The sequence below is a fragment of the Brevibacterium aurantiacum genome (genome assembly GCF_900169065.1).
Classification (GTDB): Bacteria; Actinomycetota; Actinomycetes; order Actinomycetales; family Brevibacteriaceae; genus Brevibacterium; species Brevibacterium aurantiacum.
Map to the genome: position 1 here is coordinate 1 of NZ_FXZB01000019.1, position 56,841 is coordinate 56,841.

The following is a 56,841-nucleotide window of genomic DNA, read 5'->3' on the forward strand; positions in this document are numbered from 1 at the left end:
TTTGCCTACGTCAAGCAATGGCGGGGGTTAGCGACGAGATACGACAAGCTCGCCATCACCTATCGAGCGGCCGTCGTGATCAGCGCGATCCTGACATGGCTCCGCCAATAAAGGAGACATGCCCTAGGCGGTCCTCATTGAGATCGCCGACGATGACGACCGAAGCACCGAGGAGTTGCGCCGAGGTGGCCGCCGCGATTCCGACCGGGCCTGCACCGGCGACGTAGACTGTCGAGCCGATCGTGACTCCGGCGCCGACCGCACCGTGGAAGCCGGTGGGGAAGATGTCGGAGAGCATCGCCAGATCGAGGATCTTCTCCATCGCCTGGTCCTTGTCTGGGAACTTCAGAACGTTCCAGTCGGCGTAGGGGACGAGGACGTATTCGGCCTGACCGCCGACCCAGCCGCCCATGTCGACGTAGCCGTAGGCTGAACCCGGACGGTCTGGGTTGACGTTGAGGCAGATGCCGGTCTGGCGTTCGATGCAGTTCCGGCAGCGACCGCAGGAGATGTTGAACGGCACGGACACGAGGTCGCCGACCTTGACGAACTCGACATCGCGCCCGACCTCGACCACCTCGCCGGTGATCTCGTGGCCGAGGACGAGTCCTTCAGGGGCGGTGGTGCGGCCGCGGACCATGTGCTGGTCGGAGCCGCAGATGTTCGTGGCCACGGTTTTGAGGATGACGCCGTGATCGACCTTGCGGCCGATATTGGCTGGGTGGACGCCGGGTCCGTCCTTGAGGACGAACTCGGGATACTCGGTGTCGACGACCTCGACCTTGCCGGGGCCTGCGTAGCTGATTGCCTTGTTGCTCATCGTTGAGTCTCCATTCGTATCGCATCGCTGTCGATGTCCAAGAAGCGTCGTCGTCTCGTGCTCAGCAGACGAACAGGCGATCAGGAAGCGCCGACGGTTCCTGAAATATCAGTCTTTTATCAGACCTACGAGCAGTCTCGCCGTCGCAGGAGACTTCTGTCAATAGGCCCGGTCCCGCCCTCTGAGACCAGCAGTGTCCGCTGAATGACACCCACGTCAGGCCGTCGCCGGCGTGTCGCCGAGGCGGGTGGAGAGTATGTGTCGCGAGGTCCTTCGCAGATGAGCCAGAGATTCTTTGATGAGCGGTGAGTCTCGGCTGCCTGCCCGGACGGCGGCGATGATCTTCCGACTCAGCCGTCCGGAACCGCTGAGGCGAACGCGGGTCACATTCGCCTCGCCGAGCGAGCTCGCCAGGCGAGGGATGAGGCTGACTCCGACTCCCGCGCCGACGAGTGCCGCGGAGGTCTCCCACTCAATAGTCTCGTGGGCGACGGTCGGGGTGACGCCGGCGGCGGTGAAGGCCGCAACGAACAGTGCGTGATACGGCGATCCGGGCCCGGCGCTGATCCATTCCTCCCCAGCGAGTTCTGCCAGTGAGACCGAGTCGCGCTCGGCGACGGCATGGTCCGAGTGGACCATGACGTCGAGAGGATCGTCGAGGAGGTCGATCTTCTCGAAACGAGGGTCCTCCTCGACCTGGACCTCACCCTGCATCGCAACCACCACGGCCAAGTCGATGCGTTCGGCGACGAGGAGCTCGAAACAGCGCGTGGGGCTGGCTTCGATGACGTGGACTCCGACGTCGGAATGGGCCTCGCGCAGCTGCGCGGCCAGTGGGGCCAGCAGGTTCGACGAGGCGGTGGAGAATCCGCCGATGCCGAACTGTGAGGGGGCCTGGTCTCCTGCAGTCAGTGACGCCGCGCGGATGTCTTCCCATTCGGCCATGAGTGCGTCGGAGCGGCGCACCAGGTACCGCCCGCTCGCCGTCAGGCGCAGCCCGCGGCCATCCTTGACGAGCAGCGTCATTCCCAGCGAGTGCTGGAGCTCGCGCAGCTGACCGGAGACCGCGGAGGGCGAGTAGCCGGTCAGCTCGGCAGTGGCGGCAACGGTGCCGCAGGCGGCGAATGTGCGCAGCGTGATGAGACGCGGATCGATCATGGCTCCATTGTGCCTCCGATAATGCAGATAAACCGCACATATCTAGTTAGAATCTCGCGCTTTTCCTGCAGTGTTGTTCTCGCTAATGTCGTCTGTGACAGCACGGATCGTGGTGCAGCGCACATCAAGGGAGATGGAATTGACCGCAGTGAATCTGGCGCCGACATTGAAGGGTTTCCCTGCCGGCTTCAGCGAGGAGAGGCTCGACGAGGTTAGACGTCTCCTCGACACCCGCCGCACCGGCTTCTCCCTCGAAGCGCCGTTCTACACCGATGATCATCTCTTCAATCTAGATATGCAGGCGATCTTCGGGCAGAACTGGGTCTTCGCCTGCAGCGTCGCGGAGATCCCCGAGCCCGGGGACTACGTCACGCTCGACTACGGCCCCTACTCCCTCATCGTTCTGCGCACTGACGACGGCGGAGTCAACGTCCTCCACAATGTGTGCCGCCACCGTGGCGCTCGTGTCCTCACCGAGGACACCGGAACCACCGGCAACCTGGTCTGCGGCTACCATTCGTGGACCTATTCGCCCGACGGACACCTCATCCACGCCTCGGCGCCGGGTGAGATGGAATTCGACAAGGCCTGCTATTCACTCAAGCGTGCCCACGGGAAGATCGCCGCGGGTCTTGTCTTCCTGTGCCTGGCCGAGGAACCTCCAGCAGACTTCGACGACACCGCAGCGGTCTTCGAACCCTATGTCGCTCCTCATGAGCTGGCGAAGACGAAGGTCGCCTACCAGCAGAACATCATCGAGGAGGCCAACTGGAAACTCGTGATGGAGAACAACCGCGAGTGCTACCACTGCGATGGTCACCCCGAGCTCGCCTGCGCCCTGTTCCCGACCTGGGGACTGACCGATGAGACGATCCCACCCCATCTCGAGGACGTCTGGGACCGCAACCAGCAGGCCCAAGCCGCACTGGAATACCGGTGCCGACGCTACGGATTGCCCTACGAGGTCGTCGAGGAACTCGACACCCGCATCGCCGGGATCCGGATCTCGCGCGAATCACTCGACGGTCAGGGGGAGTCGTTCTCAGCCGACGGCCGACGGCTGTCGAAGAAGCTCCTCGGCGATCTTCCCGATTTTCGTCTGGGGCGCTGTTCCATGCACCTGCAGCCCAACAGCTGGTTCCACCTCCTCGGCGATCATGTGGTGACCTTCACCGTGCTCCCGATCAACGCGCACCAGACGCTGGTGCGCACCACCTGGCTCGTCGCCGACGATGCGGTGGAGGGCGTCGACTACGATCTCGAGACGCTGACGCACACGTGGAAGCAGACGAACCTGCAGGACAAGAACTTCGTCGAGCTCTGCCAGCAGGGGGCGACGAGTCCGTTCTACGAGCAGGGCCCGTACATGAAGAGCGAATACCAGGTCGAGGCCTTCATCAACTGGTACGTGACGCGGATGCGGGAGCACGTGGGATGAAGCGCCTCGCCGACCCCATGACTCCGCTGGCGCAGCGGATCCGGGGCCTCGAGATGCCATGGAACCGGGTGCTCTCCAGCACGACAGGACCCGCCGGTGCCGCCACGGCGCTGGGACCGTGGCACCCGCAGGAGTTCTCTGCTGAGTGTGTGGAGACCATCCCCGAGGCGGGCGACATGATGGTCTTCGTCTTCCGTCGGATGGACGGTGCCCCACTGGCATTCCGGTCCGGTCAGTACATCAACATCGACTTCCCGGTGCATGGCCCAGGCGCCGAACCGGTATCTCGCAGCTACTCGATCTCGAGTGCGCCGACCGAACCGTGGACGTTCTCCATCACGATCAAACGCGACCCGAAAGGGCTCGTCTCGAGGTGGGCGCATGAGTCCCTTCGGGTCGGCGCCGTGCTTGAGATGCTGGGCCCGGTGGGAGCATTCCACTTGGCAGACTACGATCGGCGAGCCCGCTACCTGCTGCTCGCTGCCGGAGCCGGCATCACCCCGCTGATGTCGATGGTGCGCACGATCCATTCCCTGCCCGGCCAGGCCGACGTGGTTCTCCTCTATCACGGCTCAGCGCCGGATCGCTTCGCCTTCGCCGAGGAGCTCGAATTCCTGCAGAAGGCCGACTTCCGCATCGAGGTCATCTACACCTTGGGGGACCGTGCGCGGGGTGAGGAGTCGGGTAGTGCCGCCAGCACATGGGTCGGAAAGACCGGTCGACTCTCCACCGCGCTGCTTGAGGAAGTCGTGCCCGATGCCAATGGGCGGCAGGTGTTCGCGTGCGGACCCGAGGGCTACCTCAACACCGCGACCGAATGTCTGCGCGAGCTCGGCGTCGACGACACTTCGATCTTCATGGAGTTCGTCTCCGGCGACCGTGCCACCCGTGCCGAATACGCCGAGGAGGTCGCGATCGCAGGTGAGATCGCCGAGGAGATCGCGTCGGCCAGCGAGGAATACTACGAAGCGCAGCCTGCGGCTCTGGAGATGTACGAGCCCGAATACACGGTCGACGGACCCGTCGAGGCCACCGCTTCGCCGATCGAGGCCGTCGACGCCCTGGCCGAAGTCCCGGTCGAGCCGGACGTCGAAGTGGTCGTGGCCGGGATCGAGCCTGAAACGGACACCGGGCCCGACTCCACTGTCGAGACCGCACCGGCGCCCGCCTCGGCGACGGACGATGAGGCTTCAGGTGACGAAGTCACGTTTGTCGACCCGTCGACCTTCGCTACCGTGGGCGAAGGCGAGCACCTGATGTCCTTTGTGCGCACCGGACTCAACGTCCGCGTGGATTCGGAGGAATTCGTCCTCGACGCCGCGCGTCGTGCCGGTGTGAAGATCGGGGCGAACTGCCAAGAGGGCATGTGCGGTTCGTGCAAGGTCGTCAAGCTCGACGGGGAGGTCGACATGAACCATCAGGGCGGCATCCGCGCACGCGAAATCGATGCCGGGAAGTTCCTTCCTTGCTGTTCAACGGCGACGAGCGACCTGGTCATCGACGCCTGACCCGAGGGGGAGGGCTCGCCGCCCGCTCCGACCGCACCATTCGCGCCAGCACAACTGAAGCACCCAACGCTGATTTTCACTGCAACACAAAGGAGTACACAGTGCCGATTTCCTCACCATCTTCACCTCGCGTGGTCATCATCGGGGCCGGCATCGTCGGAGCTAACCTCGCGGACGAACTCGCCCAGCTGGGTTGGACCAACACCCTCGTCCTCGAACAGGGACCCTTGAGTATCCCCGGCGGCTCGACCTCGCACGCACCCGGCCTGGTCTTCTCCTCCAACGGCTCGAAGTCGATGACCGAGTTCGCGCAGTACACGATCGAGAAGCTCACCTCGCTCACTGGTCCCGATGGCCGCGGCTCGTTCCTGCCCGTCGGCGGCCTGGAAATCGCGACCCAGGAAGATCGGCTGCAAGACCTGCACCGTCGTGCCGGGTGGAACCGGTCCTGGGGTGTCGACGCCGAGGTCGTCGATGCGAAGGAATGCCTGCGACTGTTCCCGATGCTCAACCCCGACAAGGTCCTCGGCGGACTGCTGACCCCCGGTGACGGGCTGGCGCTCGCCGCCCGCGGCACACAGCTGGTCATGGACCGGGCCCGGGCCGCCGGGGTCGAATTCCGCGACCGCACCACCGTCACCGGCATCGAACAGTCCGGCGGCAAGGTCACCGCAGTCCTCGCCGGTGAGGACCGGATCCCGGCCGACATCGTCGTCTCCTGCGCCGGATTCTGGGGCCCGAGCATCGGTGAGATGGTCGGCACCACGATCCCGCTGCTGCCGTTGGGCCACCAGTTCGCCTGGACGACCGAGGTACCCAGCCTGGTCGGCAAGAACGAAGCGCCAGCCGGAGCCTCGGCGCCCATCCTGCGCTACCAGGACAAGGACCTGTACTACCGCGAATGGGGAGACCGGATCGGCATCGGCTCCTACGCCCACCGCCCGATGCCCGTCGATCTCGACACCCTGCGCACCTATTCGCCCGATGAGATCACCGACGAGGTCATGCCTTCGAGCCTGGACTTCACCCCGGAGGACTTCGCCCGCGAATGGGAAGCCACTCAGGAGCTGCTGCCCGAGCTGCGCCAGACTCAGATTCAGCGCGGGTTCAACGGCATCTTCTCCTTCACTCCCGACGGTGGTTCGCTCGTGGGGCAGTCCCGTGAGGTCGACGGATTCTTCGTCGCCGAGGCGGTCTGGGTCACCCACGGTGCCGGCATCGCCAAGGCCGTTGCCGAACTCATCGCCCTGGGGCGCTCGAACACTGACCTGTCCGGAATCGACCTCAACCGCTTCGAGGACGCACTGACGACACCCGAATACGTCAGCGAGACCTCGCAGCAGAACTTCGTCGAGATCTACGACGTCATCCATCCGCTGCAACCTCGGGTTTCGCCTCGGGATGTGCGACTCAGCCCCTTCAACGACCGGCAGAAGGAGCTCGGGGCATTCTTCCTCGAGACCAACGGCTGGGAGCGCCCGCACTGGTACGAGGTCAACGCCGGCCTGCTCGATGAGCTGCCGGAGGAGTGGAAGGCACCGAAGCGTGAGGGGTGGGCGGATCTGTTCCATTCGCCGATCGCGGCGGTCGAGGCATGGAAGACGCGGACGAATGTCGCCATGTACGACATGACGGCGCTCAAGCGCTTCGAGGTCAAAGGGCCTGGTGCCGGCGAACTGCTCCACGGCCTGACCACTTCGTCGATGCTGCGCAAACCCGGTGCGGTCAGCTACACCCTGCTGCTCGATGAGGAAGGCGGCATCACCAGCGACATCACCGTCGCGATCCTTGACGAGCAGACCTATCAGGTGGGAGCGAACTCGAACATCGACTTCGCGGTGATTTCACGGGCTGCCCGGGAACAGTCTGCGGCGGACCCGAGCAAGTGGGCGACCGTGCGTGAGACCACGCAGGGCACCTGCTGCATCGGACTCTGGGGGCCACTGGCTCGTGAGGTCATCGGCCAGGTCAGCAACGACGACCTCAGCGATGCCGGGCTCAAGTATTTCCGCACCAAATCGATCACCATCGGCGGAGTCCCCGTCACCGCGATGCGCCTGTCCTATGTCGGCGAACTCGGGTGGGAGCTCTACACCTCGGCGGATCTGGGACATCGCCTCTGGGACGTGCTCTGGGAGGCAGGTCAGGAATACGGGCTCATCGCAGCCGGACGTGAGGCCTTCAACTCGCTGCGGCTGGAGGAAGGTTTCCGGTCCTTCGGCTCCGACATGACCAGCGAGCACGAGCCCGTGCAGGCCGGTCTCGGCTTCGCGGTCAAGGCCTCGAAGACTGATGACTTCAAAGGGAAGGCCGCGCTGGAGGCTCGGGCAGCTGCGGCGACGACGAAGCTGACGTGTCTGACGCTTGATCGACCTGAAGATGTCGTGCTGGGGAAGGAGCCTGTGTACATGGCTGGGGGTGCTGTCTCTGGGGTTGCTGGTCACGCTGGGAATGGATCGGGGAAGGCCGACGGCTATGTCACCTCGGCGGCCTATGGATACTCGATCGGGCAGACCATCGCCTACGCCTGGCTGCCGAACAGTCTCGGTGTCGGTGACGGAGTCGAGATCGAATACCTGGGACGCAGACTGCCAGCGACAGTCACTGCCGAGCCGATCTTCGACCCGGAGATGACACGTTTGAAGGGGTGAGGGCGCCTACTGCCACTCCACAGTTACCGGCACAACGCCGGAGCGCCGGGACCACTGCGTACGCACAGGTGCCTCGGCGCTCCGGCGTTGGCGGGAATGGGTGGCTTGTCGTACACCTGTTTTCTCGATTCGGCGCAGTTGGGCCCACACTCCTCGTTCCATATGGTGGATTCGTGTTGACCAATAACTGGGACTGACGAAAGTATGACAGCAGGAGTTACTGTCGACTGCCCCACCTCGGTGGAGGACTCAAAGGAGTGTCCATGCCCAAGCCTGCGATTATCGGTTGGTCCCACGGAAAGTTCGGACGCTCCGAATCGCCTCTTCCCGAGATGATGGGCGACGTTGCACGCGATGCCATCGCCGATGCGGGCCTCGAGCCGTCCGACATCGACGTCATCCACGTCGGCGTCTACAACAACGGTCTGTCCAAGCAGGGCTTCGAGGCAGCACTTCCCGGAGTCGTCTTCCCCGAGCTGTCCCTTACACCAGCCCACCGGCACGAGAATGCCTGTGCCACCGGCTCCACCGCTGTCTTCTCCGCCCACGACTCCATCGCCGCCGGCCGGCACAAGACAGCCCTGGTCATCGGGGCCGAACGCATGACCCAGGCATCGGGTCACGACGTCAACGAGGTCCTGCTCAGTGCCAGCTACCGGGAAGAGGAAGAGCACTTCAAGTCCTTCGCCGGAGTCTTCGGCGAGATCGCGCGCCAATACTTCGACCGCTACGGCGACCACTCGGAAACTCTGGCGCGGATCGCGGCGAAGAATCACGCCAACGGCTCCCAGAATCCGCTGGCCCACATGCAGAAGGACCTCGGCTTCGACTTCTGCAACACGGTCTCGGAGAAGAACCCCTACGTTGCCGAACCGCTGCGCCGCACCGACTGTTCGATGGTCTCCGACGGGGCCGTCGCCTTGGTCATGGCCGCCGAGGATGTCGCCGCCTCGGCCCCACAGGCAGTAACCTGGCGCGGCATGGGCAACGCCAACGACGTCCTTCCCCTGTCCCAGCGCGACCCCCTGGAGATGGCAGGCGCCCGCCGCGCGATGGCCCAGGCACTCGACGCCGCCGGAATCGGCATCTACGACCTCGACCTGCTTGAGACTCACGACTGCTTCACCATCGCCGAACTCCTCGAATACGAGGCCTTCGGACTCGCCGAACCCGGCCAGGGCCACCGTCTCCTGACCGAGGGCACTACCGCCGTCGGTGGCAGGCTCCCCGTCAACGCCTCGGGCGGACTCAAGGCCAAGGGTCACCCGATCGGCGCCACCGGAGTCTCCATGCACGCGCTCGCCGCAGCCCAGCTCACGGGTCGCTCACCAGGCATCCAGATCCAGGATCCGGAGCTGGCCGGGGTCTTCAACATGGGCGGAGCCGCCGTGTCCAACTTCGCCTCGATCCTCGAGCGCGCGCACTGATGCGGGCCATCTCCCAAACCTCACCGGCCAAGGACTTCACGCCCACACCTCGGCGCGGGGTCAATGTCTCCCGCTTCCTCACCCAGACAGCGCGTCGGATCCCCGACCACACCGCCGTCATCGACGACGATCACTCGGTGCGTTGGACCTGGCGCGAACTCGACGATCGTGCCGAGGCGCTGGCACTGACCCTCCAAGCTGGGGGAGTGGGCAGGCGCGACAGCGTCCTTCTCGTCTCGGCCAACCACGCCGAGGTGATCCAGTCCTTCTGGGGCATCATCCGTGCCGGCGCGGTCATCGCCCCACCCAACGCCGCACTCTCGACCGAGGAACTGCTGAGCATCAGCGCCGATGTCGCCCCGGCAGCGATCATCGTCGACCGTGCCCACGCCGACTTCGTCGAGGCACTCCAGCAGACCGGGTTCACAGGGCCCGTGCTGTGGATCGGGGAACTGCCGAACGAGGCCGACTCGAACGCGGGCAGCGGAGACTTCGCGGTCGAGGAGGACGACCCCTGCTGGTACTTCTTCACCTCCGGATCCACGGGCAAACCGAAGGCGGCGACGTTCACGCACCGCCACCTCGGCGCGGTGCTGATGAATCATCGTTGCGATCTCTTCCCCGTCGAGGACGAGAACGGGGCCTCACTCGTGCTCGCGCCGCTCTCACACGGGGCGGGGATCCATATGCTCGCCCAGGTCTTCGGCGGTACCCCTTCGGTCATCCACCCTGGTGGCAAAGTTGATCCGAGCACTCTGTGGGACTCGATCGACGGCTACCGGATCACCAACGCCTTCACCGTGCCGACCATCCTCAACCGCATCGTCGCCGGCTACCCGGCTGATCGTGGGCCCGCCGATCACAGTCTCAACCGCGTCGTCTACGCTGGTGCCCCGATGCTCGCGACCGACCAGTCCCGAGCCCTGGAACGCCTCGGGCCCTGCCTGGTGCAGTACTTCGGCCTCGCCGAGGTGACCGGTGCGATCACCGTGCTTCGTCCCGAAGAGCACGGGACGATTCCCGTCGATTCCGCCGGCATCGGCACCTGCGGTCGAGCCCGCACCGGCGTCGACATCATCATCCTCGACGAGGCGGGCAACGAAGTGGCTCCCGGTGAGCAGGGTGAGGTCTGCGTGGCCGGACCCACCGTCTGCGCCGGCTACCTCGGACGCGCCGATGCCAACGCCGAATCCTTCGCCCATGGCGTCTTCCACACCGGCGACGTCGGCTACCTCGACAAGCGCGGCTTCCTGTTCCTCACCGGGCGGAAGTCCGATATGTACATCTCCGGTGGGTCGAACGTGTACCCGCGTGAGATCGAGGAACTCCTCCTCACCGACGCCGAGGTGGCCCAGGCCGTTGTCGTCGGTGTGCCAGATGCGCAGTGGGGAGAGATCGGAATCGCGATCATCGAACCGGCGACCGGCAATGCCGAGGTAGGCAGCGAGGCGTCGACCACCGGTGAAAGCGGGACAGCGAGTGAGCGACTGCGTGCGCTGTGCAAGTCCACGCTCGCGGCGTACAAGGTGCCCAAGGAGATCCACTTCGTCGACGCGATGCCCGTCACCGCCTACGGGAAGCTGGCGCGCAAGGAACTCAAGGCCGAATATTCTCAAGGACGAGGAAGCGCGAGATGAGCGATCTCACGGACACGGTCATCATGGCCATCGGCTGCGGCACCCCCGATGGGCAGGTCAACAACGGCTTCGCCGCGGCAAAGGCCTTCCTCGCCGCCGGCGCAAAGGTCTGCATCGTCGACCGGGACGCGGCGGCCCTCGAGCACGCACGTGGGGCGCTCGGGTCCACTCATGCGACGTCGGACAACCTCGGCGAGGCCGATCCTGTCGGCGACTTGGACTCACGGGTGACCACGGTCGTCGCCGATGTCGGGGACGAGGACTCCCTGTCCGCGGCCTTCGACCACTGCGCGTCCAGCCTCGGCGAACCCACGGTGCTCCATTACAACGTCGGCATCGTCGTCAACGGCGGACTCGACTCCCTGGAGACCACGGCGTTTTCGAAGGCCCTCGACATCAACCTCACCGGGGCATTCGCCGCGATGAAGCAGGCGCTGCCCTACATGCGCAGGGCCGGCTGCGGGTCGATCATCACGGTCTCCTCGGTGGGCGGAATGCGCTACATGGGCTATGACTATCCGGCCTATGCGGCGTCGAAGGCAGGCCTCATCGAACTCACGAAGGTCATCGGCGCCCAGTACGCGTCCGAAGGCATTCGCGCGAACTCGATCGCTCCGGGACTCATCGAGACACCACTGATCCACAACTCGATCAGCGGCCACTACGACTCGGTCGAGGACATGCTCTCCGCCAGGCACGCACTCTCCCCAACGGGAAAGATGGGCCAGCCTGAGGACATTGCGAAACTCGCAGTGTTCCTCGCTTCGGAAGACTCGAGCTACATCAACTCCACGCTCATCCCGGTCGATGGTGGACTCGTCCACTTCGCCGGAACCCCGAAGACCTGACCCCGAAGACCTGAGAGTGATGATCTGATCAGAGCGCGGGCCCGAACAGACTTACAGAACCAGCCGTGACGAAGCAGTCGCGACGATGAAGACAGACAGGAACAACTCAATGATGGAGGCAAGGGTGCCGACAACACCGACGAAGGGGACCATGCTTGCGTGGTTCGCCGTGCTGGTCACGCTCGTCCTGCTGATCAGCGGCTGCGGAACGAACTTCGGCACGACCGAGGACGGGAAGCAGCGCTACCGGTGGAAGATGACCGTAACCGTCGGCTCGACGAGCACCTGGTACTTAGCGGCCGAGAAGTTCGCCAAGGACCTTGAAGAGGAGACTAACGGGCGCATCACCCTGAAGGTCTTCGGCAACGAACGACTCTCCGCCGGTGAGGCCACCGCAGGCGTCGAACAGCTCATGGACGGGGCGAAGGACTTCTCCTACAACTCGCCGATCATCTACGCGGGCGTCGACCCGCGCTTCGGCACCGTCACCGCCCCCTTCATCTTCGACTCCGTTGAAGAAGGCCAAGAGGCATTGGCGGGCAAGGGTGGTGACGTCTACGCCGACTATCTGTCCGAACACGGTGTCCACCTTCTGGGCTTCGGCGAATCGGGAATGCGTCAGCTCACGAACACTCACCACCCGATCCACACCCCGGAGGACCTTCACGGTCTCAAGTTCCGCATCCCCGGATTCGGTCTCTACACCGACCTCTACCGGTCGCTGGGCTCCAACCCGACGACGATGCCCTTCGGTGAGGTGTTCACCGCACTGCAGCAGGGGGCCATCGACGGCCAGGAGAACCCGATCGACGTCATCTACTCCTCGAACCTGCAGGAGGTCCAGCCCTACCTGACCCTGTGGAACTACTCCTACGACCCGCTGGTCCTCGGAGTCAACGAGGACCTCTTCGACTCCCTCGACGCCGAGGACCAAGAGCTCGTGAGCCGTCTGGCCGATGACGCCAACGAGTTCCAGATCAAGAAGAACCGGGACGGCGAGGAGAAGCTGATCAAGGAACTCAAGGACGGCGGCATGGAGGTCAACGAACTCACCGAGGCCGAGAAGGACGAGTTCCGCACCACCCTGGAACCGCTGTACGCCGAGTACCGCAAGATCTGGGGCCAGGACATGTCCGAAGCGTTCATTCCGGAAGGACTCTGAGATGAAAATCGTCAAATGGTTCGAAGACTGGGTGGTCATCGCCTCGTTCATGGTGATCGTGCTCGTCACCTTCGTCAACGTCGTCTCCCGCTTCACCTTCCAGGCCTCGCTGGCTTTCAGTGAGGAGATCACGATCAACCTCCTCGTCGTGCTCACGATGATGGGTGCGGTCGTGGGTATCCGCCTCGGCGCTCACCTGGGGTTCAGCTACCTGGTGGAGAACGCGAAGCCGGCAATCCGCAGATCCCTCATCATCATCGGCGCGGCCCTGATGATCGTCTTCCTCGCCGTCCTCCTCTTCTGGGGCAGCGAGATGATGATCCACCAGATGGTTCGCGGTCGTGCGACCCCGTCGCTGGGCATCCCGCAGTGGCTGTTCACCCTGTCCATCCCGCTGGCCGGGCTGCTCGGCATCATCCGCACGCTGCAGGCGGCTCGGGTATCGCTGCATGAGGACACCTCCGCCGAGGCGGTCGCTGAGCGCATGGCGCAAGAAGCCGCACCCGTCATCGACGAAGCAGAGCTGAAAACCCACACCACCGACCGTCAGGGAGGCCGCAAATGATCACGCTGCTGCTGTTCGGAAGCTTCTTCCTGTTCCTCGCCCTGGGTATCCCCGTGGCGTTCGCGCTCGGTCTCTCCGCCGTCACCGTCCTCATCACCACCGACGGACTTCAGGTCCTCGACGTGGTGCCCTCGGTGATGTTCCCGTCGATGAGTTCGGGCACGCTGCTGGCGATTCCGTTCTTCGTCCTCGCCGGCATCGTCATGCAGTACACGGGCATCTCCCAGCGCCTCGTCGACCTCGCGTTCTTAGTCTTCGGTCGCTTCAGCCACGGCCTGGCCGCGGTCACGATCATCTCCGCGTTCTTCTTCTCCGCGATCTCCGGATCCGGACCGGCCACGGTGGCCGCGATCGGTGCGATCCTCATCCCCGCACTGATCCGCAACGGATACCAGAAGAAGCACGCCGTTTCCCTCGTCGCGGCCTCGGGCTCGATGGGCATCGTGGTTCCACCCTCGATCGCGTTCATCATCTTCGCCGTCGTCGCCTCGGAGTTCGGGTCGATCTCGATCACCCGACTCTTCATCGCCGGCATCGTGCCCGGTGTCATCATGGCCGTGGCGTTCTTCATCGCCGCGCTCTTCGTCCCCCGCGTCCGCGAACTGGCGGGCCTGCCTGTGAAATCGGGCCAGGGAACGAAGCGGAACACGGGACTGCTGGCCACGGGCACCGCTCCAGGGGCCACCAACGGCGCCGAGGCGGTCGTATCCTCGACATCGACCGCTGGGTCCTCGACGGCATCTTCGTCGTCGACGGCGGCAGGAAGCGGTGCGACGAAGACTCGGCTGCTCAAGGCCGGCACAGCTGGAACGTCGAGTTCGACGAACGGTCCGGCCACCTCGGCGGGATCCGGGGTGACGACCGGAGACGGTACGGGCATCAAGTCCGGCACGGGTGCGCACGCCGAGGGCAGCTTCGGCGAGTTCCTCGCCGCCCTTGTCAAGGCCATTCCGGGTCTGCTCATTCCCGTCATCATCCTCGGCGGCATCTACGGCGGAATCTTCACTCCCACCGAGGCGGGTGCTGTGGCTTCCGTGTTCGCTCTGCTGGTGGGACTCTTCGTCTACCGCGAATTCAAGCTGCCCGACCTGCCGAAGGTGTTCCTCGAATCGGGAGTCTCGACTGCCGTCATCATGTTCATCGTCGGTGTGGCCAGCCTCTTCTCCTACGTCATCACCGTCGAAGGCATCGCCGACACCGTGTCGGCCGCGGTGCTCGGGGTCACGGACAATAGGTTCCTCATCCTCGCGGTGATCACGATCATCCTGCTCATCGTCGGCGCCTTCGTCGACGCGATCAGCGCGTTCTACCTGTTCATCCCGATTCTCGTGCCCATCCTGCTCGAAGTCGGCGTGGACATGACGACGATCGGTGTGTTCATGACCGTCAACCTCGCCATCGGCCTGTTCACCCCGCCCGTGGGACTCAACCTCTACGTCGGGGCCGGCATCGGCAAGGTCAGGCTCGAAGAAGTGGTGCGCGGAGTCATGCCGTTCCTCATCTGCGCGATCATCGCCCTGCTGCTCATTACCTACATCCCGGCGATCTCGAACTGGCTGCCCGACCTCCTGGGTGTCGGCTAGATCCGTAGTCCACGACACCACCCGATCTGTCTCTCTGCTCTTCAAGGAGAACCATGGAACCCTATCTGCTGACGAACAAATCCGCCCTGGTCACAGGCGCCGCCCAGGGCATCGGCCTGGCCATCGCGACTTCGCTGGCCAGGCGCGGAGCCTCGGTCGGGATCGTTGATCTCAAGGGCGCCGAGGCGGCTGCCGAGAGTCTGGCGAAGCAGTTTCCCGAACAGACCTTCACCGGGTACGAACTCGATGTCCGCGACGCCGAGGCGGTCACCGCAGCCGTGGGATCCTTCGCTCAGTCCTCCGGTGGGATCGACATCCTCGTCAACAACGCCGGCACCGCGGTCCGCATCGGGATCGATGAGATCACTGCCGAGCAGTGGCAGCGTGATCTGGACACCAACCTCGGCGGGACGTTCAACTTCATCAAGGCTGCAGTCCACCCGCATATGATCAACGCCGGGAGTGGGTCGATCGTCAACATCTCCTCGATCTCGGGCATCAACGGCGGCGCCATGTCTGATGGTGATGCTGGTGCGCGTTCGGGACCGGCGTATGCGGCGAGCAAGGGCGGGATCATCGCGCTGACGAAGTGGGTGGCCAAGGAGTACGGGCGGCAGGGAATTCGCTGCAACTCGGTGGCACCGGGCCCGGTCGAATCCGCCCTGACCGCAGGTCAGGACTACGACACTTCGAACCAGGCGCTGGATCGCATGGGCACACCGGCAGAGATCGCCGAGGCGGTCGCCTACCTCGCCAGCGATGGCGCGGCCTTCACCACCGGCCAGATCCTGCGCATCGACGGTGGGGCAGTGATGTCGTGAGCTCATCGGCTACACCATCGTCAGGAGACTCGCGCCCGGACGACGTCCTCGACGTCCGCTCCATCGGGTTCACCCCGATCAAGGGGGCCAGGCACCAGTCGCAGCCGGCGGCCTCATTCGATGAGCACGGGCCCGTCGGGGACCGGCGCTACTGCCTCGTCGACACCGAGACACGACAGGTCCTGAGGACCGTGCAGCACCCGTCGCTGGTCGCGGTTGCGGCAGCGCTTCACGGTGCCCAACTGGAGGTCACACTGCCTGATGGACGCTCGGTCTGCGCCGTACCGGAGCCATCAGGTGAGGTGCTGACCTGCGACTACTGGAGCAGACCCGTCGAGGCGGAGCTGACCCAGGGTCCCCACGATGCGCTGCTGTCAGCCTGGCTGGGCAAGCCCGTGCGACTGGCTCATGTGCCACGCGGAGACGTCGTCTTCGGGGAGCCGATCACGATCGTGACCACAGCCTCGATTCGTGATCTCGGCGAGAGAGTTGGGCATCCTGATCTGCTTGCCGAAGCGGCAAGGTTCAGAGCGACACTGCTCGTCGAGACGGACGTCCCCTATCAAGAGGAGACGTGGAACGGCCGCGAGATGACATTCGGCGAGAGTCGCATTCGGGTCGGAGGACCGATCCCACGCTGCGCGGTCATGGATCTGCACCCCGTCACCGGCGCGCGCGGTTCGCGACTGCTGAAGTCACTTGCCGCCTACCGGCCCAGAAATGAGGCCGGTGAACCCCATTTCGGGGTCTATGGACAGGTCGTCGGCAGGACGAGGAGCTCGAAGGTCACGGCCACAGGGTTCGCCCCGATAGCCAACCGTCCTGCGTGAACCTCACCGTCAACATCGACGACTTCCGCCTCGAGCCTTACCTTCGCGTCGTCACCCAGGGCTCCACGGACTGATCCTGTCAGGTGAGTGAACTCGACGGCTGGCCACGGTGCGGTTCCATCAAGGAACACGGCGCCGGTGGTGCTGCCGAGACTGGCCCGTACCTCGGCGGAATCGAAGCCGGCCTCACGGCAGATGGCCACGATCGCCTCATCGATGAGCTCGCCGGGACGGACGCGGGAAATGACGGCATCGGTCGACGCCGATGCAGACGCCGACTCTGGCTCTTGAGCCGATTCGGTGGCGGGGGAGTGCCGCGCAGTCGGTGCGAACGCGAAGAACCCGGTCTCCCGATCGGTCTCGCTGAGCTGCTGCGCATCGGCGAGAGCGAAGACGCGCAGGCGCATGCCCTTTGGCCCGACGAGCGTGCCGGGCAGCAGATGACCGCGCTCGGCCAGACCCTCCTCGGTCAACCAAGAAGCATGGATATGAGCGAATGGTTCCCCGTTCTTCGTACCCACCGTCGCCGAGGCATGGCGCAGCACAGCTGGCCCCTCGTGGCGGAACTCGGTGGTGAAGGACATGGGGTGTTCGGCATCGGGCCCATAGGCCGGGTAGACATAGTTGATCCGACCGAACTCGCCGTCAAGGAACTCCACCATCAGCCCGGAGACGTCGAGTGTCTCCAGGAGGACGGTCACGGAGTCGAAGAGGTCATCACCTGCGACGAGATCGACAAGATGCTCTGCATGACGAGTCGGCACCGAGACGATTCGCGGACTCAGTCGGGGCCCGGCATGGATGACGACGTCACCAGGCTCGCCGAGGCGAAAGCCAGATTCCGTCACGACTCATCCTCCGTGCTTGCTACGGCCTCGGCGATCTGGCGAGCTTCGTGCTGGAGCAGCTCGGCGAGTTCGAACACGCGAGCCCCTGTCATGCGCTCCTCGATGCTGGCGATCGACAGTGCCGCGCGCGGTTTCCTGCCCTTGACCCTGACCGGCACGCCGATCGCCCAGGATCCCTGAGCGAAGAGCCCGGGATTGTGGACGAACCCGTCACGACGGCCCCGGCTTATGATCTCCTTGAGCCTGGGCACCGAGACTTCGGGGTAACGGTCCGCGAAGATTCTTGAGTTGGCATCGAAGGTGGCATCCACCTCGGCGTCGGTGAATTGGGTCATGATGGCAAGACTTCCGGCGCCGATGCCCAAGGGGTGGCGATCACCCACGGCCAGCGCGTTGTTGAAGATCGGGCCGAAGCCGTCCTCGCGGCGGGCGCAGATCGAGTAGCTGCCGGTGCGCATCGTGAGGAAGGCAGTGTCCTGGGTGAGCTCGGCGAGCCTGAGCAGACTCGATTCTGATTCCTCGAGTGCGGGGTCGGCGGATTTCTGGGCCAGCTGTCCCATGATCTGGGACTGCACGCCGAGGCGGTAGCCGCCGTCCTCGCATCGTTCGACGTATCCCATGGCGATGAGGGCGTTGAGCATGCGATGCACGCTGGCCTTGGGGCGACCGCTGATCGCCACAATCTCGCTGAGGGGCGCACCGTTGGAGTTCTCGCTGCTGATGATGCCGACCAGGCCCAGAAGGGATAGGGCCCGTTGGATGCTTTGGGCTCCAGTGCCCGGCCCCAGGTCGTCGACGGCGTGAGCGACGTTGAATGATGCGGAGCGGCGCATGATCCGCCCGCGCATCTTCATTCGGTCGAGATCGTGTGTCTGCGCTTCATTGCCCATGCTGACAATTATCGGTTGCTGCCGGTGGAAGCCAGAATCCGGATCCACGATGTGGACCGCCGATGGGGTGGACTACTGCAGTGCCAAACTCCTGCGCAGGGATTTGATCATCATGTCGAGACCGTCTGACTCCCGCAGCGGATCGGCGGCGAGGATCTGGATGGAACGGTCGTCGAGGCCGGGGTCGTCGAGTTCCACGGCAGTGCAGCCCGCCTCGGCGAGATTGTCCGGGATCGTCCGCTCGGCCATCATCGCGACCATCGTCGTTCCGGCGATGGCTCTCATCGTGAGCACGGGGCAGGTGGCTTCGATCGTCGGTGAGAACACCTGTCCCTGAGCGCGGACAGCCTGTTCGATCCTGATCCGGGCACTGTTGCCCGACGGCAGCGTGGCGATTGGGAAGTCGATGAGGTCACGGACGCGGACGGTGGCTCTCTGGGAAAGCGGGTGCTTCTTGTCGAAGACCGCGAAATTCCGAGACGGGGCATGATTGATCCGCCGGACACCGGGAACCGAGACGAGATCATGGCCGGGGACGGAGAAGTTCACGCACAGGTCTGCCTGCCGGTTCTTGAGCACTTGGACAGCCTCGAGCGACGTGGTGTCGATGATCGAGACCTGCACCCTGTCAGTGGTGGTCATGACATCGTTGATGGCGTCGGCGACGACGGTCTGGCCGAGCCCGGTGCTGGTGACGATAGTGATGGTCTCGACCGCGCGGGAATAGTTGCCGAATGAGTCGGAGAGAAGCTCGGATTCTGCGATCATCCGCCGTGCGAAATCTGCGAGAGCCAGGCCCTGACCAGTGGGAACGACTCCGCTCGCCGAGCGATCGAACAGCGTCGTACCGTAATGCTCCTCAAATGTTTTGATCTGGCGACTGGCGGTCGAATGGGAGACAAACAGAGCTCGCGCGGCGAGGTGGATGGAGCCATATTCGACAACTGCCAACAGGGTCTTGAGGCTGCGCAGGTCGGTCATGCCATCATGCTACTAAAGGTGGTGCATATTATGCACAGTCACCTTGCAAGAATCGCACCGGTGTATGGACGAATCGGTCTTCCAATCTGGGCCGGACTGCGACACTCTTCATCTATGACCTCAGATCACAGCTCCGGCAACCGCGACACGACACGTAAGACCGTCACCCAGGCTGCGGGCGAGTTCGTCCGCAGTCAGGCCTTCTTCGATCTGCTGGCTGCCCGAGTTGCCCGCCGCACCGAAAGTCAGGCGCCGGGCAACGGCGCGGCCGCACATGCCTACCTCGCCGAGGAGGTCGCCCCCGAGCTCGCGGCACTGGGCTTTGCGACGACGATCCACGACAACCCGGAGTCCGCTGAGCACCCTCTGCTCATCGCGGCACGGATTGAGGACCCGGATCTGCCGACCGTCCTCCTCTACGGCCACGGCGACGTGCAGTTCGCCCACGACTCGCAATGGTCTGAGGGCCTCGACCCCTGGGTTCTCACCCGCGACGGCGACCGCCTCTACGGACGCGGCAGCGCCGACAACAAAGGTCAACACACGGTGAATTCCCTGGCGCTGAAGACTGTTCTCGAGACACTGGGCGGCGAAGTCGGCGACGGCGACGGCGGCGACGGCGACGGGGGCAGTGCCGTCAGTGACGTTGAGGCTGGAACGCTGGGCTATAACGTGAAGATCCTCATGGAGACCGCCGAAGAAGCGGGTTCTCTCGGACTCAAGGCATTCGCCGCCGCACACACGGCAGAACTCGACGCCGATCTCTTCCTCGCCTCCGACGGTCCCCGGATCGCCGCCGAATACCCGACGCTCTTCCTCGGCTCCCGAGGGGCGTTGGGGTTCACGCTCGTCGTCCACGATCGCGATGGCGACCATCATTCGGGCAACTGGGGTGGGAAGCTGCGCAACTCCGCGACCGTCCTCGCCGCGGCCATCAACGCCCTCGTCGATGGCAACGGTGTCATCAGGATTCCCGCCCTGCGCCCCGACGATCCACCCGCTTCGGTGCTCGAGGCCGTTGCGAAGCCGCCAGAGGTGGTCGAAATTGGATCACCCGAGATCGATCCCGATTGGGGCGAGCCCGGGCTCACCTCGGCGGAGAAGGTCTTCGCCTTCAACGTCATCGAGGTCCTCGCCCTCGACGCCGGCAATCCTGCCCAGGTGGTCAATGCGATCCCGGGGAAGGCCGAAGCGCACATGCAGCTGAGGTACGTCGTCGGCACCGACGTCGACGACTTCGAGGACAAAGTGCGGGCGCATCTGGAGAGTCAGGGGATCCACGGGGTCGATGTCGTCGTCGGGCACTGCATGCCGGCGACTCGGCTCGACCCGAACGCCCGCGTCGTCGCAGCCGCCGCAGCGTCGATCAAGCAGACGACCGGGCTCGAGGCCGCGATCGAACCGAACCTGGGTGGCACCATCCCCAATGACGTCTTCGCCGAGGTGCTGGGTCTGCCGACCGTGTGGGTGCCGCACTCCTACCCAGGATGCAATCAGCACGCCCCTGATGAACACGCCCTGACCTCGATCCTTGAGCAGGGTGCGGAGATCATGGCTGGAATGTTCTGGGACATGAGGCAGAACCCCGATGGCTGGTTCACGTCGAAGAGCACCAGGACTGAGGCTGGCGAACGCTCGACTGACCCTGCCCCAGGCGACGTGAGGTAGCCCCTTGGGCGTGATGAGGCTCATCAGAAAACCCATCGCTCTCAATATACTTAACTGGTAAAGTATATTGATGTCGGCATTCACGCCGACCAGTGAACAGAACACGTGACGAGGAAACGGGGGCGAGGCAGGCATGAGTGACGATGCAGCGGACTCCCCGAACGATTACATCGCCGAGGTGCGCGGCCAGTGGGAGACGATCTTCCCCGACCTCGACACGTCGATGGTCGCCGTCATGGGCCGGATTGCCCGCATTGCACAGGTCGTCCAGGTCCGAAGCGACGAGGTCCTCGCCGCCCAAGGCGTGACCCGTGGGGAATTCGACGTCATCTCCCTGCTGGCACGACATGGCGGCACGCTGTCACCGACGCGAGTGTCAACGGAGCTGATCATCTCCGGCGCCGGCGTGACCAAGCGCCTCAAGCGCCTCGGCAGTGCCGGTCTGGTCTCCCGTATCCCGGACCCGGCAGACGGCAGAGGTTCGCTCGTGCAACTGACCGACACGGCATGGGACCTGTTGCGTCCGATCCTCGAATCCGTACTCGGCTTCGAAAACCGGCTGCTGGCCGACCTCGGCCTCGAGTCTCAGGAACAGCTTGCAGGCAGCCTGCGCGATCTTCTCATCAGCATCGAAGCAGACACCGCGAGCAGCTAGACGCCCACGCACTCACTTCAGCACCAGTAGCACTCAGCGCCACTAGTACCCAGCACCGCCGGTACCCAGCAGGATCCGTACCGGCGCGACCAGCACTTCAGCCCAGGAGGCACCCGAGAACTGTGAAGACCTATGCCCGCGACTTCTTCCGCATCCCATCCCCACGCGGACACCGCACCCCTGCCCTGCGGGTCGCGGCGGGCATCGGCATCCCACTCATCATCCTCGTCCTCATGGGGCGGACCGACCTCACCATCTTCGCGGTCTTCGGTGCCCTGACCGGTGTCTTCGGTCGCGTCGAACCCCACTGGCTGCGGCTCAAGCACCAGACGTTCGCAGGAATCCTCATGAGCCTGAGCATCGTCGGCGGCGTCATCAGCGGCGGCTTCGGCATCAACGGCTGGGCGCTCGTGGGGATCGGCACCCTCATCGCCGGCGTCTTATCGATCGTCGCCGATGTCCTCAGACTGCGCCCGTCGGGACCGCTCTTCTACATCTTCGCCTTCATGGCCACCGCCTCCGTCCCCTTTGAAGGACAGCTCTGGGAAGCCGCACTGACCGGCGTCGCCAGCGTCGGCGTCGCCCTCGTGCTCGGCTTCATGGGCCGGCTCTGGGCGCGCCGGACCGAACCAGATCGCCAGCTGGCCGAAGCGCCGCTTCCGGCCTGGTCGCGGATCTACGCGCAAGCCGGTCGCTACGTTGTGGCTCTGGGGTTGGCCGGGTCCATCGGAGTGATGTCCGGCCTGGGGCACCACTACTGGGCCATGGTCGCAGCCGCGGCCCCGATCTCTGCTGTCGGAGCCTCGGGCGGATTGGTCCGTGCCGTCTATCGCATCATCGGCACCTACGCCGGCGTCCTGCTCACCGCTGCCCTACTCACCATCCAGTGGCCGCCGCTGGGGCTCGCGTTCCTGATCGCCGCCCTCCAGTTCGCCGGTGAGGTATTCGTCATCAGCCACTACAGCATCGCACTCGTCTTCATGACCCCAGTCGCACTGATGATGACCGAATTCGTAGCTCCTGGGCCCACCGGCACTCTCGTCGCTGATCGTGCCCTGGAGACGACCATGGGCGCGGTCATCGCCTTCTTCGTCATCCTGCTCACCACACGCAAACAGCGGGCGCAGGAGCGGAGTCTGAGGCAGACTCAGACGAACTGAGCCTCCCGGGCGCGGCTGGAAGCATCAGGCGTGCACGGGGGAGGCGGCCGCCTCGGCGAGGGTCCGCTTCTTTGCCCCACGATGACCGATGACGGTCACGACGGCGATCGCCGCGGCCACGAGGGCGATGCCGATCCACTGATTGATCATCAGCGTGGCAGCACCGGCGATGGCGCCGATGAGGATGAGAAGGACGGCCAGGGCGCGGCGGATCCAGCGGACGCTGTCGCCGCCGGCCAGCCGCGAATCCGATGCCAAGCCGACGATCGTCGAGGTGACCACGACGGTGGTGACGTCGGCGATCTTCATCCGCCGTGCCGCAGCGGCCTGTGCACCCATGAGGGCCGAGAGCACCGAGGTGAAGATGGTTCCGGCCAGCCCCAGCTCGGGGTTGGGCACGAGCGCGACATAGACGGCCAGACCTGCACAGCCGATCGCCACTCCGGCGAAGATGATGGTGGTGCGCATGTGCCATTCCTCGCCGATCCGGCCGAGGACGCGCCCGCCGAGGGCCGCACCCACCATGAAGAAGACGAGAGCCAGGGCTGGTCGCAGGACGGGAGTGTCCTCGGCTCCGGCCAGCCCCATGCCGAGGATGACGACGTTGCCCGTCATGTTTCCGGTGAAGACCTTGTCGAAGCCCAGGTAGCCGATCGCATCGACCATTCCGGTTGAGAATGTCAATACGAGCAGCATTGCCAGATCGAGTCGACGTGTCATTGCGTCCCTTTCATCGAGCACAGCGGTGAGCTCGGGATCAGAAAAATCTGAGGTGTTTGTATCCAAAACGATAAAGAGTGACTAGATTGTATGCAAACGATCAGTTTCGGATCGCACCTCGATCTCACCCGAAGAAGGGGCGGCATCATGCCATTCGTTCCACCGGCTGCCTTCACCACTCGACCCACCCTGGAAGGCCATTTCGGAATGGCCACCTCCACACATTGGCTGGCGACTGCTGCCTCGCAGGCTGTGCTAGAACGTGGCGGCAACGCCTTCGACGCGGCCGTGGCAGGAGCCTTCCTCCTCCACGTCGTCGAACCTCATCTCAACGGCCCCGGCGGTGACATGACAGGCGTCTTCGCCACCGCCGAAGACCCCGCGAATCCGCAGATCATGATGGGCCAAGGCCCGGCACCAGCCGCTGCCACCATCGACCACTACCGCGGTGAGGGCCTCGACATGGTCCCCGGGGCCGGAGCGCTCGCAGCCGCAGTCCCCGGGGCCGTCGACGCCTGGCTCAACCTGCTCGAACACCACGGCACCTGGGAACTTGCCGATGTCCTCGACTTCGCCATCGACTATGCCGAGAACGGCCACCCCGTCCTCGGCCGAGTCGTTGGAACCATCGAACGAGTCCAAGAACTGTTCACCGAACACTGGCCCACATCCGCAGCCCAGTGGATGCCGGAGGGACAGATCCCGAAAACCGGTGACCTCGTGTTCAACCGTCCCTATGCCGAGGTCCTGCGGAGGCTCATCAGTGCAGGTGAGGAGGCGGAAGGTCGCGCAGCCAGAGTTGCCGCGGCACGTCAGGAATGGAAGTCCGGCTTCGTCGCCGAGGCGGTCGCACAGTTCATCTCGACTCCGCACCGGCACTCGACCGGCGGTGACCACGCAGGTGTGATGACGGCAGAAGACTTCGCCGGATTCGACGCGCACTTCGAAGATCCGGTGACGATCGACTTCCACGGCTATTCGATTGCGAAGATCGGGGCCTGGGGTCAGGGCCCTGTGCTGCTGCAGACTCTGAAGATCCTCGACGGATTCGACGATGAGCGACTCGATCCCTCGACAGAGATCGGTGCGCACAAGATCCTCGAAGCACTCAAGCTGGCGATGGCCGACCGCGACACCTACTACGGTGACGCAGACGTCGACCTCGACTGGCTGCTCAGCGACGACTATGCGGCCAGCCGTCGCGAACTCATCACCGAGGAGGCCTCACTCGAATTCCGACCCGGTGCTGATCGGACAGGGGCTGTCCCGACCTTCACCCCGCCGCTCATGCTCGAAGGCGCGGACAAAGATGCCATGGCCAAGGCCGGCATCGGCGAACCCACCGTGCAGAAGAACGGCGTCAACAACGGCGACACCTGCCACATCGACGTCGTCGACCGCTGGGGAAACATCATCTCGGCCACACCCTCGGGCGGGTGGTTGCAGTCCTCACCGGTCATCCCGGAACTCGGATTCTGCTTGGGCACCCGCCTGCAGATGGTGTGGCTCGACCAGACTGCGCCCTCGGCGCTGACCCCGGGCAAGCGCCCCCGCACCACACTGACTCCGACCCTGATCTCGAAGGACGGGCAACCGGTCATCGCACTTGGATCACCAGGCGGTGACCAGCAGGAACAGTGGCAGCTGCTGCTCATCCTGCGCATGCTCATCGGCGGATACGCACCGCAGCAGGCGATCGACGCGCCTGCCTTGCACACGACCGCTCTGGCGGGGTCGTTCTGGCCGCGCACCTGGGTGCCGGGTGGAGCAGTCGTCGAGGACCGCCTCGGCGAGGACGTCATCAACGGACTCATCGCGCGCGGCCACGTGGTGACCAAAGCTGGCGACTGGGAACTGGGCAGGCTCTCCTGTGTGACCCGCGATCCGGCCACCGGCCGAGTCACCGCAGGGGCGAACCCGCGCGGTGCCCAGGGATATGCGGCGGGACGATGACGAACCAGACTTCGAACAGCATCGCGGTCGGCGCGAAGATCCGCCACGACATCATCAAAGGCGTGCACCCGCCCGGCGGCAAGCTCCGCGAAGCGGCCCTGGCCAAGCAGTACGACGTCTCACGGATCCCGATTCGAGAGGCGCTGCGCTCCCTCGAATCCGAAGGGCTCGTCGAATCACGGCCCTACAGCGGCAGCATGGTCGCCCCATCACCGGTCGAGGACGCCGAGGATCTGTTCGAGATCCGCATCGTCTTAGAATCCGCGACCGCTAAACGAGCGGCGAAGCGCGCAGCGCAGCAGAGCAACGGTGAGGTTCCCGACGAGCGGTGGCGGACGATCCGCAAGGAGATCAACGAGATCCTCGACGCCGGTGACATCGTCATCGGGGAGGAGCGCTACGACGACCTCGCGGTGCTCAACATGCGCTTCCACTTCGCCATCGCCGAACTCAGCGGCAGCCTCTCCTTCGTCAGCCTGCTGCGCCAGATCTCGGGCAAGATCGAATGGCTCTACTCACTCAACGTCACCCGCCGCGGCCCGCAGGCCTGGCCCGAGCACCGCGACATCATCGCCGCCATCGACGCCGGGCAAGAGACGAAGGCTGCCGAGGTGATGGGCCAGCACGTGCGCCGCAGTCGCGACTCGTACTTCACCATGATGGCCGAGAAGGTGAACTAGCGAAGCGGTCGCAGAAACGAGGGGTGTTCAGACCTCGACGATCATCTCGATCTCGACCGGGACATCCAGCGGCAGGACCGCCACACCTACTGCACTGCGGGCATGGACTCCGACGTCGCCGAAGACCTCGCCGAGGAGCTCGCTGGCACCATTGATCACCTGTGGCTGAGCAGTGAAGTCCGGTGCGCTGGCGACGAAGCCCGTGACCTTGACGATGCCTTTGATCGCAGACAGCTCACCGGTGATCGCACGAATGGCGGCCAGGGCGTTGAGGGTGCACTGGCGAGCCGCGGCCTGGGCGTCTTCGAGGCTGACCTCGGCACCGACCTTGCCCGTGTGGATCGGCTGCCCGTTCTGCACGGGAAGCTGACCCGAGGTGTAGATTTACTGACCTGTGCGCACGGCCGGAACATAGGCGGCCACGGGCGCGGCGACCTCGGGGATCGCCAGTCCGCGCTCTTCGAGGCGTGCTTCGGGTGTGCTGCTTGATTCGCTGCTCATTTGAGGACTCCTGTCGTCATGAATTCGTCGAGGCGCTCACGGTAGCCGGTGGTGTCGATCGCGGCTTCGGTCAGCCATTGGGCAGAATAGTATTTGTCGAGGTAGCGCTCGCCGGGGTCGCAGATCAGCGACACCAGGCTTCCTGTCTGTCCGGCTGCCTTCATCTGCGAGACGATGCGGAATGCGGCCCACAGGCCGGTGCCCGTCGACGCCCCGGCACGACGTCCCATCAGTGTTTCGAGCAGCTGGATGGATGCGATGGCGGCAGCGTCGGGAACGTGCATCATCCGGTCGATGCTTGACGCGATGAAGCTCGCCTCGACCCGCTGTCGTCCGATGCCCTCGATCCGGGACCCCTGATCGGTCGTCGCCGCCGGATCGTGGTCGCGCCAGCCGGCGAAGAAGGCCGAATTGTCCGGATCGGCCACGCAGATGCCCGTGGCCCGACCGGTGTAGCGAACATATCTGGCCAGGGTCGCCGAGGTGCCGCCCGTGCCGGCGGTGGCGATGATCCAGGAGGGTTCGGGGTGGGTCTCACTCGACATCTGATCGAAGATCGACTCGGCGATATTGTTGTTGCCGCGCCAGTCCGTGGCCCGTTCGGCATAGGTGAACTGGTCCATGTAGTGACCGCCGGACTCTGCGGCCAGATCAGCCGCGACCTCGTAGACCTCATTGGCGTTGTCGACGAAATGGCAGGTGCCGCCGTAGAACTCGATGAGCGAGATCTTCTGGGCACTCGTCGATCGGGCCATGACGGCGATGAACGGAACGCCGATCAGCTGAGCGAAATACGCTTCGGAGACCGCGGTCGATCCGCTCGAGGCCTCCACAACCGGGCGACCGGGGCGAATCCACCCATTACACAGTGCATGGAGGAAGAGTGAGCGGGCCAGACGGTGTTTGAGTGAACCGGTGGGATGGCTCGACTCGTCTTTGAGATAGAGGTCGATTCCCCAGTCGGAAGGCAGCGGCACATGCAGCAGGTGCGTGTCCGAGGATCTGTTGGCATCTGACTTCACCGCTCTGATGGCTCCGGCCAGCCACTGGCGGGCTTGCGGATCGTAGCGGTCGATGTCGTCTTCGGCAGGCACGCTCGTGTGATCGTGTGAGTCGGTCATGGCCTCGAGCTTATGGGATATCCCAGACGATGCGACAGCGCCGACGCTGGATGCGCCGGCGCTGACAAATCTCACTTCAGCCCTCGGCGAGCATCTTCTCGAGCTTGTCGTAGCCCTCGCGAATTCCGTGCTCCATGCCGGAGGCGACCATTCCGTCGCGCGATTCGAGAGAGTCGAAGACCGATGTCGACTGCAGGCGGGTCCGCCCATCGCCGAGGTCGGTGAGCGTGAGGATCTCGAGGTTCACGGCATCCGGGAAGCCTTCGAAGGTGAAGGTCTGGACGATGCGTTCGTTCTCCCGCACTTCGTGGAAGGACCCGAAGAAGCCGTACTCACCGTCGTCATCGGTCGAGACGTAGCTCCACTTCCCGCCGGTCTGCGCGTCCCATTCGCGGATCGTGTTCGTGATCGAGTCCGGTCCACACCATTTGACGAAGAGCTCGGGATCGATGTGGGCGCGAAACACCTTGTCCGGGGTGGCTGCGAAGTCGCGCGTGATCGAGACGGTTTGGATTCCTTCCGGCACGTCGAGCTGCAGAGTGGAATAGTCGGTGTCATTGGTGGTGGTCATGTCATGCTCCTTTGCTTGATTCTTCTTCTGAGTCCTCGTCCGCGTTCATCTCATCGAGAACGGCGTCGAGGCGTTGGTAGCGTTCTTCGGCCTGGCGTTGATATCTCTCGATCCATTTCGTCATCAGATCGAACACATTGTCTTCGAGGTGGACCGGTCTGCGCTGGGCGTCACGGGTGCGAGTGACCAGTCCGGAGTCCTCAAGCACCTTGAGGTGTTTCGACACGGCCTGGACGCTGACCTCATAGGGCTCGGCGAGTTCGTTGACCGTGGCGTCGGCGAGGGACAGCCTGGCGACGATGTCTCGTCGAGTCGGGTCGGCCAGGGCCGCGAACACCTTTGTCAGTTGGTCTGCCACCGAGCCTCCAATCGTTAATCAACCTGCTGGTTAAATACAACGGTAGACCGACACGACCATGTATTCAACCGTTTTGTTGAATAGGTTTTTCGCAGGTATTCAAAAAACCCTCTGACCAGTGTCGATGCTCTGAAGAGTGGGATATTTTCTCACTTCACCGACCGATTCCGCACTCAGGATTTCTGCTCAGCACCACCTCGGCGAGGCAGGTCTGTCGTATGGTCGCTGTAGCGACAGTGCCGGATCAGGGTCGAGGGTCATCGCCGATGACGCCGGCGCTCATGTCCGGGAAAGACAACGATGTCTGGGGAATGACAATGCCAACTTTGCGACAGCAGCTGTTCCGAGTGAAGCCGGTCCCGCAGCAGGGCGAGAGCCCGGAGAGTGACCTCAAACGTACGATCGGCCTGTTCTCACTGACCATGATCGGCGTCGGATCGACCATCGGCACCGGTATCTTCTTCATCCTCTCCGAGTCGGTGCCCGTTGCCGGACCTGCAGTGATCTGGTCCTTCGTCATCGCCGGCCTCGTCGCCGGTCTCGCGGTCATCTGCTATGCGGAGCTGGCAGGCAGCGTGCCGGTGTCCGGGTCCTCCTACTCCTACGCCTATGCGACGCTCGGCGAGCTGCCGGCCATGGGCGTCGCGGCCTGTCTCCTCCTCGAATACGGGGTCGCGGGAGCCGCGGTCGCCGTCGGCTGGTCGCAATACGTCAACCAGCTGCTGTTCAACCTCTTCGGCTTCGAGATCCCCCACGCCCTGGCCTACGCGCCGGAGGAAGGCGGGATCGTCAACCTGCCCGCGATCCTGCTGCTGGCCATGTGCTGCTTCCTGCTGGTTCGCGGCACCGGGGAATCGGTCGTCATCAACACCGTCATGGTGTGCACGAAGATCGGCGTCCTCCTGTTCTTCGTCTGCGTCGGAGTCACCGGCTGGAACGTCGACAACTTCGCTGATTTCGCCCCCTTCGGATTTTCCGGGGTGGTGGCAGGCTCGGGCCTCATCTTCTTCAGCTACGTCGGCATGGACGCTGTGGCCACAGCCGGCGATGAGACGAAGAACCCGAAGAAGACCATGCCCCGAGCGCTCATCGCCGCCCTCATCATCGTCACCACCGTCTACGTTCTTGTCGCCGTCGCGGCCCTGTCGGCTCAGCCCTGGCAGGAATTCGAGGGACAGACGGCTGGGCTCTCGGCGATCCTTGAGAACATCGTCGGCGCCCAGTGGCCCGGCACGATCGTCGCTGCCGGTGCCGTGATCTCGATCTTCTCCGTCACGCTTGTCTCGATCTACGGCCAGACCCGCATCCTGTTCACGATGTCACGCGACGGAATGATGCCCAAGCTCTTCGGCGAGGTCAATCCCCGCACGCTCACCCCGGTCAAGGGAACGATCGTCGTCACCGTCGTCATCGCCATCCTGGCCGGCTTCATACCGCTGAACTTCCTCGCCGAGATGACGAGCATCGGCACCCTCGTGGCCTTCGTCGTCGTGTCCCTGGCCGTCATCATCCTGCGCGTGCGCGAACCCAACCTCGAACGCGGCTTCAAGGTGCCCTTCTACCCGGTCCTGCCGGTGCTCGCGATCATCGGCTGCCTGTGGATCATCAGCAACCTGCAGATCATCACGATCGTCGTCTTCCTCATCTGGACGGCGGTCATCCTCGGCCTGTACTTCATCTTCGGTCGCAAGTCCTCAGTACTCGGCAAGCAGCGAGCAGAACAAGAACGCATTGGCGGAACCGATCCTGCAGGAGGGAAACAATGAGCATCGTCGTCGGCATTGCACCAGGTCAGGACAATAGGCCGGCCGTAGAGTTGGGGGTCGTGCTCGCACGGTCCTATGGACACCGGCTGGTGGCAGTAGCCATCGACTCCGCCGCCTGGCCGATGAGTCCCGCGCTGTTCGAAAGCGAATACCAGAAGAAGCTGCGCAACGTCGCCGAGGCTGCCCTGGACGAGGTGCGGGCGCTCCTTCCCGATGACATCGAGTCCGAATGCCTCGTCCACAGTGCCCGTTCATCGCGACGGGGACTGCTCGAGATGTGCCAGAAGGAGAATGCCTTCCGCCTCGTCGTGGGTCCTGCCGCTGACGGGAAGCCGGGGCGGATCGCCTTGGGCTCCGTCTCCACCGGACTGCTGCACAGCGCCAGCCTTCCGGTGGCACTTGCCCCGGTCGGTTACCGCGTTGCCCCTGAGGCTCGCCTCCGCAGGCTCACTGCCGCATACAGCGGATCGTCCACCTCGGCGGGCCTTATCCTCGGGGCCGCCGTGGTCTCTGCAGAGTCCGGTGTGCCCTTCCGCATCGCCTCCTTCGCTCCCCGGTCGCGGGTGATTTCGGCGGCAGGTGTGGGACTCGATGTCGAATCCAGCGTGATCGATGAGTGGGCCAACGTGATTCGACGCGACACCGACGAGATCCTATGCTCGATCGACCGGCTTCAGATCAAGCCCGGCGAGACCGATGTCGCCATCGGGACAGGGTCGGACTGGGAAAGTGCGCTCTCTGCGGTCCAATGGGAGGATCCCGAGATCATGATGCTCGGCTCCTCCGGCCTCGGGGCACTCAAGCGGGTGTCGCTGGGCAGTCACGCGATGCGGATTCTGCAGCACTCGCCGGTGCCCATCGTCGTCGTGCCACGGCGGGCGAAGTCTGATTACACCTCGGCAGCCGTCTGAGTTCCGGGGGCTGCGGTCGTCTGACGGCTGGGGGCGGCGGCCCTCGTTTCTGCTGAGCAGCAGTGGCAAGCAGCAGGTAGGAAACGGACGAAAATGTGGGTCGACAGCCCGCAATTCCGCAGTGCGGAAGAGATTGTGCGATGGTCCACAAAACTAGTGTCCAATACTTGAACGATTCCAACCTAGGATGTGAGACGCCGCTAGCGTGGGCCCACAGGCTCACACAGCGCGTCCGTCCAACGACGGCCGGATGCGGGAGCCTGGTGAACAAGGAAGGAACCGTATGGAATTGCTGCGTTTGGGCCCCATCGGCCACGAGATCCCGGTCGTGCGTGACAACGACGTCTACTACGATCTGCGCCCCCTGACCACCGACATCACCCCAGAGTTCTTTGCCGACGACGGCATCGGACGAGTCCGCACCGCACTGGACGAAGGCAGCCTCGTGCCCCTCGAAGAAGCGGAGGATCTGCGCATCGGAGCGCCGGTTGCTCGCCCCTCGGCAGTGGTGTGCGTGGGCATGAACTACGCGGCGCATGCTCGAGAAGCTGGCGCAGAGCCGCCCGCGGCTCCCGTCGTCTTCTTCAAGATGCCATCGACGATCGCCGGCCCCTACGATGCGCTCGAGTTGCCGCCCTACGCTACGAAGGCCGACTGGGAGGTCGAGCTGGGACTGGTCATCGGCAGCCGAGCCTTCAGAGTCGCCTCGGCGGAGGACGCATACTCACATGTGGCCGGGTACATGCTGGCCAACGACCTGTCCGAACGCAGGTTCCAGATCGAGGAGTCCGGCGGACAGTGGTCGAAGGGGAAGAACCTCCCCGGCTTCACGCCTCTGGGTCCGTGGATCAGGCCCGCCGCCGAGGTGGATCCCGGATCCCTGCGACTGCGCAGTTGGGTCAATGGCGATGTGCGCCAGGATTCGTCGACGCGTGACCTGATCTTCGATGTCGGGCAGATCATCTATCTGCTCAGCCAGACGATGCCCTTCGAGCCCGGGGACGTGATCCTCACAGGAACGCCGCAGGGCGTGGCAATGTCGGGGAAGTTCCCATACTTGGCTGCCGATGATGTCGTCGAGATGGAGATCGAGAGCCTCGGTCGACACCGCCAGGCCGTGACCGTCACACAGTGACGGCAGCGTAATACCGCCGAGGTGGTTGCGGGCTCAAGATCGAGTCACAGAGTTAGAGTCGAGTTACAGAAGTGGGGCGGTACTCCCGAGCGGGAGTACCGCCCCACTTCGATTACCGCGTAAAGTTGTGGGAATCAGCGCTGCTGGTCGAAGCCGCCCTGTTCCTGACCGCCCTGCTGGCCGCCGAAGTCGCCGCCGAAGCTGCCGCCCTGCTGGTCGCCGCCACCCTGGCCGCCTTCGCTGCGCTCGTTGTCGCCACCGAAGCCACCCTGCTCGGACTGCTGGCCGCCGCGCTCGTTGTCGCCGCCGCCGAATCCGCCGGACTCCTGGCCGCTGGACTGCTGGCCACCTTCGTTGCGGTCATCTCCGCCGCCGAAGCCGCCGCCCTGCTCGGACTGCTGGCCGCCGCGCTCGTTGTCGTTGCCGCCGCCGAAGCTGCCCTGGCCGCCGCCCTGCTCGGACTGCTGGCCGCCGCCCTGCTGCTGTTCCTGGCCGCCACCGAAGCCGCCACCCTGCTGCTCCTGGCCGCCGCCGCCGCCGAAGTTCTCGTTGTCCTGTCCAAAGTTTTCCGACATGTTTCACTCCTTGGTTGATGACATACGGCCGCGTCCTGCTGTTTGGTTGCCAGTCTTCGACATCAACAGTCTTGATACAAGGGAATGCAAGGAAAATTGCGTGAAATTGGCTCAAGTCTCAGAGGCTGTTCATTTCCTGCCGATCTTCACAGCAAGCTCGGAGAAAACAGTCGCGGTGAATGACGTTTCAACAAGATAGGCTCACCACCGCTCGCCTGCGGCTGCCTCGCACTCCTCTGCATGACAACCACTCTCGAGGACTCCCGGGACGGTGAAATGTCGCCGTTGATTGTGCTGACCTGGCACTATTGCAGAAAGACAGAAACCGGCACCGGCCGGCAGCCAGACCCGAGCCCGATCGACGAACAGGAGCATCGACATGACAGCACGTCGTCTTCCACTCAGCGGTGTGCGAGTCCTCGAACTCGGCAACTACATCGCGGCACCCACCACCGGGCGCATGCTTGCCGACTTCGGCGCGGAGGTCATCAAGATCGAACGCCCCGAGAGCGGCGACGAACTCCGCAACTGGCGCCTCAAGCAGGGCACCACCTCGATGCTCTATCGCACCATCAACCGCAATAAGAAGTCCGTTGTCCTCGACCTCCGCTCGGAGGAAGGCAAAGCCTCGGCCCTCGAACTCGTGCGCCGCAGCGATATCGTGCTGGAGAACTTCCGTCCCGGAACCATTGAGAAATGGGGGCTCGGGCCCGAGGTCCTCGAAGAGGCCAATCCCGATATCATCCTGGTTCGCATCTCCGCCTTCGGTCAGACCGGTCCCATGTCCGAACGTCCCGGTTTCGCCGCCGTCGCCGAAGGCTACTCCGGCTTCCGCGAGCTCGTCGGTGACCCCGACCGGCCCCCGGTGCGCGTGGGCATCTCGATCGGTGACTCCATCGCCGGCATGCAGGCCGCCTTCGGTGCCGTGATGATGCTCTTCGATCGTCAGCGCCAGAAGATCGCCGGTGCCGCCGAGGCTGTCGTCGGCTCCGATCACAGCTTCGAAGGCCGGAGTTCCCTGGCCGATCGCACGGTCGACGTCGCCCTTAATGAAGCCATGTTCTCCGTCATGGAGTCCCTCGTCCCCGATTACTCCGCCTTCGGCGAGACGCGCACGCGCACCGGCGGCCGGATGGAGGGCATTGCCCCGTCGAACGGCTACCTCTGCGCCGGCGGAAAGTCCGTGGTCATCGCCGGCAACGGCGACGGAATCTACAAACGCCTCATGGACGCCGTCGACCGCCCGGACCTCGGCGAAGACCCCGACCTGCAGACCAATGCCGGACGGTGGGAGCGACGAGAGGAGCTCGATGAGGCCATCGGCGCCTGGTGTGCGAAGCGCGATGTCGCCGAGGTGGTCGAGACACTGGAGGCCGCCGGCGTTCCAGCCGGGCCGATCTACACCGCCGAAGACCTCGTGGCCGATGAGCAGCTGGCCGCGCGCGGCATGATCCAGCACCTCGACGTCTCGACCGGCGAAGAGATGCTCAGCGATGTCGCCTTCCCGGGAATCACCCCGGTCATCGGCGGCTCATCGATCCCGATCGACCACCTCGGCCCGGATCTGGGCGAACACACCGACGAAGTGCTCGAACAACTCGGCGGGAAACTGCCCGAACGCGACTGAACAATCACGACAGTCCACTGAGCAATCACGACAGTCTTGGGCGACGCCTCAGCCCAGGACCAAGCACGGTCTTCTGAACTGCCGAGAACATAAGTCCCATTAAACGGGAGTGACCGTCTTCACTTCACGTCTGCTTCTCACATAGCGAACAAATCGCGACCGCGCTCACCACGGGGAACCCGCGAAGAGCTATGTTGTTTGCAGGCGGCAGCACGCAAGGGAGCGTGAGGCCGATCTCTTCCCGCTGTCCGGGAAAGAAGCAGGTCAACGAAGGAGCTCCCACCATGGTTCGGCCCACATCGGTCACGATTCTCGACACAACGCTGCGCGACGGTCTCCAGATCGAAGACGCCATCGTTCCCACCGACGCCAAGGTCGCACTCGGCGAGCAGCTCATCGCCACAGGTCTCAAGGAGATCGAGGTCGGATCGTTCGTCAATCCGAAGAAGGTCCCACAGATGGCCGATACCGGGGAGGTCCTGCAGCGTCTCCAGTCCCACGAGGCCGAAGGCGTCGACTTCTTCACCCTCGTCTTCAACCTCAAGGGTGCTCAGCGTGCCGTCGACGCAGGGGCGAAGAACATCAAGCTCGTCCTCTCCGCATCCGAAGGTCACTCGCAGGCGAACTCCGACGCCCCTATCGCCCAGGCCACGCAACGACTCCTCGAAGCCGCGACCTTCGCCAAAGACAACGGGGTGCGCTTCGACATCGCCACCGCAGTCAGCTTCATCTGCCCCTTCGACGGAATCACCGATGCCGACCACCTCGTCGAGGTCCTGCGTCCCTTCGTCGATGCCGGGGCACACGGGGTCGGGGTCGCCGACACCATCGGAAACGCCAACCCATCGCTGGTGGCCAGGAACACCTCGGCGGTCATCGAAGCCTTCCCGGGCAATCCGGTCAACCTGCACCTGCACGACACCTACAACTTCGGAATGGCCAACGTCATCGCCGCACTCGACCTCGGAATCTCGAACTTCGACGCGGCCATGGGCGGCCTCGGCGGCTGCCCCTTCGCCCCGGGCGCAGCCGGCAACATCGGCACCGATGACCTCGTCCACCTCCTGCACCGCGAAGGTGTGAACACCGGAGTCGACGTCGAGGCACTCTCGGCAATCCGGGAGCCTCTGACCTCTGCAGTAGGCCACGAGCTGACGTCGAGCCTCTCCTCGATCCCCGCCGTCCCGGCGGCCTACCATGCTTGAGCAGGGCGAATCCTCGACCGTCGGTGCGGAGGAGCTGCCGCTGGCGGGCATCCGCGTCATCGAGTTCTCCCACATGGTCATGGGGCCCAGCTGCGGGATGATCCTCGCCGACCTGGGCGCCGAGGTGATCAAGGTCGAACCGCGCGGAGCCGGGGACAAAACCCGCTACCTGCCCGGCTCAGGATCCGGGCTCTTCCCCGCCTTCAACCGCAACAAACAGTCCGTGCAGCTCGACATCGCCGAGGCGGCCGACCGTGACGTCGCCCTGTCCCTCATCGATTCCGCCGATGTTCTCCTCGAGAACTTCCGCGTCGGGAAGATGGAATCCATGGGTTACGGCTACGAGGAGCTCGCGCAGCGCAATCCGCGCCTCATCTACTGCTCCCTCAAGGGATTCCTGTCCGGCCCCTATGGTCAGCGCACCGCCCTCGACGAGGTCGTGCAGATGCTCGGCGGCCTGGCGTATATGACCGGCCCGCCCGGACAGCCGCTGCGCGCCGGAGCCAGCGTCAACGACATCATGGGCGGCATGTTCGGCGTCATCGGCGTGCTCTCTGCACTGCGTGTGCGCGAACGCACCGGTGAGGGACAGGTCATCAACTCCGCCCTGTTCGAGAACAACGCCTTCCTCGTCGGCACGCACATGGCTCAGGCCCAGATCAGCGGGGAACCGCTGCGTCCGATGCCCACCCGTCGGGCCACCTGGGCCGTCTACGACATCTTCCGAGACAAGCACGATGACCAGATCTTCGTCGCCGCCGTCAGCGACGGGCAATGGCATGACCTCTGCGACGAGTTCGATCTGAGCCAGCTCGCCGGCGATCCCGAGCTCGAGACGAATCAGGGACGAGTCGACCAGCGTGATCGCATCCACCGCGAACTGCAGGCGGCACTGTCCCGACTCGACCTCGCCGAGATCGAGGAGAAGTGCACCCGCCGCGGACTGCCGGTCGCCCCGGTCAACACCCCGGCCGACCTCACCACCGACGCCCACCTCGTCGCCTCCGGGGCCCTGGCCAGCACCGGTCTGCCCAGCGGTGACCAGGTCGACGTGCCGTTGCTGCCGCTGACCTTCGGCGGTCGTCGACTGGGACTGCGCAGCGATGTGCCCACCCCCGGCGAGCACAACAACCGGTACCGCGACGGACCAGCCGACACCTCGGCGGCGGACTCCGACCCCGGGCAGACAGCGACGACTGACCCATTCGCCACGGACACCGATGTCGAAGAGTCGAAGACGCAGTCCCAGTAACACCACAGGCAGTCCCAGCAGCACCACAGTCATTCCACCACAGCAGATATCAGTTGCATTCGAAGGAGAAGCAATGCGGTCAACGGTGATCACAGGACAAGGACGGGCCACCTCGGCGAGGCAGAAGGGGAAGGCATTGAAACCGGCCATCAAGGTCGGTGCGGTGCTCGCAACACTGGCGCTCGTAGCCACGGGATGCGGCAACAAGGCTCAGCCTCCGGGGGAGGGCAGCGACTACCCGAAGGGCCCGGTCACGGTCAACGTCCCATCGGAACCCGGCTCCGGTTGGGACACCACCGCGCGTGCCCTCGTCGAAGCCCTGCAGAAGGAGGAGATCGTCTCCACCCCGCTGCCGGTCCAGAACAAGCCCGGAGGGACGGGCTGCACGTGGATGACGTCGATGATGCAGCAGGAGAAGGGCAAGGACGACCAGATCGCGATCACCTCGCTGGCCAGCCAGACGATGAAGGCTCGCGGACTCTGCGAATTCGGTCCCGAGGACACCACCCTCATCGCCACCATGTACGTCGAGGACTTCATGGTCGTCACCCCCGACAAGGGCGACATCAAATCGGTCGAAGACCTGGTCAAGGCGCTGAAGAAGGACCCGCAGAAGGTCACCGTGGCAGCCTCCGGCGATGACACGCTGCCCTTCGCGCTCTTCGCCAAGGAAGCCGGAGTCGACCCGGCGGACATCAACTTCGTCAACTACGAAGGCGGCGGCGAGCAGACCACCGCCATGCTCAACGGTGATGCGAAGGTCGCCATCGCCGGGCTGAGCGAATTCCGCTCCGTACTGGAATCCGGTGACATCAAACCGCTCGTGACCTTCGCAAAGGAACCGCTGCAGGCTCCCTACGACTCGGTTCCCACCGCTGCGGATGCCGGCTACGACGTGACCCTGGGCAACTGGCGTGGAGTCTACGGACCGGCCGAAATGCCGCAGGAGGCCGTCGACTACTGGGCCAAGACGCTCGAAGAGGTCAGCGAGACGAAGACCTGGAAGGACACCCTGGAGAAGAACCAGTGGGCTCCCGAGTTCCTCACCGGCGACGAGGCCAAGAAGTACGCCGAAGAGACAGCCGCCACCGTTGAGGAGGGCGTCAAAGAGACCGATCTGGGCAACAGCAAATGAGAACGCTGACTCCGGCGCTGAGAGGTGATGTCATCACCGGCATCGCCGTCACTCTCGTCGGCGCGGTCTACTACATCGCGACGTTCTGGATCCAGGAGACGAAGAACATCGTCACCCCGCGGACCTTCCCCGCGATCGTGGGCATCGCGCTCATCGTGCTCGGCCTCTTCCTCATCGGTCAGGCCGTGTACCGGAGCCGGAAACTCGCCGAGGTGGTCCCCGCTGGGGCCGCCTCGGCCAGTAGCGGTGCCAGTGGAGTGGCGTCGGGCAGCGGTGCGGCGGATAGCGGTGTGGAGGACGAGCCCGCGGGGGTCGTACTAGATGCTCCTGAGGAGCCGAAGTCGAAGCAGGTCGTGCTGCAGTTCGCGCTCTTCTTCATTTACCTCGGAATCCTCATCCCGGTCGGTTTCCTGCTCTCCACGGCAGCCTTCCTGATGACAATGACCAGCATCTATGCCCCGCACCGGTGGATTCGCAACCTCATCTTCTCGGTGCTCTTCTCCGTCATCATCTACGTCGCGTTCGTCTACGGGCTGGCCGTGTACCTGCCCGTCGGAATCCTGGGCTAGGGGCCGAGCATGGACACTCTCATCGATCTGGGCGGCGGCTTCGCCTCGGCGCTCGAACCCCTAAGCCTCGCCTTCGCTCTCCTCGGCGTCCTGCTGGGCACCGTCGTCGGCGTGCTGCCGGGCATCGGCCCGATCTCCGCGATCGCAATCCTCATCCCGGTGTCCTTCGGGATGGAGCCGGTGCATGGCCTCATCCTGCTCTGCGGCATCTACTACGGGTCGATGTACGGCGGCTCGATCACCGCCACACTCATCAAAACCCCTGGTGAGGTCGCCAGTGCAGTAACCGCCATCGAAGGCTACGAAATGGCTCGCCGAGGACGGGGCAAGGCCGCGCTCGCGACTGCGGCGCTCGGGTCCTTCCTCGCCGGCACCCTGGCGATCATCGGGCTGACGTTCCTCTCGCCTGTGCTGGTGCAACTGGCGAATGTCTTCGGCTCCACCGAATACTTCCTGCTCATGGCCACAGCACTCTTGCTGGCCTCGACCATGTCATCGGGCTCACGGGCGAAGGCCCTCATCTCGATCTTCATCGGCCTGGCTGTCGGTCTCGTCGGTCTCGACTTCCAGACGGGCCTGCCGCGCCAGACCTTCGGCATGAGCCTGCTCTCTGACGGCATCGACTTCACGATCTTCGCCATGGCGCTCTTCGCGATCCCAGAGGCGATCCGCAACCTTGCGCTGGGGCGCGGAGCCAAAGATGTGATCCAGAGCTTCGGGGACGACACGTGGATGACGAAACAGGACTGGCAGCGCTCGGCCATGCCCTGGGCCCGCGGCTCGGTGCTCGGCTTCATCATCGGCATCCTGCCCGGAGTCGGCCCGTCCCTGGCCTCGTTCATGTCCTACATCATGGAGAAGCGGATCTCGAAGCGGAAGTCCGAGTTCGGCAAGGGGGCCATCGAAGGCGTCGCCGGACCCGAGGCCGCGAACAACGCCGGAGTCGGCGGTGCCATGATTCCACTCTTCAGCCTCGGCATTCCTGGATCGGCGACCACGGCCCTGCTGCTCTTCGTCTTCACCATGTACGGCCTGCAGCCGGGACCGCTGATCTTCCGCGACGAGTCGGGCCTGATCTGGACGATCATCGCCAGCATGTACATCGGCAACGTGGCCCTGATCATCCTCAACCTGCCGCTTGTGGGCGTCTTCGTCAAGCTGCTGAAGATGCCCAAGGAGATCCTGTTCTCCTCAATCCTCGTCCTGGTGGCCATCGGTGCCTACGCGATCGAGTTCAGCCTCTTCGGACTCATGCTCCTCGGCATCTTCGGAGTCATCGGCTATCTCATGGACAAGGGCGGAATCCCGCTGGCACCGTCCATTCTGGCCCTCGTCCTGGTGCCGCTGCTGGAGGACAACTTCCGGCGCATGCTCCAGATCTCGGGCGGATCATTCATGCCGCTGCTGACTCGACCCGTGTCGTTGTCGATCATCGTGCTCATGGTCCTGGGTATCGTCGGACCGATCATCTTCCGCTGGTGGGTGCGTCGCCGCCAGCTGCTCGCCGATGTGAGCGTGGCATGAAAGAGAACCACATGACTGAAACGACGGACACCTCAGGCACTTCCGGTGCGTCTGCCTCGTCTGGTGGCACTGCCTCGGCGAAGGAGATCGGCGTCATCGATCGCAGCGCCGCGATCCTCACCGCGCTGCAGGACACTCCGTTGACGGCCGCCGAGGTGTGCCGTCGTCTGGGGTATTCCAAGTCCACGACCTACCGCTTGCTGGCGGATCTGCGCACGCACCGTTTCATCGTCCGTGACAACAACGGACTGCTGCGCTTGGGGCCGTTCCCCGGCAGACGAAGCATCGCGACGACGAACTCGGTGCTCGAGCATCTGCGGACCCTGACGAGTGAATCGGTGCAGCTGTGGGTCCGTGTCGGCGAGGATCGAGTGTGCGTGCGCAACGTCGAAGCCGACCATGAACTCCGTGTCTCGCGCAGCGTCGGCACCGTCCTTCCACTCGTCGACGGCGGATCCGGTGCACTGGCACTGTGCGGGCCGGGCAACCCACAGGAGTTCTACGCGACGAAGCAGGCACGAGTGAAGGGAACCGCCTCGGCGAGCGTGGCCTTCACCGTCGGGGGAGCCATCCTCGCACTCTGCGTGTCCTACCCGCTGACCCGGGAGCCGGACAACGTTGCGGGAGCCTACCGAACCGTGCTGAGCCAGGCCGCGGTCGAGCTGAAGGCGCTGCTCGATGACAGCGAGGAGCTGGCCGTTCTGCGCGATATCGCGCGGTTGGCGCTGGGTGCGAAGGTCCGGGAGGGCTAGGGCGAGTTCGCGCTGGTCAACGAGGTGAGCTTCCGTAAAGTGGTGGAGGACATCCCCGATCCTCGGGCGACGAAGAAGGAGACCCACCTTGCCACGCACCGTCTACTACACCGCAACCACCCTTGACGGCTACATTGCGGACCCGAGTGATTCCCTCGAGTGGCTGCTGAGGCAGCCCAACGATGAGTCGGATGACAACTTCTTCGCCGGCATCGGGGCGACGGTGATGGGTGCGACGACCTATGAATGGCTGCTGCGCAATCACGACGGTGCGTGGCCGTATTCCATACCGACGTGGGTGATGACCCATCGGGATCTGCCGAAGCCGTCGAAGGACGAGGTGTCTGAGGATCCGGACATCCGTTTCGCCAAAGGATCGGTCGCCGACTACTACGTGGAGATGTGCATGGCCACGGGAGACCACGACCTGTGGATCATGGGCGGTGGTGGCGTGGCCGGTCAGTTCGTCGATGAGGGTCTCCTTGACGAGATCATCACCTGGACGGCGCCGGTGACTTTGGGGTCAGGGCGCCCACTGCTTCCGCGCCGACTCGATCTTGAGCTCCTCGACGTGGATTGGAAAGGACCTTTTGTGGTCTCTCGGCACAAGGTGGTCGATGCACTGGCCGAGGACCAATAGGGGACTATTCCGCGTAGTCAGCGATATTCGAGACTGAGAAGCGGACCTCCCTATGTTCGAGAGATCCGCTTCTCAGTCGAGTGCACAGCAGAGACCGGTGGTCAGCCGACCTGCAGCTCTCCCATTTCGTCCCAGCCGTCTCCGTCGATCTGCCGAGAGATGATCCTCGGCGTTGATGCGAGGGCGCTGTTCATCGGACCGCCGTCTGCCGTCGCCTTCTGGAAATGATCGGACTTCACGTGTGCTTCGGCGGCGTCGTCATCGAAGGCTTCGACGAGGACGTACTCATTGGGGTCATCGAGACTGCGTGACCAGTCGAACCATTTGTTTCCCGGTTCTGCTCGGGTCGCCTCGGTGAATTCCTTGGTGATCTGCGGCCATTCTTCGGCCTTCTCGGGCTTGACCTGGAACTTGACGACGATGAAAATCATGTGGATCCTCTCTTCTCTGTGTGACGCTAGCTAGTTGTATGAGGCCACCACGTTGGTGACACCGACCGGCAGCCGTGATGCAGGCGGCCTTCCGTGCGATGCGCCGTGGGGTCGGTGGTAGTTGTAGTGGATGTTCCACACGTTGAGCGCTGCCGCACGCTCGTCTTCTGAGGTCCACTCGCGGGCGTAGAGGAACTCCTCAGCCAGGATCCGGTTGTAGCGCTCCACTTTCCCGTTGTGCCTGGGCGTGTACGGAGTGATCCGCTGGTGTCGTGAGCCGAGCATTGCCCTCGCGAAGGCGTCGGCGCGGTAGCACGCACCGTTGTCGGTGACGACGCGGTTGATGCGGGTAATGCCATGGGCTGCAAACCACGCCCTGGCCCTGTGAAGGAACGCGATGGCGGTGACAGCTTTCTCGTCGGACAACGCCTCGGTGTACGCCAGGCGGCTGTATCCGTCGACTGCTGAGTGGAGGTATACGTAGCCGCCGCGTTTGGTCTTCCTCTTTGCCTGCTCGGCTTTCTTGGCCTGGGTGGTACCGCGGCCGTGGATGCGCCAGCCGCCGCCGTCGGGGATCCGGCCGACCTTCTTCACATCGACGTGGACCATGTGTCCCGGCCATCGAGCATTGATCTTGCGAGGCTCGCGGTTCAGGTCCCCGCTAGGGTCAATGAACCGCCGACGGTTGAGTCCGAGCGCTGCGAGGTGGCGGCTCACTGTTCTGCGGCAGATCGGTACACCCTCTACGTGGAGTTCAAACGTGATCCGGCCGGCCGACCACTTGTGGTCGCGTCGCATCTGCTCGATCCGCACCACCACGTTGCCTGGTGTGGCGTGGGGCTGACGCCTGGGCGTGGAAGGGCGGTCGCACAGCCCGAGCTCGCCGTAGCGGCGATATCGGTTGACCCACTTGCTGGCACAAGCCCGGGAGATGCCCATCTCGGCGGCGACGTGGGCGATTGGACGGCTCCGACAGCGCTCGACGAGACGTCGACGCCCCTCGATGGATAGCGGCGAATTGGAGTGTGGCAATAACGTGCTTTCTGTAAAACGAGGAGGGGGCCCGGCCGCGTACGACCAGGCTCGCCTCCTCAAGGGGCAAGGCTGGTGGACTGGCTACTGGAGGGGAATTTCGACGCCACGCTCGCTCTCTGGCCGTGGGCCGAAGATTCGCCGGTCTGCCTCATTGATCCGCGCGTCGTTGATGCTGGCCTCGCGTCGCTCCATCAGGCCTTCGGTGCTGAACTGCCACAGTTCGTTGCCGTAGCTGCGCCACGACTGTCCCGTCGCGTCGTGCCACTCGTACTGGAAACGGACGGCGATGCGATTCTCGCGGAATCCCCACAGGCTCTTGCGCAGGGCGTAGTCGAACTCGCGCTCCCACTTGCTGGTCAAGAACTGGATGATCTCCTCGCGACCGGTGACGAACACGTCGCGGTTACGCCACGCTGAGTCGGGCGTGTAGGCCATGGCGACCCGCTGCGGGTCGCGCGTGTTCCAGGCGTCTTCGGCTGCCTGCACCTTCTGCAGTGCCGTTTGCTCTGTGAACGGAGGGAACGGTGGGCGTGATTCGTTCATGATTCCTTCCTCGTTGAGAACGGACGTTCTCAACGTGTGTTCAGCTATCGTAGGGAACGCCCGTTCTCAACGTCAAGGAGGACTCCCCATGCCAGCGCCGATCAGCGAAGAACAGAAGACCCGCAGCCGCGCCGCACTCCTGGACGCCGCCGAAGCGCTCTTCTATGAACGCGGCATCCAGGCGGTCGGCATGGATGCCATCCGCACCGCCGCAGGGATGCCCTTGAAGCGGATCTACGGGATGTTCTCAACGAAGGAAGACCTGGTCGTTGCGGTTCTGCAGCGACGAGATCGCCGCTGGCGAGCCAGCCTGACCGAATACGTGGAGCAGCACGAGGATCCCCGCGAACGGGTGTTGTCAATCTTCGACTGGCTTGAGCGATGGTTCGCCGAGCCCGACTTTCGCGGCTGCGCCTGGATCAACGCCTACGGCGAACTGGGCTCCACCTCACCTGCGATCCTCGTCGAGGTCCGTGCACACAAGCAGGCCTTCCACGAACAGATCGCTACGTGGGTCGAGGCTGCCGCGAACGTGCCAGCAGAACCTGTGAGCCTCCTGGCTGAAGGCGCGATCGTCACCGCCGCGTTCACCGGAGACACGAGGGCCGCCCGCCCCGCTCAGGCCGCCGCCAAAGCCCTCATCAACTGAGCGTCAACAACCTTTCGTCCCGCAACAGCTAGTTCGGTCGGCGGAGTCTTCACCAGCATTGGTGCTGATTGGGACGCTGCTCAGGAGAACTGCATGCCGCCGTCGACGAGCATGGTCTGGCCGGTGATGTAGTCCGAATCCTCGCTGGACAGGAACGACACGAGGTTCGCGACGTCTTCGGGAACGGACACCCGTCCGAGGAGAATGTCTCCTGCGTACTTCTTGATCGCTTCCCCCTTGGCCAGTCCCTCCTGTTCTCCGAGTTTCTCATCGATGAGGTCCCACATCGAGGTTCCCACGATGCCTGGTCCGTAGGCGTTGACGGTGATCCCGTGTTTGGCCCACTCCATGGCCGCGCCCTGAGACAGTCCGCGCACTGCCCATTTCGTGGCCGAATAGGGTGAGAGCAGAGCGAACGGACGGAAGGCGACGATCGAAGCGGCTCCGATGATCTTTCCGCCGTTGCCCTGTGCGATCATCTGCTTGGCAGCGGCCTGGTAGGACAGGAACACGCCGGTGATGTTGACGTTGAGGATCTTCTCGAAGTCCTCTTTCGAGTAGTCGATCAGGGGTTCGATCTGAGCGATGCCGGCATTGGCCACGAAGATGTCGAGCTTCCCGCCCACCTCGACGGCGGTGGCCACGAGTGCCTCAACCGAGGCCTGATCGGTGACGTCGACTTCGGCTCCGGTGGCCTTGCCGCCGGCGGCTTCGATGGTCGATACGGTCTCCTGGACTCCCTCCTGCATTGTGGGCAGGTCTGCCACGATGACGTGGTGGCCGTCGGCGCCGAGGCGCTGTGCGATGCCCTGTCCGATTCCTCGTGCTGATCCCCCGTGACGACAGCGACGCTGGTGGTCGTGCTCATGGTTGTACTCCTTCATATCTCGTCGTTGAGTGAGTACGCTCATTCTGTGCGCGATTGACGGCAGGAAAATACGGTCCTTCTCATGTGGCGAGAAACTGAAGTCGCCGAGGTGGGGCTTGGCTTCTCAGCGGGAGCCGCCGCGCAGGTACCGCGAGCACAGCCCCGCGTGCTCACGCAGCGCGGTATCGAATGCCTTCGCTCGTCCCGTCGCCTTGGTCGAAGGGGTGCTGATCGCGATGGCTCCGACCTGCATGCCTGTGCCGTTGTGGACGGGCACCGCCGCGCAGGTCTGACGCGGCAGGAACTCGTCGTGTTCCCAGGCGATGCCGCGTGTGGCCACCCCGTCGAGGTGGGTGTCGAGCAGGTCTCGGCGCACGATCGTGTGCGGGGTGAGCACGGGCATTCCGCGGGCGTCGAGATACTCGGTGCGCTGCGTCTCCGGCATGGCTGAGAGCAGGATCTTGCCGAAGGCGGTGGCATGTGCGGCCTCGTTGAAGCCGAACCGAAGCGGGCGGAGACGGGGGTGCTTCTCGCAGTCGGAGGAGTAGGTGAGCAGAATGTCCGACCCTCGGTAGATCGCAAAATAGGCGGCCGTGCCCAGGCTGCGATGCAGTTCATCAGTGATCTGACGGATGGGCTGCGGAGCGATGAGGCGCTGTTGGAATGAGAGGCCGAGCTCAAAGCACTTCGGTCCGAGTTCGAAGCTCTTTTCGTCCTTGAGATAGACGAGGTAGCTGCTGTCCTCGAGCTCGTGGAGCAGGCGATAAACAGTGGGGAGGGGGATCTCGAGACGGTCGGCCACGGCCTTCGCGGAGACACTTCCCGAGGAGGACACCGCCTCGAGTACGGAGAAGACCCTGTTGATGACGGTGCTGTTCGACATTCGCTCTCCCATGTTTATCGTCTCGTGAGAATAAGGATAGTGCCCGGTGGTCCAGATCACATAGGTTGCTTATGACCGGTTCGGCAATGGTGCCCGGAACCCCCGGGCACCAGCAGAGGAGCAAAGGAGCACCCACATGGCATTCCCCGCCAAATTTCCGTCGCTGAACGCGATGGAGATGACCGATGAGGCCCGACAGACTCTTGTCAGAGTGCTGCGCGTGGCATTCCCACACGAGAATTTTCCCGATAGCCCTTATGAACGCACTGCCGACAAGATCCTCGTCGAAGCCGACGCCGAGACCTGGTTCCGGGTGGCACTGATCCAGGGTCTGCAGTCACTTGATCAGCTCTCGGACAAGAGCTTCTGCTCACTCAATGACGACGAAGCCCTGCGGGTGCTGCGCCGCGTCGAAGGCACGGAGTTCTTCGGATTCGTCCGACGCACCGCAGCGCTGAGCCTCTACGACGATGAAGAGGTGTGGGAGATCCTGGGCTACCAAGGACCGTCGTTCGACCTCGGCGGCTATGTCAATCGAGGATTCAACGATCTGGACTGGCTGCCCGAACCGCGCATCCTCTATCCGGAAGGCGAGGACCTGCCGGAACTCGGCCCGGGTGCGCACCTGGGACCGCAGACGGTCAACGTGGCAGACGAATCGACGAATCAGCCGAGCGCTGAGCAGGCAGAAATGGGCGAGGTGAAGAGATGATGGCAGCGAAACCAGCGTCCGGTGGCAGTGTCACCGGCTACAGCATTGACCAGACTGAAGAAGCGGTCGTCATCATCGGGTCAGGCGCCGGAGGTGGCACCCTCGCGTATGAGCTGACGGCCAAGGGAATTCCCGTCGTCGTCCTCGAAGCAGGTCCCCATCTGGGACATGACGATTACGTCAACAACGAATGGGAAGCGTTCAACCAGATGGCCTGGCTGGATCCGCGGACGACGACAGGATCATGGCGAATCGCGCAGGACTTCCCCAACCTGCCGGCATGGATCGTCAAGGCCGTCGGAGGCACGACGACCCACTGGTCCGGCGCCACTCCGCGTTTCAAGAATCATGAGTTCCGTGCCCGCAGCGCCTATGGACGCATCGAGGGAGCCAATCTCCTCGACTGGCCGATCACGCTCGAAGAGCTGGCTCCGTACTACGACCGGGCAGAGAAGTCGATGGGTTCGACTCACGTCCACGGACGTCCGCCCCTGCCGGCGAACAACAACTACAAGGTCTTCGCCAACGGTGCGAAAGAGGTCGGGTACCGCTACTACGCGACTGGCCCCTATGCCACCAATGCCGAGGAATACGATGGGCGTCCCGCTTCGATCCAGGATGGCTTCAACTTTCAGGGAGACAAGAACAAGTCGAAATGGTCGACCTTGGTCAGGGAGATCCCGTGAGCAGCGGAGACGGGACTGCTCGATCTCCGTCCCGATTCGCAGGCTGTCCAGATCACCCATGATTCAGAAGGGAACGCCGACGCGGTCCTCTACCTCGACGGGGAAGGAAATCTGCAGCGTCAGGCCGCCAAGCTGGTGTGCGTGGCCGGCAACTCGATTGAAACGCCGCGGCTGCTGCTCCTCTCGGGCACACCGAGCTTCCCCGACGGGCTCGCGAACTCCTCGGGGCAGGTGGGGCGAAACTACATGCGCCACCTCACCGGGACAGTGTGGGGTCACTTCGACAAGCCCGTGCGCATGTACCGGGGCGAGACCATGGCTGGCGTCATCGCCGATGAGTCGATCCATGATCCCGATCGCGGATTCGCCGGCGGCTACTACATGGAGACGATCTCCTTGGGTCCTGCCTTCATGTCGGCGTTCGTCGATCCCGGAGCCTGGGGTCCGGACTTCGCCGCGCTCATGGATCGCTACCTCAACACGGCCGGCATGTGGATCGTCGGTGAGGACCTGCCGCAGGAGTCCAACCGGATCACACTGAACACCACGGTCAAGGATCAGCATGGTCTGCCCGTCCCGAACGTCCACTACGACGATCACGTCAACGACCTGGCAATGCGTGAACACGGATACGCTGCAGGTGAGAGCGTCTACAGGGCGGTCGGGGCGCAGACCTCGCATCGGACACCGCCGTATCCGTCGACGCACAATCTGGGCACTGCGAGAATGAGTGAACGACCGGAGGACGGTGTGGTCGACAAATGGGGTCGCTCCCATGATGTGAAGAACCTCTTCATCTCCGACGGTTCGGTCTTCACCTCAAGTGCGGCGGCCAATCCGACTCTGACCATCGTTGCTTTGGCGATTCGGCAGGCGGAATACATCGCCGAGCAGCTGCGGACTCAGCAGCTTTAGGAAGGAACCACATGTCCCTGCTTTCTCCTGTCGACACCGGACTCATCGACCAGCTGCGGTCCGCAGTCGATGAGGTCGGCGCTCGTGCCAGCGATCGTCTGGCTGCCGCACATGATGCTTCCCACTACCTGCTGACACCGCAGGCCGTGGTGAAGCCGCGCAACCGCGAGGAGGTGGCGGCACTCTTCTCGGCCTCACGGCGAAGTGGGGTGCCGATGACCTTTCGTTCCGGTGGGACCAGCCTGTCCGGGCAGTCCGTCTCGGACGGGGTGCTCGTCGACACGAGAAGGCATTTCAGGGACATCGACGTCCTCGACGACGGTGCCCGGGTCCGCTGCGGGCCCGGGGCCGTGGTCAGGGCTGTGAACGCGCGGCTGCTGCGGCATGGGCGCAAACTGGGGCCGGACCCGGCCAGCGAGATCGCTTGCACCATCGGCGGAGTCGTCGCCAACAACTCCTCCGGCATGGCCTGCGGGATCGAAGCGAACACCTATCAGACGCTTGACTCGGCCGTGCTCGTCCTTCCCAGCGGAACCGTTCTCGACACCTCGGCGGCAGACGCTGATGAGCTGCTGCGGAGACGGGAACCAGCTATCCACGCGGGTCTGGCCGAACTCCGAGATCGGATCCGGGCCGACGCCGAGGCGGTCGCGCGGATCACGCAGCTCCACTCCATCAAGAACACCATGGGCTACGGCCTCAACTCGTTCCTCGACCACGATGACCCGGTGCGCATCCTCGAACATCTGGTCATCGGCAGCGAGGGGACACTCGCCTTCGTCGCCGAGGCGACCTTCCGCACCGTACCGCTGATGGCCCACGCCTCGACAGGTCTGCTCGTCTTCGACGATCTGCCCACGGCCACCTCGGTGCTCCCGGAGATCATCGCTACGGGTGCCGCCACGGTCGAACTCCTCGATGCCACGAGTCTGCGGGTCGCCCAACGTGATGAGAAGTGCCCGGAGGAGATCCGGGATCTCGACGTGGACGCCCACTGCGCTCTGCTCGTCGAATTTCAAGAGGAGACGGAAGAAGGCCTCGACCAGGTCGTGTCCGAGGCGCTGCCGGTCCTCGAAGCATTCTCATTGAGCCGACCAGCAGAGCTGACAACCGATCCGCGACGGCGATCTGCGCTGTGGCACACCCGCAAGGGGCTGTTCACTGCGGTCGCCGGTAACCGTCCCTCGGGGACCGCCGCACTGCTCGAGGACATCGCTGTCCCGGTCGACCGCCTCGGCGAGACCTGCACTGCTCTGAGCGAGCTGTTCAACCAATACGACTACTCCGATGCCGTGATCTTCGGGCATGCGAAGGACGGCAACATCCACTTCATGATCACCGAGGAATTCGGGAGTGGAACCGACGGCGAGAACTTCGACCTCGACCGGTACGAAGCATTCACCGAGAAGATGGTCGACCTCGTCCTCTCCCGTGGGGGAACGCTCAAGGCCGAGCACGGTACGGGCCGGATCATGGCCCCATTCGTCAGGCGTCAGGTCGGTGACGATCTCTACGCGGTGATGAAACGGGTCAAGGAACTCACCGATCCGCAGTCCCTGCTCAACCCGGGTGTCCTGCTCAGTGATGATCCGAAGGCGCATCTGCGTGATCTCAAGACCACACCGACCACCGAGGAGGAGGTCGACCGGTGCGTCGAATGCGGGTACTGCGAACCCGTGTGCCCCAGCCGCGACCTCACCCTGACTCCGCGTGAACGCATCGTTCTGCGACGCGAGATCGCCCGCGCCGAGGCGGCAGGGGACGAGGAGCTGACCCGGACCCTGCGCAGCGAGTACGACTACGACGGGATCGACACTTGCGCCGTCGATGGCATGTGCCAGACGGCGTGCCCGGTCTTCATCAACACCGGAGACCTCGTGCGCAGGCTGCGCCAGGAGAACACGAACACGATCGAAGAAGCCGGCTGGAACACTGCTGCCAAGGCGTGGGGTCTGGTCAGCTCGGTCGGGGGAGTGGCATTGAGCTCCGCGAAGGCGATGCCCACGCAGCTGCCCGCAGCGGCCACGGGTGTCGGTCGCAAGATCTTGGGCGATGACACCGTGCCCAGCTACTCCGCTGATCTGCCGGCCGGGGGTTCCAAACGTGTGGCTGTCTCGGCGTCGAATCCGGACGTCGTGTGGTTCTCCAGCTGCACGAACACGATGTTCGGACCAGAAGACGGTGGAAGCGGAGATGGAGTTGCCGGTGCCTTCCGCCGCCTGTGCGAAAGAGCAGGGATCTCGCTGCGTACGCCGCGGGGCATTCCCTCTCTGTGCTGCGGCACCCCGTGGAAGTCGAAGGGGATGGCCGAGGGATATGCCACGATGCGCAAGTATGTGCGCAGAGAGCTGTGGGCGGCCACCGATGGCGGACGGATCCCCGTCGTCTGCGATGCGTCCTCCTGTACAGAGGGACTGCGTGTGCTCCTCGGCGACGCGACCGAGTCGACCGACAAGGACGCAGCGGAGGATTTCGAGATCATCGACGCCGTGGCCTTCGCCACGCAGACTCTGCTCCCTGCGCTGCAAGATCGCGGAGCACTCTCGACCGAACACCGTCTGCTCTCGATCACCCTCCATCCGACATGCTCGTCGACCCAGCTGGGAATCAACGAGGACCTGAGCGCGCTCGCCGGGTCCATCGCGGAGGAGGTCAGCGTGCCCGATTCCTGGGGCTGCTGTGCCTTCGCAGGGGACCGGGGCATGCTCCATCCCGAGCTCACCGCTTCGGCGACGAAGGACGAAGCCGCCGAGGTTGAGTCGATCGGCGCGGACATTCACGCGTCGACGAACAGGACGTGTGAGATCGGGATGACCCGGGCGACGGGGAAGCCCTATCGCCACATCCTCGAAGCTCTCGACGAGCTCGTGGGCCGAGCCTGAATCTGATGCAGCCCGGGGTTCATCCGGATGCCGGGCATCCCTGGCGTCGGTGAGCCGCGTGTGATTCGATGCACATATGACTCAAGCATTGGAATCGCATCGCGCTCGCCTCGCCGCCGGAGAGATCTACAACGGGCTGTGGATGATGTCGACGAGCCAGGAGCTGGCGAAGGTCGGATCGGCCGCAGGCTATGACTATGTGTGCCTCGACATGCAGCACGGTTTCACGCGCCCGACCGACGTTCTGCGTCTGACCGATGCCATCCGGGCCAGTGGATCCGCCCTGGTCACGGCAAGGGTCTCGGCGAACCGCTTCACCGAGATCGGCATGCTCGCCGACGCTGGCGTCGAAGCCGTCATCGTTCCGCTCGTGTCCAACGTCGCCGAGGCCGAAGCTGCCGTTTCCGCGCTCGACTACCCGAGCCGCGGCGGTGACCGCTCCTGGGGTCCGACCGCCGAACTCATGCACAAGGCGGTCCAGGACACCCGAGACGAGCGTCCGCTCTTGTTCGTGATGATCGAGAACAAGGAGGGTCTGGCCAATGTCGAGAAGATCTGCGAAGTCCCAGGCATCGACGGCGTGTACGTCGGTCCCGCCGACCTCGCCTTCGCCGTCGACGCACTGCCCGGTCAGCCCAATGACGCCCACGCCGAGGCGCTCGTGCGGATACGCACAGCAGCCGACAAAGCCGGCATCGTCCCAGGCATTCACTGCGGTGACGGTACGGAAGCCAAGGTTCGGAAGGAACAGGGATTCCGCTTCATCACCTCGGCGGGGGATATCGGTGCTGCCGGCCGCGCGTTCCGGGAGGATCTGGCGACGGCGCGAGGCTAGTCACCCCTCGATATCGACCACCGTCCGCAGTCCCTTGCTGGGGTCGGCGAATTCCTGCGCCAGGTCTGACAGTCCGATCGGGCCGCCGAGGATGCGGTCCCACGGCATGTTCTTGCCGTCTGCGGCCAGGAAGTCCACGGCTTCCTGCAGGTGGTGTGGTTCGAAATTGTGCACACCGGTGATGGTGCGCCACCCTCGCACGAGCTGTTCGGGATTGATCTCGATGTTCGGTCCAGGACTCACGCTTCCCGCGAGAACTGCGGTGCCGCCGATTCCCAGGCTGGCCACGCAGGTCTCCACACCCGCGGTGGTGCCGGAGAGTTCGAGTGCGACATCGACGTCTGTCGGCACCTCCTCTTCCAGGATCGTGCTCGCCCCGGCGAACAGGGCTAGGTCCTGGCGCTGCGGCGTCGGATCGAAGGCGAGCACCTCGGCGGCACCGCGGGACTGCGCGGCGGCCACCGCGGTGAGCCCCAGCATTCCGAGTCCGTTGACGAAGACACGACGGCCCCGCAGGTCACCGGCGGCCTCGAGCATCGCCATGACGGTGGCGACGGCGCACCCTGCCGTGGCGGCCACGGCGTCTGGCACCGAATCCGGCACCGGGATGACTGCCACGCCGGCCGGCAGGTGGATGTGGGAGGCGTAGGTGCCCGACAGCGCCCACCCGCTGTCGGTGGATTCGTGCCCGACCTTGGCCACCGACTGACATTTTGCGCTGAGTCCGCGTCGGCAGTTCTCGCAGTTCCCGCACACCGAGGTGACCGAGAAGACCACGCGATGGCCGAGTGGGAGCCCAGCCCGCGAATCCTCGACCACGCCGACGCCCTCGTGCCCGAGCACGGAGGGGCATGCTCCGGGGCGACGCCCGCGCACGGTGTGCCGATCCGAGCCGCAGACGGTGGCGGTGGTCAGGCGAATGAGGCTCTCGCCCTCGGCCAGTTCAGGGCGGTCGAAGGACTGGGTCTCGAACTGATCCCCGCCGAGCCAGACGACGGCTTCGACCGTGGCCGCGAAGACCTCAGCATCAAACGAGGCCACCGCATCCGCCGAGGTATCGGCCGGGGAAGCCTGAACCGGTGACTGAGTTTGAGCCTGCGTTTGGACCTCCGCCCTCACTGGTTCACCGGGGCCGAGGTTGCGGCCGACGCTGGCAGGTCGGCCAGAGCATCGGGAAGTCCCGCAACGGAATCGAGCACAAGGTGGGCGCCCTCGGCCGCGAAGTCCTTCCGGCTCAGGTGACCGGTGAGCACACCCACCGAGGTGACTCCGGCACGCAGGGCCGACTGCACATCCGCCGAGGTGTCGCCGACGCTGACGACCGCGGCCGAGTCCTCGACACCGAGTTCCTTCATGACCGTCTCGATCATGTCGGGTGCCGGCCGACCGGCCTCGACCTCGTCGCCGCAGGAAGAGGCGTCGAAGGTCTCACCCTGCTTCCATCCCATGGAGGAGACGATGAGATCGGCGATCTCGCGAGCGAATCCGGTCGTCAGAGCGACCTTGATGCCCTGCTCGCGCAGAGTCGCCAACGCCTCCTCGATCCCGGGCAGCGGCTTCGGCGGATTGTCGGTGTAGGTGCGGCGCAGTTCCTGCCGGAACCATTCCCAGGTCTTCTCATGGAGTTCGTCATCGACTTCGACACCGCCGAGGTGGAGCAGATTTTCGATCGCCCACTTCTTCTCCGTGCCCATCCACTTCTGGAACACCTCGTCAGAGTAGTTCGCACCTTCGCGTTCCGTGGCCTCCCGCAGAACGCGGTAGACCTCGTCACGGTCGTCGATGGTGGTGCCGGCCATGTCGAAGATGGCGAGTTCAATCATGGTGTTTCTCCTTTTAGCTGGGACTGAGTGTGGGGTCGGGTATGTGAAGCGGGGTGTGTGAAACGCAGCAGCTCGAGCGAATGGCTGGGCTCCAGCGAATGGCTCGGCGTCAGCGCACGGCTTTGCGCAGCCACATCGACAGCGCTTCGACGGCGAGGACGACGGCGGCCATGAGGATGAGGACCATGGTGACCACATCGAACTGGTTGACCCGTGAGGCGTTGAGCAGCAGGAATCCGATGCCGCCGGCGCCGACGACTCCGAGGAGTGTGGCCGAGCGGATGTTGTTGTCGAGCAGGTACATCGTGTGGGCGACGAAGGCCGGTGCCGCCTGGCGCAGTGTGGCTGAGAAGAACACCTGTGCTTCGCTGGCACCGGTCGCCCGCATCGCCTCCTGCACCTGAGTGTCCGTCTCCTCCAGCGAATCGGCGATGAGCTTCGAGAGCAGGCCGATCGCCCCGATGGACAGAGCCAGCGTGCCGGCGACCTCGCCCAGACCGGAGATGACGACGAAGATGATCGCGAGAATGAGCTCGGGAATGCCGCGCACGATCACGATGATCACCCTGAACGTCTGGTGCACATAGGCATTCGCCACGGCGTTTCGAGCGGCGAGGATGCCGATCGGTATCGCGAGGACAGCACCGATGAGCGTGGCCGCGAGCGAGATCTGGATCGTCACCAGCAGCTGTTCGAAGAGGTTGGACATGGACCCGCCGGCCGACGGCGGGAAGAACAGTGCCAGGGTCTGCGGCAGGTCGAGGATCCCCTGCGCGAGTGCCGACCAGGACACATCCACGCGCCACAGGGCAGCGACAGTGAAGACCACGATCAGTGCGATTGAGAGGAAGCGTCTGATCCGGGCCGAACTCCACGGTGGTGTCAGGTGGAGATCGTTGACACCGGACTCGCGGCCGTGGTTGAGCAGACGATCGACCCAGGTGCCGCCGGTGATCCTCTGCCCGGCCGATCTCATCAGCGCAGCGCGAATAGCGCCGGAGACGAGCTCGAGGCCGATGCACAGCAGCAGGACGAGCACCGCCAGAGCCATGCCCCGCTGATAGTCCAGCGTCCGCAGAGAATCGGCGATCGCCAATCCGATGCCGCCCACGCCGACATAACCCAACAGCACCGAGGTGCGCAGATTGATGTCGAACCTGTGCAGCGCCGTTGCGATGAGCTGGGGCATCAGGGTCTGGGGGATGGCCGCCATGATCTGCTGTGCGCGACTGCCGCCGAGGGACTCCACGGACTCGCGTGGGCCGTCGTCGAGTTCTTCGATCGCGTCGGCGTAGAGTTTGGCGATCATGCCGACCGAATGGATGCCCATGGCGATGATGCCGGCCGTGGCTCCGAGCCCGAACATGCGCAGGAAGATGATCGCGAGCACCAAATCGGGGACTGCCCGAGCCAGCACCGTCAGTGCGCGAGCAACCCACTGCGAGGTGACACCCCACCGAGTCGGTCTGGCCGCAGCCAGAGCCACGGGAACGGAGAGTGCGACCGAGAGGAGCGTGGCAAGGAAGACGATGGCCAAGGTCTCGAACACCAGGGAGAGGGTCTCTGCCACAGGTGGGAAGTCGAGGGGGAACATGCGGGCGAAGAAGTTCACCGCATTGTCGAAGGAATCGACGATCGTCGCAATATCGATGCCAAGCGCACCGACGGACCACACGCCCCCGACGACCAAGGCGATCATGACGAGCGCGGCGGCGAGGCTGGACCCGGCCGGACGCGGACGTACTGGGACCTCGCGAACGTCAGGTGGGGCCTCGGCGAGCATGGACATCAGCGGGTGACACCGCTCGACATCGGGGTGCGGACGGAATCGGAATCGGAAGTGGACGTGGATGCGGAACCTGCCCCAGCCTCGGCGTCGGAGATGTCCATGCCGGAGACACTCGAATAGATCGTCGAAGCCTCTTCAGCACTGAGGCCCTGCGTGGTGCGGTCGAGGACCGCCTGGCCGTTGCGCAGGCCGATGATCCGATCGGCGAACTCGATGGCGAGCTGAACCTGGTGGAGCGAGGCGATGACGGTGAGGTCGTCCTCCTCGGCGATCTGGCGCAGCAGGTTGATCACGTCGAGCGCGGAGACGGGATCGAGCGAGGCCACCGGTTCATCGGCCAGCAAAACCGTCGGGTGCTGCATGAGCGCCCGGGCGATGGCCACGCGCTGCTGCTGACCGCCGGAGAGTGTATCCGCACGCTGATAAGCACGATCGGCCAAGCCGACCCGGTCGAGCTTCTCGATGGCTTCGCGGCGCACCGACTTCGGGTACATCATCAGCGAGATGCGCGGTCCCTTGAGTGAACCGAGCTGCCCGGCGCAGACATTCTCCAACACAGACATGGGGCCGACGAGGTTGAAGGACTGGAAGATCACGCCGATGTTCCGGCGCAGCTCCCGCAGCCCTCGTTTCCCCACCGAGTTCACGTCCTGGCCCAGCACGCGGACCGTGCCCGAGGTGGGGGAGTGCAGGCCGTTGATGTGGCGCAGCAGCGTCGACTTGCCCGATCCGGACAGGCCGAGCAGAACGGTGACCCGGCCGGTGCGGAAGCCGACGTTGACGTCGTCGAGTCCGAGGACTCCGCCGCCGAAGTCCTTTGTCACATGGTCGAGTTGGACTGAGTAGATATCGTCGATCTCTCGCTGGAGTTCAGTGGTCATGAGTGCGTCTCCTAGCCGACGTTCTTGCAGGCATCTGCCTGGGTGGCATCGCAGATGTCGCGGATGGAATCGAAGTCTGAGTCCTCGACGGGCTTGTAGCCGTATTCGATCTCCTCAGGTAGGACGCAGTCGTCCTCGGAGGAGCAGATGCCGGCGTCGACCATGGCCGGAACGTTGGCCTTCTCACGCAGGATGGTCGTGATCTGCTTGGCCAGCTCAGGGTCCATAGACTCGTTGTTGACAGCGATCGGGTCCTCGGTGATG

At 64.2% G+C, this 56,841-nt stretch carries 50 protein-coding genes and 4 pseudogenes (1 of these 54 only partly in view); 34 read left to right on the top strand and 20 right to left on the bottom strand.

Going from position 1 to position 56,841, the window contains the following annotated elements; genetic code table 11:
- Nucleotides 1-111: pseudogene (locus tag BAUR9175_RS19730) on the top strand (IS5/IS1182 family transposase); the annotation flags it as partial.
- Here BAUR9175_RS19730 and BAUR9175_RS13485 read toward each other — a convergent pair.
- Together BAUR9175_RS13485 and BAUR9175_RS13490 are read right to left on the bottom strand one after the other, a co-directional pair.
- Nucleotides 104-820: pseudogene (locus BAUR9175_RS13485) on the bottom strand (alcohol dehydrogenase catalytic domain-containing protein); the annotation flags it as partial. The pseudogenes BAUR9175_RS19730 and BAUR9175_RS13485 sit on opposite strands and share 8 nt — an antisense overlap.
- A gap of 216 nt (nt 821-1,036) precedes the next feature.
- Nucleotides 1,037-1,978: a LysR family transcriptional regulator gene (locus BAUR9175_RS13490; protein ID WP_101584027.1), complete on the bottom strand. Its 942-nt coding sequence runs from the start codon at nt 1,976-1,978 to the stop codon at nt 1,037-1,039.
- 133 nt (nt 1,979-2,111) lie between these two features.
- On the opposite strand from BAUR9175_RS13490, the gene BAUR9175_RS13495 reads away from it, so the two are divergent.
- From BAUR9175_RS13495 to BAUR9175_RS13545, 11 genes are all read left to right on the top strand, one after another.
- Nucleotides 2,112-3,416 (top strand): aromatic ring-hydroxylating oxygenase subunit alpha, encoded by a 1,305-nt coding sequence (locus BAUR9175_RS13495; protein ID WP_101584029.1) that lies wholly within the window; start codon nt 2,112-2,114, stop codon nt 3,414-3,416.
- Complete coding sequence (locus BAUR9175_RS13500) at nt 3,413-4,924, top strand: iron-sulfur cluster-binding domain-containing protein (RefSeq protein ID WP_101584031.1); 1,512 nt, start codon at nt 3,413-3,415, stop codon at nt 4,922-4,924. Before BAUR9175_RS13495 ends, BAUR9175_RS13500 begins: the two co-directional genes overlap by 4 nt.
- Before the next feature lie 101 nt (nt 4,925-5,025).
- Nucleotides 5,026-7,575 carry a GcvT family protein gene (locus BAUR9175_RS13505; RefSeq protein ID WP_096145774.1) on the top strand — a complete coding sequence of 850 codons (2,550 nt, stop codon included), beginning with the start codon at nt 5,026-5,028 and terminating at the stop codon, nt 7,573-7,575.
- Nucleotides 7,576-7,838: 263 nt separating this feature from the next.
- Nucleotides 7,839-9,002 carry a thiolase domain-containing protein gene (locus BAUR9175_RS13510; RefSeq protein WP_009882087.1) on the top strand — a complete coding sequence of 388 codons (1,164 nt, stop codon included), beginning with the start codon at nt 7,839-7,841 and terminating at the stop codon, nt 9,000-9,002.
- A complete protein-coding gene (locus BAUR9175_RS13515; RefSeq protein WP_009882088.1) occupies nt 9,002-10,639 on the top strand; it encodes an AMP-binding protein in 1,638 nt (545 codons plus the stop codon). Before BAUR9175_RS13510 ends, BAUR9175_RS13515 begins: the two co-directional genes overlap by 1 nt.
- Nucleotides 10,636-11,487, top strand: a complete 852-nt coding sequence (locus BAUR9175_RS13520; protein WP_009882089.1) for an SDR family NAD(P)-dependent oxidoreductase — start codon at nt 10,636-10,638, stop codon at nt 11,485-11,487. Before BAUR9175_RS13515 ends, BAUR9175_RS13520 begins: the two co-directional genes overlap by 4 nt.
- Before the next feature lie 124 nt (nt 11,488-11,611).
- On the top strand, nt 11,612-12,649 hold the full coding sequence (locus tag BAUR9175_RS13525; protein ID WP_205683607.1) for a DctP family TRAP transporter solute-binding subunit: 1,038 nt from the start codon (nt 11,612-11,614) through the stop codon (nt 12,647-12,649).
- A gap of 1 nt (nt 12,650) precedes the next feature.
- On the top strand, nt 12,651-13,214 hold the full coding sequence (locus tag BAUR9175_RS13530) for a TRAP transporter small permease (RefSeq protein WP_009882092.1): 564 nt from the start codon (nt 12,651-12,653) through the stop codon (nt 13,212-13,214).
- Nucleotides 13,211-14,797 (top strand): TRAP transporter large permease, encoded by a 1,587-nt coding sequence (locus BAUR9175_RS13535; protein ID WP_101584032.1) that lies wholly within the window; start codon nt 13,211-13,213, stop codon nt 14,795-14,797. The genes BAUR9175_RS13530 and BAUR9175_RS13535 overlap by 4 nt, the downstream gene beginning before the upstream one ends.
- A gap of 53 nt (nt 14,798-14,850) precedes the next feature.
- The gene (locus tag BAUR9175_RS13540) at nt 14,851-15,618 is read left to right on the top strand and encodes an SDR family NAD(P)-dependent oxidoreductase (RefSeq protein WP_101557342.1); all 768 of its coding nucleotides are present in this window, start codon (nt 14,851-14,853) and stop codon (nt 15,616-15,618) included.
- The gene (locus BAUR9175_RS13545) at nt 15,615-16,448 is read left to right on the top strand and encodes an MOSC domain-containing protein (RefSeq protein WP_069599214.1); all 834 of its coding nucleotides are present in this window, start codon (nt 15,615-15,617) and stop codon (nt 16,446-16,448) included. Before BAUR9175_RS13540 ends, BAUR9175_RS13545 begins: the two co-directional genes overlap by 4 nt.
- Here the strand turns inward: BAUR9175_RS13545 and BAUR9175_RS13550 are convergent.
- The 3 genes from BAUR9175_RS13550 to BAUR9175_RS13560 all read right to left on the bottom strand — a co-directional run bounded on the left by BAUR9175_RS13550 (nt 16,367) and on the right by BAUR9175_RS13560 (nt 19,167).
- Complete coding sequence (locus BAUR9175_RS13550; RefSeq protein ID WP_101584034.1) at nt 16,367-17,296, bottom strand: PCC domain-containing protein; 930 nt, start codon at nt 17,294-17,296, stop codon at nt 16,367-16,369. The two genes, BAUR9175_RS13545 and BAUR9175_RS13550, sit on opposite strands and share 82 nt — an antisense overlap.
- Nucleotides 17,293-18,186 (bottom strand): IclR family transcriptional regulator, encoded by an 894-nt coding sequence (locus BAUR9175_RS13555; RefSeq protein WP_101584035.1) that lies wholly within the window; start codon nt 18,184-18,186, stop codon nt 17,293-17,295. The genes BAUR9175_RS13550 and BAUR9175_RS13555 overlap by 4 nt, the downstream gene beginning before the upstream one ends.
- A gap of 72 nt (nt 18,187-18,258) precedes the next feature.
- On the bottom strand, nt 18,259-19,167 hold the full coding sequence (locus tag BAUR9175_RS13560; RefSeq protein WP_069599216.1) for a LysR family transcriptional regulator: 909 nt from the start codon (nt 19,165-19,167) through the stop codon (nt 18,259-18,261).
- A gap of 114 nt (nt 19,168-19,281) precedes the next feature.
- Here BAUR9175_RS13560 and BAUR9175_RS13565 point away from each other — a divergent pair, with 114 nt between their 5' ends.
- The 3 genes from BAUR9175_RS13565 (at nt 19,282) to BAUR9175_RS13575 (ending at nt 22,650) form a co-directional block, all read left to right on the top strand.
- Nucleotides 19,282-20,835, top strand: a complete 1,554-nt coding sequence (locus BAUR9175_RS13565) for a M20/M25/M40 family metallo-hydrolase (protein ID WP_101584036.1) — start codon at nt 19,282-19,284, stop codon at nt 20,833-20,835.
- Nucleotides 20,836-20,968: 133 nt separating this feature from the next.
- The gene (locus BAUR9175_RS13570; protein ID WP_101584038.1) at nt 20,969-21,490 is read left to right on the top strand and encodes a MarR family winged helix-turn-helix transcriptional regulator; all 522 of its coding nucleotides are present in this window, start codon (nt 20,969-20,971) and stop codon (nt 21,488-21,490) included.
- Nucleotides 21,491-21,612: 122 nt separating this feature from the next.
- Entirely contained in the window at nt 21,613-22,650 is a 1,038-nt protein-coding gene (locus BAUR9175_RS13575; protein WP_164513772.1) for an FUSC family protein, read from the top strand.
- Nucleotides 22,651-22,674: 24 nt separating this feature from the next.
- Here BAUR9175_RS13575 and BAUR9175_RS13580 read toward each other — a convergent pair whose 3' ends face one another.
- Entirely contained in the window at nt 22,675-23,370 is a 696-nt protein-coding gene (locus BAUR9175_RS13580; RefSeq protein ID WP_101584041.1) for a YoaK family protein, read from the bottom strand.
- A 147-nt stretch (nt 23,371-23,517) separates the two neighbouring features.
- Between BAUR9175_RS13580 and BAUR9175_RS13585 the strand changes: the two genes are divergently transcribed.
- Complete coding sequence (locus BAUR9175_RS13585) at nt 23,518-25,323, top strand: gamma-glutamyltransferase family protein (RefSeq protein WP_101584123.1); 1,806 nt, start codon at nt 23,518-23,520, stop codon at nt 25,321-25,323.
- The gene (locus tag BAUR9175_RS13590) at nt 25,320-26,003 is read left to right on the top strand and encodes a GntR family transcriptional regulator (RefSeq protein WP_096145762.1); all 684 of its coding nucleotides are present in this window, start codon (nt 25,320-25,322) and stop codon (nt 26,001-26,003) included. Before BAUR9175_RS13585 ends, BAUR9175_RS13590 begins: the two co-directional genes overlap by 4 nt.
- 27 nt (nt 26,004-26,030) lie before the next feature.
- Here BAUR9175_RS13590 and BAUR9175_RS13595 read toward each other — a convergent pair.
- The 4 genes and pseudogenes from BAUR9175_RS13595 to BAUR9175_RS13610 form a co-directional block, all read right to left on the bottom strand.
- Nucleotides 26,031-26,504: pseudogene (locus tag BAUR9175_RS13595) on the bottom strand (RidA family protein).
- On the bottom strand, nt 26,501-27,625 hold the full coding sequence (locus BAUR9175_RS13600) for a PLP-dependent cysteine synthase family protein (protein WP_101584043.1): 1,125 nt from the start codon (nt 27,623-27,625) through the stop codon (nt 26,501-26,503). Before BAUR9175_RS13600 ends, BAUR9175_RS13595 begins: the two are co-directional and overlap by 4 nt.
- A 76-nt stretch (nt 27,626-27,701) precedes the next feature.
- Nucleotides 27,702-28,196 carry an SRPBCC family protein gene (locus tag BAUR9175_RS13605; protein ID WP_009882111.1) on the bottom strand — a complete coding sequence of 165 codons (495 nt, stop codon included), beginning with the start codon at nt 28,194-28,196 and terminating at the stop codon, nt 27,702-27,704.
- A gap of 1 nt (nt 28,197) precedes the next feature.
- Nucleotides 28,198-28,554, bottom strand: coding sequence for an ArsR/SmtB family transcription factor (locus BAUR9175_RS13610; RefSeq protein WP_009882112.1), 357 nt, complete (start codon nt 28,552-28,554; stop codon nt 28,198-28,200).
- A gap of 317 nt (nt 28,555-28,871) precedes the next feature.
- Between BAUR9175_RS13610 and BAUR9175_RS13615 the strand changes: the two genes are divergently transcribed.
- From BAUR9175_RS13615 to BAUR9175_RS13670, 12 genes are all read left to right on the top strand, one after another.
- Nucleotides 28,872-30,320 carry an APC family permease gene (locus BAUR9175_RS13615; RefSeq protein WP_029416692.1) on the top strand — a complete coding sequence of 483 codons (1,449 nt, stop codon included), beginning with the start codon at nt 28,872-28,874 and terminating at the stop codon, nt 30,318-30,320.
- Nucleotides 30,317-31,231 carry a universal stress protein gene (locus BAUR9175_RS13620; RefSeq protein WP_101584044.1) on the top strand — a complete coding sequence of 305 codons (915 nt, stop codon included), beginning with the start codon at nt 30,317-30,319 and terminating at the stop codon, nt 31,229-31,231. The genes BAUR9175_RS13615 and BAUR9175_RS13620 overlap by 4 nt, the downstream gene beginning before the upstream one ends.
- A 283-nt stretch (nt 31,232-31,514) precedes the next feature.
- Nucleotides 31,515-32,366, top strand: coding sequence for a fumarylacetoacetate hydrolase family protein (locus tag BAUR9175_RS13625; RefSeq protein WP_101584046.1), 852 nt, complete (start codon nt 31,515-31,517; stop codon nt 32,364-32,366).
- A gap of 125 nt (nt 32,367-32,491) precedes the next feature.
- A complete protein-coding gene (locus tag BAUR9175_RS13630; protein WP_101584048.1) occupies nt 32,492-32,959 on the top strand; it encodes a hypothetical protein in 468 nt (155 codons plus the stop codon).
- A gap of 361 nt (nt 32,960-33,320) precedes the next feature.
- Nucleotides 33,321-34,568, top strand: a complete 1,248-nt coding sequence (locus BAUR9175_RS13635) for a CaiB/BaiF CoA transferase family protein (RefSeq protein WP_101584050.1) — start codon at nt 33,321-33,323, stop codon at nt 34,566-34,568.
- 284 nt (nt 34,569-34,852) lie between these two features.
- Nucleotides 34,853-35,773, top strand: coding sequence for a hydroxymethylglutaryl-CoA lyase (locus BAUR9175_RS13640; protein ID WP_101584053.1), 921 nt, complete (start codon nt 34,853-34,855; stop codon nt 35,771-35,773).
- Nucleotides 35,766-37,025 (top strand): CaiB/BaiF CoA transferase family protein, encoded by a 1,260-nt coding sequence (locus BAUR9175_RS13645; RefSeq protein ID WP_101584055.1) that lies wholly within the window; start codon nt 35,766-35,768, stop codon nt 37,023-37,025. The genes BAUR9175_RS13640 and BAUR9175_RS13645 overlap by 8 nt, the downstream gene beginning before the upstream one ends.
- A gap of 73 nt (nt 37,026-37,098) precedes the next feature.
- Nucleotides 37,099-38,160 (top strand): Bug family tripartite tricarboxylate transporter substrate binding protein, encoded by a 1,062-nt coding sequence (locus tag BAUR9175_RS13650; RefSeq protein ID WP_083248611.1) that lies wholly within the window; start codon nt 37,099-37,101, stop codon nt 38,158-38,160.
- Complete coding sequence (locus BAUR9175_RS13655) at nt 38,157-38,729, top strand: tripartite tricarboxylate transporter TctB family protein (protein ID WP_069599228.1); 573 nt, start codon at nt 38,157-38,159, stop codon at nt 38,727-38,729. Before BAUR9175_RS13650 ends, BAUR9175_RS13655 begins: the two co-directional genes overlap by 4 nt.
- Before the next feature lie 9 nt (nt 38,730-38,738).
- Nucleotides 38,739-40,253, top strand: a complete 1,515-nt coding sequence (locus tag BAUR9175_RS13660; RefSeq protein ID WP_009882125.1) for a tripartite tricarboxylate transporter permease — start codon at nt 38,739-38,741, stop codon at nt 40,251-40,253.
- Nucleotides 40,254-40,264: 11 nt separating this feature from the next.
- Nucleotides 40,265-41,005, top strand: coding sequence for a helix-turn-helix domain-containing protein (locus BAUR9175_RS13665; protein ID WP_236850593.1), 741 nt, complete (start codon nt 40,265-40,267; stop codon nt 41,003-41,005).
- Nucleotides 41,006-41,093: 88 nt separating this feature from the next.
- Nucleotides 41,094-41,645 (top strand): dihydrofolate reductase family protein, encoded by a 552-nt coding sequence (locus BAUR9175_RS13670; protein WP_069599230.1) that lies wholly within the window; start codon nt 41,094-41,096, stop codon nt 41,643-41,645.
- Nucleotides 41,646-41,746: 101 nt separating this feature from the next.
- Here BAUR9175_RS13670 and BAUR9175_RS13675 read toward each other — a convergent pair whose 3' ends face one another.
- The 3 genes from BAUR9175_RS13675 to BAUR9175_RS13685 all read right to left on the bottom strand — a co-directional run bounded on the left by BAUR9175_RS13675 (nt 41,747) and on the right by BAUR9175_RS13685 (nt 43,654).
- Nucleotides 41,747-42,076, bottom strand: coding sequence for a putative quinol monooxygenase (locus BAUR9175_RS13675; RefSeq protein WP_096145751.1), 330 nt, complete (start codon nt 42,074-42,076; stop codon nt 41,747-41,749).
- 30 nt (nt 42,077-42,106) lie between these two features.
- Nucleotides 42,107-43,108 (bottom strand): IS481 family transposase, encoded by a 1,002-nt coding sequence (locus BAUR9175_RS13680; RefSeq protein ID WP_096145750.1) that lies wholly within the window; start codon nt 43,106-43,108, stop codon nt 42,107-42,109.
- An 84-nt stretch (nt 43,109-43,192) separates the two neighbouring features.
- Complete coding sequence (locus BAUR9175_RS13685) at nt 43,193-43,654, bottom strand: nuclear transport factor 2 family protein (protein WP_069599233.1); 462 nt, start codon at nt 43,652-43,654, stop codon at nt 43,193-43,195.
- An 88-nt stretch (nt 43,655-43,742) separates the two neighbouring features.
- On the opposite strand from BAUR9175_RS13685, the gene BAUR9175_RS13690 reads away from it, so the two are divergent.
- Nucleotides 43,743-44,303, top strand: coding sequence for a TetR/AcrR family transcriptional regulator (locus tag BAUR9175_RS13690; protein WP_069599234.1), 561 nt, complete (start codon nt 43,743-43,745; stop codon nt 44,301-44,303).
- A gap of 80 nt (nt 44,304-44,383) precedes the next feature.
- On the opposite strand, the gene BAUR9175_RS13695 is transcribed toward BAUR9175_RS13690, so the two are convergent.
- Together BAUR9175_RS13695 and BAUR9175_RS13700 are read right to left on the bottom strand one after the other, a co-directional pair.
- Nucleotides 44,384-45,214 carry an SDR family oxidoreductase gene (locus BAUR9175_RS13695; protein WP_205677650.1) on the bottom strand — a complete coding sequence of 277 codons (831 nt, stop codon included), beginning with the start codon at nt 45,212-45,214 and terminating at the stop codon, nt 44,384-44,386.
- Between the two features lie 81 nt (nt 45,215-45,295).
- The gene (locus tag BAUR9175_RS13700; protein ID WP_162619300.1) at nt 45,296-46,054 is read right to left on the bottom strand and encodes an IclR family transcriptional regulator; all 759 of its coding nucleotides are present in this window, start codon (nt 46,052-46,054) and stop codon (nt 45,296-45,298) included.
- A gap of 136 nt (nt 46,055-46,190) precedes the next feature.
- Here BAUR9175_RS13700 and BAUR9175_RS13705 point away from each other — a divergent pair, with 136 nt between their 5' ends.
- From BAUR9175_RS13705 to BAUR9175_RS13720, 4 genes and pseudogenes are all read left to right on the top strand, one after another.
- Nucleotides 46,191-46,766, top strand: a complete 576-nt coding sequence (locus BAUR9175_RS13705; protein WP_069599237.1) for a hypothetical protein — start codon at nt 46,191-46,193, stop codon at nt 46,764-46,766.
- Nucleotides 46,766-48,367, top strand: a pseudogene (locus BAUR9175_RS13710) (GMC family oxidoreductase). The gene BAUR9175_RS13705 and the pseudogene BAUR9175_RS13710 overlap by 1 nt, the downstream one beginning before the upstream one ends.
- A gap of 11 nt (nt 48,368-48,378) precedes the next feature.
- Entirely contained in the window at nt 48,379-51,249 is a 2,871-nt protein-coding gene (locus BAUR9175_RS13715; RefSeq protein ID WP_101584058.1) for an FAD-binding and (Fe-S)-binding domain-containing protein, read from the top strand.
- Between the two features lie 76 nt (nt 51,250-51,325).
- On the top strand, nt 51,326-52,084 hold the full coding sequence (locus BAUR9175_RS13720) for an HpcH/HpaI aldolase family protein (RefSeq protein WP_069599239.1): 759 nt from the start codon (nt 51,326-51,328) through the stop codon (nt 52,082-52,084).
- Here the strand turns inward: BAUR9175_RS13720 and BAUR9175_RS13725 are convergent, their stop codons facing one another.
- From BAUR9175_RS13725 to BAUR9175_RS13745, 5 genes are all read right to left on the bottom strand, one after another.
- The gene (locus BAUR9175_RS13725; RefSeq protein WP_069599240.1) at nt 52,085-53,125 is read right to left on the bottom strand and encodes an alcohol dehydrogenase catalytic domain-containing protein; all 1,041 of its coding nucleotides are present in this window, start codon (nt 53,123-53,125) and stop codon (nt 52,085-52,087) included.
- 74 nt (nt 53,126-53,199) lie between these two features.
- Nucleotides 53,200-53,907 carry a phosphonatase-like hydrolase gene (locus tag BAUR9175_RS13730; protein ID WP_069599241.1) on the bottom strand — a complete coding sequence of 236 codons (708 nt, stop codon included), beginning with the start codon at nt 53,905-53,907 and terminating at the stop codon, nt 53,200-53,202.
- A 109-nt stretch (nt 53,908-54,016) separates the two neighbouring features.
- Entirely contained in the window at nt 54,017-55,696 is a 1,680-nt protein-coding gene (gene phnE / locus BAUR9175_RS13735) for a phosphonate ABC transporter, permease protein PhnE (protein ID WP_101584060.1), read from the bottom strand.
- Nucleotides 55,696-56,577, bottom strand: a complete 882-nt coding sequence (phnC, locus tag BAUR9175_RS13740; RefSeq protein ID WP_009882142.1) for a phosphonate ABC transporter ATP-binding protein — start codon at nt 56,575-56,577, stop codon at nt 55,696-55,698. Before phnC ends, phnE begins: the two co-directional genes overlap by 1 nt.
- Before the next feature lie 11 nt (nt 56,578-56,588).
- Nucleotides 56,589-56,841, bottom strand: partial view of a phosphate/phosphite/phosphonate ABC transporter substrate-binding protein gene (locus tag BAUR9175_RS13745; protein ID WP_009882144.1) — the 3' end only. Its footprint extends 689 nt past the window's final position; only the last 253 of its 942 coding nucleotides appear in the window; the start codon falls outside the window, past its right edge; its stop codon occupies nt 56,589-56,591.

What these genes read in the sequence shown, in the direction of transcription:
- BAUR9175_RS13625 (WP_101584046.1), top strand. Translation starts at nt 31,515, where the DNA reads ATGGAATTGCTGCGTTTGGGCCCCATCGGCCACGAGATCCCGGTCGTG.
- BAUR9175_RS13600 (WP_101584043.1), bottom strand. Translation starts at nt 27,625, where the DNA reads ATGACCGACTCACACGATCACACGAGCGTGCCTGCCGAAGACGACATC.
- BAUR9175_RS13570 (WP_101584038.1), top strand. Translation starts at nt 20,969, where the DNA reads ATGAGTGACGATGCAGCGGACTCCCCGAACGATTACATCGCCGAGGTG.
- BAUR9175_RS13655 (WP_069599228.1), top strand. Translation starts at nt 38,157, where the DNA reads ATGAGAACGCTGACTCCGGCGCTGAGAGGTGATGTCATCACCGGCATC.
- BAUR9175_RS13590 (WP_096145762.1), top strand. Translation starts at nt 25,320, where the DNA reads ATGACGAACCAGACTTCGAACAGCATCGCGGTCGGCGCGAAGATCCGC.
- BAUR9175_RS13615 (WP_029416692.1), top strand. Translation starts at nt 28,872, where the DNA reads ATGCCAACTTTGCGACAGCAGCTGTTCCGAGTGAAGCCGGTCCCGCAG.
- BAUR9175_RS13510 (WP_009882087.1), top strand. Translation starts at nt 7,839, where the DNA reads ATGCCCAAGCCTGCGATTATCGGTTGGTCCCACGGAAAGTTCGGACGC.
- BAUR9175_RS13515 (WP_009882088.1), top strand. Translation starts at nt 9,002, where the DNA reads ATGCGGGCCATCTCCCAAACCTCACCGGCCAAGGACTTCACGCCCACA.
- BAUR9175_RS13700 (WP_162619300.1), bottom strand. Translation starts at nt 46,054, where the DNA reads ATGTCGAACAGCACCGTCATCAACAGGGTCTTCTCCGTACTCGAGGCG.
- BAUR9175_RS13660 (WP_009882125.1), top strand. Translation starts at nt 38,739, where the DNA reads ATGGACACTCTCATCGATCTGGGCGGCGGCTTCGCCTCGGCGCTCGAA.
- BAUR9175_RS13560 (WP_069599216.1), bottom strand. Translation starts at nt 19,167, where the DNA reads ATGACCGACCTGCGCAGCCTCAAGACCCTGTTGGCAGTTGTCGAATAT.
- BAUR9175_RS13565 (WP_101584036.1), top strand. Translation starts at nt 19,282, where the DNA reads ATGACCTCAGATCACAGCTCCGGCAACCGCGACACGACACGTAAGACC.
- BAUR9175_RS13535 (WP_101584032.1), top strand. Translation starts at nt 13,211, where the DNA reads ATGATCACGCTGCTGCTGTTCGGAAGCTTCTTCCTGTTCCTCGCCCTG.
- BAUR9175_RS13500 (WP_101584031.1), top strand. Translation starts at nt 3,413, where the DNA reads ATGAAGCGCCTCGCCGACCCCATGACTCCGCTGGCGCAGCGGATCCGG.
- BAUR9175_RS13695 (WP_205677650.1), bottom strand. Translation starts at nt 45,214, where the DNA reads ATGAGCGTACTCACTCAACGACGAGATATGAAGGAGTACAACCATGAG.
- BAUR9175_RS13715 (WP_101584058.1), top strand. Translation starts at nt 48,379, where the DNA reads ATGTCCCTGCTTTCTCCTGTCGACACCGGACTCATCGACCAGCTGCGG.
- BAUR9175_RS13555 (WP_101584035.1), bottom strand. Translation starts at nt 18,186, where the DNA reads ATGGGCAATGAAGCGCAGACACACGATCTCGACCGAATGAAGATGCGC.
- BAUR9175_RS13635 (WP_101584050.1), top strand. Translation starts at nt 33,321, where the DNA reads ATGACAGCACGTCGTCTTCCACTCAGCGGTGTGCGAGTCCTCGAACTC.
- BAUR9175_RS13520 (WP_009882089.1), top strand. Translation starts at nt 10,636, where the DNA reads ATGAGCGATCTCACGGACACGGTCATCATGGCCATCGGCTGCGGCACC.
- BAUR9175_RS13580 (WP_101584041.1), bottom strand. Translation starts at nt 23,370, where the DNA reads ATGACACGTCGACTCGATCTGGCAATGCTGCTCGTATTGACATTCTCA.
- BAUR9175_RS13675 (WP_096145751.1), bottom strand. Translation starts at nt 42,076, where the DNA reads ATGATTTTCATCGTCGTCAAGTTCCAGGTCAAGCCCGAGAAGGCCGAA.
- BAUR9175_RS13605 (WP_009882111.1), bottom strand. Translation starts at nt 28,196, where the DNA reads ATGACCACCACCAATGACACCGACTATTCCACTCTGCAGCTCGACGTG.
- BAUR9175_RS13650 (WP_083248611.1), top strand. Translation starts at nt 37,099, where the DNA reads ATGCGGTCAACGGTGATCACAGGACAAGGACGGGCCACCTCGGCGAGG.
- BAUR9175_RS13685 (WP_069599233.1), bottom strand. Translation starts at nt 43,654, where the DNA reads ATGAACGAATCACGCCCACCGTTCCCTCCGTTCACAGAGCAAACGGCA.
- BAUR9175_RS13730 (WP_069599241.1), bottom strand. Translation starts at nt 53,907, where the DNA reads ATGATTGAACTCGCCATCTTCGACATGGCCGGCACCACCATCGACGAC.
- BAUR9175_RS13620 (WP_101584044.1), top strand. Translation starts at nt 30,317, where the DNA reads ATGAGCATCGTCGTCGGCATTGCACCAGGTCAGGACAATAGGCCGGCC.
- BAUR9175_RS13705 (WP_069599237.1), top strand. Translation starts at nt 46,191, where the DNA reads ATGGCATTCCCCGCCAAATTTCCGTCGCTGAACGCGATGGAGATGACC.
- BAUR9175_RS13640 (WP_101584053.1), top strand. Translation starts at nt 34,853, where the DNA reads ATGGTTCGGCCCACATCGGTCACGATTCTCGACACAACGCTGCGCGAC.
- BAUR9175_RS13490 (WP_101584027.1), bottom strand. Translation starts at nt 1,978, where the DNA reads ATGATCGATCCGCGTCTCATCACGCTGCGCACATTCGCCGCCTGCGGC.
- BAUR9175_RS13585 (WP_101584123.1), top strand. Translation starts at nt 23,518, where the DNA reads ATGCCATTCGTTCCACCGGCTGCCTTCACCACTCGACCCACCCTGGAA.
- BAUR9175_RS13645 (WP_101584055.1), top strand. Translation starts at nt 35,766, where the DNA reads ATGCTTGAGCAGGGCGAATCCTCGACCGTCGGTGCGGAGGAGCTGCCG.
- BAUR9175_RS13530 (WP_009882092.1), top strand. Translation starts at nt 12,651, where the DNA reads ATGAAAATCGTCAAATGGTTCGAAGACTGGGTGGTCATCGCCTCGTTC.
- BAUR9175_RS13540 (WP_101557342.1), top strand. Translation starts at nt 14,851, where the DNA reads ATGGAACCCTATCTGCTGACGAACAAATCCGCCCTGGTCACAGGCGCC.
- phnE (WP_101584060.1), bottom strand. Translation starts at nt 55,696, where the DNA reads ATGTCCATGCTCGCCGAGGCCCCACCTGACGTTCGCGAGGTCCCAGTA.
- BAUR9175_RS13690 (WP_069599234.1), top strand. Translation starts at nt 43,743, where the DNA reads ATGCCAGCGCCGATCAGCGAAGAACAGAAGACCCGCAGCCGCGCCGCA.
- BAUR9175_RS13665 (WP_236850593.1), top strand. Translation starts at nt 40,265, where the DNA reads ATGACTGAAACGACGGACACCTCAGGCACTTCCGGTGCGTCTGCCTCG.
- BAUR9175_RS13495 (WP_101584029.1), top strand. Translation starts at nt 2,112, where the DNA reads ATGGAATTGACCGCAGTGAATCTGGCGCCGACATTGAAGGGTTTCCCT.
- BAUR9175_RS13720 (WP_069599239.1), top strand. Translation starts at nt 51,326, where the DNA reads ATGACTCAAGCATTGGAATCGCATCGCGCTCGCCTCGCCGCCGGAGAG.
- phnC (WP_009882142.1), bottom strand. Translation starts at nt 56,577, where the DNA reads ATGACCACTGAACTCCAGCGAGAGATCGACGATATCTACTCAGTCCAA.